This window comes from Mesorhizobium sp. RCAM 06353 (assembly GCF_059683585.1).
In genome coordinates this window covers 6,134,581-6,191,289 of the sequence record NZ_CM185031.1, presented here as the reverse complement: position 1 = coordinate 6,191,289, position 56,709 = coordinate 6,134,581, and the positions used below count along the sequence as shown (strand labels likewise).

The window sequence follows — 56,709 nt, the reverse complement described above, 5'->3', positions numbered from 1 at the left end:
AGGTCCGCATCGCCGACGCCATCATCACGCCTGGCGTGTCATTGCCGGCAAAGACGATGGGACGTTCGATGGCGCCGGCGGCAACGACGCAGCGCTTGGCCACGATCCGCCACAGCCGCTGCCGCACCTGATGTTCGGGCGGCGAGGGCAAGTGGTCGCTGACCCGCTCCAGCGCGCCATAGGTGCCGCCATCATAGACGCCGAACAGCGTCGTGCGGGTCATGATGCGGACATCAGGCATCGCCGCGAGTTCTGCCAATGTCAGCGACAGCCATTCGGCAGCCGGCAGGCCATCGACCATGCCGCCATCCGACAGCAGGCGGCCGCCGGGGACAAAATCCTCTTCGCAGAGAATGACCCGGGCGCCGCTGCGGCCGGCAGCGAGTGCCGCTGCCAGACCGGCCGGACCGGAACCGGCGATCAACACATCGCAATGCGCCCAGGCCTTGTCGTAGTGGTCGGGATCGGCAACGCCTGCGGCGCGGCCAAGACCGGCGGCGCGGCGGATCGCCGGTTCGTAGATCGCTTCCCAGAATTTTGCCGGCCACATGAAGGTCTTGTAGTAGAAGCCGGCAACGAAGATCGGCGCGAACAGCTGGTTGACCGACATCACATCGTGGCGCAGCGACGGCCAGCGGTTCTGGCTGGCGGCTTCCAGCCCTTCGTAGAGCTCCGCCGTCGTTGCCTTGGTGTTCGGCTCACGCCGGGCGCCGGTGCGCAGTTCGACCAGCGCGTTGGGCTCTTCCGAGCCTGCTGTCAGGATGCCGCGCGGGCGATGGTATTTAAACGAGCGGCCGACCAGCTTGACGCCATTGGCAACGAGCGCCGACGCCAGCGTGTCGCCCTGGAAGCCGGAAAAGCTCTTGCCGTCGAAGCGGAAATTCAGCGACGCCGAGCGGTCGATGAGACCGCCTTTGTCCAGCCGGTTTGTCTGTGCGCCGGCCATCACGCGCCAACCTTCGCGGCACCGGCGCCCGCTGCCGGTTCGACAGCGGAAATCTCATGTGTCAACGTGTTGCGGGTGACCTTCAGCCAGGCCCGGCAACCGCCGCCGTGGTACCAGTTCTCGCTCATCACGCCGGCGATGTTGTCGCGCAGATAGACATAGTCGTAGACGGCGTCGTCGCCGGCATCCGCCGCCGGCCGCACCGGTTTGGCGTCACCGAGATAGGTGAACTCGCCGAGTTCGCGTTCGCCGCAGAAGGGACAGGTGATGCGCATACTCGGGCCTTCAGTGCAGGTTCGGTTGGGCGCCCTGGCCCTTTTCGTCGATCATGGCGCCAGTCCGGAACCGGTCGAGGCGGAACCGTGCTGCCTCCTCGTGCGGCGTGTCGCGGGCCAGAAGATGGGCAAAGACAAAGCCGGAACCCGGCGTTGCCTTGAAGCCGCCATAGCACCAGCCGGCGTTGAGATAGAGCCCGTCCACCGGCGTCATGTCGATGATCGGCGAGCCGTCCATCGACATGTCCATGATGCCGCCCCACTGGCGCAAAAGCCGCACGCGGCCGATCATCGGCATCAGCGCCATGCCGCCCTCGCAGACATCCTCCATCACGGGCATGTTGCCGCGCTGGGCGTAGGAATTGTAGCCGTCAATGTCGCCGCCGAAGACAAGGCCGCCCTTGTCGGACTGGCTGACATAGAAATGCCCGGCGCCGAAGGTCATGACCCCGGGGATCAGCGGCTTGATCGCTTCGGACACAAAGGCCTGCAAAACATGGCTTTCGATCGGCAGGCGCAAGCCCGCCATTGCCGCGACGCGCGAGGAAGAACCGGCAACCGCCATGCCGACTTTGCCGGCGCCGATCTTGCCACGCGAGGTTTCGACACCGGTCACCTTGCCATTGCTGTCCCTGACAAAGCCGGTCACCTCGCAATTCTGGATGATGTCGACGCCGAGCCCGCTCGCCGCATGGGCATAGCCCCAGACCACGGCGTCGTGCCGCGCCGTGCCGCCGCGCCTTTGCAGCAATCCGCCTTGCACGGGGAAACGCGCATTGTTGTAGTTCAGGAATGGGATCATCTTCTTGACCGCGGCGAGGTCCAACAGTTCGGCGTCGATGCCGTTGATGCGCATGGTGTTGCCGCGCCGCGCATAGGCGTCGCGCTGGGCGTCGGAGTGATACAGATTGATGACGCCGCGCTGGCTGACCATCGAATTGTAATTGAGGTCCTGCTCCATCCGCTCCCACAGCTTCATCGACAATTCGTAGAAGCCGGTGTTGCCGGGCAGGCCGTAATTGGAGCGGATGATAGTGGTGTTGCGGCCGGCATTGCCGGAGCCTATCCAGCCTTTTTCCAGCACGGCGACATTCTTGATGCCGTATTCGCTGGCGAGGAACCAGGCGGTGGCCAGGCCATGGCCGCCACCGCCGATGATCACCACGTCGTAGCGATCCTTCGGCGTGGCGTCGCGCCAGGTGCGCTGCCAGTTCTTGTGGCCGGACAAGGCGGCACGGGCGAGCGAGAAGATCGAGTATTTCATACGTTCATTCCGAGGTCGCTCGCCTCACGTCGGACATCAGATGTCCAGCGTGTGGTCGCGCTCCCATTGCGTGAAGTGCGAAGCATAGGAATTCCATTCCTGGTGCTTCAGCTTTAGGTAGGCCGACGAGAATTCCTCCCCCAGCGCCGCCTTGAGCGATTTGTCCTTGTCGAACTCGCGCAAGGCGTCGAGCAGGTTGAGCGGCAGTTTTGGCGCGCCCTTCACCGTGTGGCCGTGCTGGTACATGTCGATGTCGTAGCGCTTGCCGGGATCGGCCTTGGAGCGGATGCCGTCGAGGCCGGCGGCGATGATCACCGCCTGCAAGAGGTAGGGGTTGGCCGCGCCGTCGGGCAGACGCAGCTCGAAGCGGCCGGGGCCGGGCACGCGCACCATGTGGGTGCGGTTGTTGCCGGTCCAGGTCACCGTGTTGGGCGCCCAGGTCGCGCCCGAGATCGTGCGCGGCGCATTGATGCGCTTGTAGGAGTTGACCGTCGGGTTGGTGATGGCGGCCAGCGCGGAGGCATGCTTCATGATGCCGCCGAGGAAATTCTTGCCCTTGGCCGAGAGGCCGAGTTCCATCGAATTGTCGGCAAAGACGTTGGTCTTGCCAGCCTTGTCCCACACCGAGATATGGGCATGGCAGCCATTGCCGGTCAGGCCCTGGAAGGGCTTTGGCATGAAGGTGGCGCGCAGGCCGTGCTTTTCGGCGACCGACCTGACCATGAATTTGAAGAAGGAGTGTTTGTCGGCGGTCGCCAGCGCGTCGTCGAAGGCCCAGTTCATCTCGAACTGGCCGTTGGCGTCCTCGTGGTCGTTCTGGTAGGGGCTCCATCCCAGCGCCAGCATGTGGTCGCAGATCTCGGCGATCACGTCATAGCGGCGCATCACCGCCTGCTGGTCGTAGCAGGGCTTTGATGCCGTGTCGTACTGGTCTGATATGACGCTGCCGTCCGGCGAGATCAGGAAGAACTCGGCCTCGACGCCGGTCTTGACATGCATGCCGTCGCTGGCGGCCTCCGCGATCAGCCGCCTCAGCGTGTTGCGCGGCGTCTGGTCGACCTCCTTGTCGTCCATGATGCAGTTGGCGGCGACCCAGGCCACTTCCTTTTTCCATGGCAGCTGGATGACAGAGTCCGGATCCGGCACCGCCAGCATGTCGGGATGCGCCGGCGTCAGGTCGAGCCAGGTGGCGAACCCGGCAAAGCCGGCGCCGTCCTTCTGCATATCTGATATCGCCTGCGCCGGCACCAGCTTGGCACGCTGGCCACCGAACAGATCGGTGTAGGAAATCATGAAATATTTGACGCCGTTCTCTTTGGCGAATGCGGCGAGATCGTTCCCCATTATAATTCCTCGCTTATGTGTCTTGGGTAGGTGTTTTTAGAAGCCGTTCTTCCCCGGTATCCAGTTGGTGCCGGCCAGCGGCACGCCGGCCATGGCGGCGGCTTCGATGGTGAGCGCGACGAGATCCTCGGGCTCGAGATTGTGCAGGCTGTTCTTGCCGCAGGCGCGGGCAATGGTTTGAGCCTCCAGCGTCATCACCTTGAGGTAGTTGGCCAGACGGCGCCCGGCAGCCACCGGGTCCACCCGCTTCATCAGTTCGGGATCCTGCGTGGTGATGCCGGCAGGGTCGCGGCCCTCATGCCAGTCGTCATAGGCGCCGGCTGTCGTGCCGAGCTCGTTGTACTCCGCCTCCCAGCGGGGATCGTTGTCGCCGAGCGCGACCAGTGCGGCGGTGCCGATGGAGACCGCATCGACGCCGAGCGCCAGCGCCTTGGCGACGTCGGCGCCGTTGCGGATGCCGCCGGAGACGATCAACTGCACCTTGCGGTGCATGCCGAGATCCTGCAGCGCCTGCACGGCCGGCCTGATGCAGGCGAGCGTCGGCTGGCCGACATTCTCGATGAACACTTCCTGCGTCGCGGCCGTGCCGCCTTGCATGCCGTCGACGACGACGACATCGGCGCCGGCCTTCACCGCAAGGGCGGTATCGTAATAGGGGCGGGCGCCGCCGACCTTGACGTAGATCGGCTTTTCCCAGTCGGTGATTTCGCGCAGTTCGAGGATCTTGATCTCGAGATCGTCCGGGCCGGTCCAGTCGGGATGGCGCGAGGCGGAGCGCTGGTCGATGCCTTTCGGCAGCGTGCGCATCTCGGCGACACGGTCGGAGATCTTCTGGCCCAGCAGCATGCCGCCGCCGCCGGGCTTGGCGCCTTGGCCGACCACCACTTCGATGGCATCGGCGCGGCGCAGGTCACGCAAATTCATGCCATAGCGCGAAGGCAAATATTGATAGACCAGTTGCTTGGAATGGCCGCGCTCTTCCTCGGTCATGCCGCCATCGCCCGTGGTGGTCGAGGTGCCCGACAGCGTTGCACCGCGCCCGAGCGCTTCCTTGGCCGGGCCGGACAGCGAGCCAAAGCTCATGCCGGCAATGGTGATCGGGATCTTCAGCTCGATCGGCTTCTTGGCATGGCGGGAGCCCAGCACGACTGATGTGTCGCAGCGCTCGCGATAGCCCTCGAGCGGATAGCGTGAGATCGAGGCACCGAGGAACAGCAGGTCGTCGAAATGCGGCAGCTTGCGCTTGGCGCCGGCGCCCCTGATGTCATAGATGCCGGTCGCCGCGGCGCGGCGGATTTCAGAAAGCGTGTAGTCGTCGAAGGTCGCGGATTTGCGCGGCGTCGTCGGCGGGTTGCGATAGGTCATGCTGCCTCAATACGCGTCGGCGTTGTCGATATTAAAATTGTAGAGCGTGCGCGCCGAACCGTAGCGCTTGAACTCCGACGGCTTGACGCCGGTGACGCCGGCACGGTCGAGCAGGCCTTGAAGCAACTCCAGATGCTCGGGCCGCATCTCCTTGGCGATGCAGTCGGCACCCAGGCTGTCGACCTTGCCGCGCACGAAGAGCCGCGCCTCGTAGATGGAATCACCCAGCGCATCGCCGGCATCGCCCAGCACCACCAGATTGCCGGACTGCGCCATGAAGGCCGACATATGGCCGATATTGCCGTGCACCACGATGTCGATGCCCTTCATCGAAATGCCGCAGCGCGACGAGGCGTTGCCCTCGATGACCAGCAGGCCGCCCTTGCCGGTCGCGCCGGCATACTGGCTGGCGTCGCCTTTGATCGTGATCGAGCCCGACATCATGTTCTCGCCAACGCCGGGTCCCGCCGAGCCATGCACGGTAATGGTACTGCCCGAATTCATGCCGCCACAGTAGTAGCCGACACTGCCGCGCACATCGATGGAAACAGGCTGGTCGACGCCGACGGCGACCGAATGGCTGCCCTTCGGGTGCAGCACTTCCCATGCCGTTTCATTCGAACCGGGCGTGAGATTGTGCAGTGCCTGGTTGAGCTCGCGCAGCGACGACACATCGAGGTCGAACACCCGGGAGGCGTGGTCGCTCGCCGCCGCCTTTGAAAGTTTGGTTGCGGGCATGAACTCAATGCTCCCAGAAATAAACGGTTGCGGGTTCCGGTTCCCAGACCCTCGCATTGTCTATGCCGGGCAGTTTGGTCAGCGCGCGATATTCTGAACCGAAGGCGACATACTGGTCGGTCTCGGCCATGACGGCGGGCTTGCAGGCGATCGGGTCGCGCACCACGCCAAAACCGTTCTTGGTGCCAACGACGAAGGTGAAGAAGCCGTCGAGGTCGGAAAGCGTGCCTTCCAGCGCCTCGCCGAGGTTCTTGCCATGCGCCATCTGTGAGGAGAGATAGGCGGCGGCCACCTCGGTGTCGTTCTCCGTCTCGAATTTCATGCCCTCACGGATCAGCTCGCGGCGGACATTGTTGTGGTTCGACAGTGAGCCATTGTGCACCAGGCACTGGTCGGCGCCGGTCGAGAACGGATGCGCGCCCATCGTCGTCACCGCCGATTCCGTCGCCATGCGGGTGTGGCCGATGCCGTGCGTGCCGGTCATCTTGCGGACGTCAAACCGATCGACCACCGCCTCGGGCAGGCCGACTTCTTTGTAGATCTCGACGACGTCGCCGGCGCCCATGATGCGAATGTCGGGGCGCAGCGTCTGGATCGCCTCGCGCGCTTCGTCGATCTTGGCCGGCGTTGTCCTGACGACGGCATGGGTCGACTTCACCGCAATGCTCACCGGCACGCCGATCGCTTTGGCGAGCTCGGCATCGAGGCCCGGAAAATCGCGCGAGGGCTTCGCCGACTGGATGGTGATCTTGGCTTCATTCTTGGAGGGCGCGCCATAGATGGCGATGCCTGCGCTGTCCGGGCCGCGATCGCTGAGCGAGACCAGCATCTCCGACAGCATCGCACCGAGCTTCGGCTCCAGCGACTTGTCCTTCAAAAACAGTCCGACAATTCCACACATGTCAGCCTCCCGGCGTTTGTAGCTAAGAGATGATGTACCGAATGCGTTGCGTGAATTCAATCACATGAAAAAAATTTTCCTGTAGTTACGTATGCGGCGCAATGCCGCCATGCGAATTATCGCTGCCCTGCGCGGCATTGTGAACCCACAGCGCGTGGCGGATGCGGGCGAGCTTGTAGGCGTCGAGGACCGACAGCGCATAGATCAGGAAACCGCCGGCATGACGGCCGATGAAGCTGGCGTCTGCCGGCGCGATCTTGGCGGTGACCCAGGCCAGGATCACCATGAAAAACAGAAACTGCAGCCCGCGCACCGGCACGCCCAGGATGACATGGCCGCTTGCCGGCAGCACGATTGCGGCGCCGAGGACGAGATACGGGTTTGTCGGCGCCGGCGAGGTGTCTGAACTGCTCATGCGGCTTGCCGTTCGCTTTTGTTGATGGCGTCGCGCAGTGCCGACAGGGATACGAGCAGTCGCTGAATCAGTGCCGGATCGATCTGAGCGTCACCGAATGCGGCCTGCCGGAAAACGCCGTAACGCGCCCGCTCGGCCTCGGCCAGCAGCCAGACGATACGCACTCCGTTAGGCGTGATCAGCAACTCCTTGGCGCGTCCTTCTGAAAAGGCCTGCAGATGGTCGGCGATGATGCCTTGCGGGAAACGCGTGCCGCGGCGGTCGGTCCGCAGCACTGCCTCGGCTGGAAATCCCGGAGCCTTGGGCAGCGTATGCTGGAGATGGTCGAAATTGGAGAAGGTCGTCGGCGAGCCCGGCCGCATCATCATGTCGAAGGTGGCTGGCACGGCGACCTTTTCGGTGACCGAAATGCTGAGCCAGCGTGCCGGGAGTTTTCGCGTCGCCAGCGTATCGACGATGGTGCGCAGTTGAACGCGCTGGCTGTTCCAAGAGCCTTCCCAAGTGATGACACCGGCGGTGCCGTCCGAAACATCGGCGGCGTCGGCAATGACGGTGCGGATGCCGGCCTCGTCGGCGGCGAGCGCTTCTGAAGCCCTGTTGCGGCTGCGCCGTGCCAGCCACGCAAAGTGCAGGGCGAGGGCCAGGACAATGGCCCCGGCAAGCAGTGCTGATGTCACTTCGGACATTTTATCATGTCCGGCCCGCCAAGGATCTGGACGGGCCGTCTCCCATCAATAGCCCTGCGGTTTCGGCCACGGCATGGTGAACTGGTCGCCGCGCCGCACGAATTTGTAGCGGTAGAAATGGAACCACAGCGAGATCAGGAAATAGAAGATGGTCATCGCGATCAGCTGCGAACCGAAGCCGAGGAAGATGGCGAAGAAGGTCACCACGCACAGGCAGAACAGCACGATCGCCGGCAGCGGATGGAAGGGGTGCGTGTAGCCGCGGCGGATCGTGCCGAGCGGCCACTTCTTGCGGAACATCATGATGTTGATGCTCATGAACGTGTATTGCAGCACGCCCGACAGGATCGAGAAGGTGATCGCCTGGTTGAGGTCGGCGATGAAGGCGAAGGCGAGCGCAATCGGCAGCAGGAACAGGATCGAGCGGTAGGGCGTGCGGTATTTCGGATGCACCGCCGAGAACCAGCTCGGCAGATAGCGGTCGCGGCCAAGCGAGAACCAGGCGCGTGCCGCATCGTTGATGCAGCCATTCGCCGAGGCCAGCGCCGCCAGCAGCGTGGCGATGAACAGGAGGTTTTCCAGCAGCGGGCTGCCCGTCAGCTTGCCGGCGTCCCACAGCGGATAATAGGTGATGCCGAGATATTCCCACGGCATCAGCGAGGCGCAGACATACCAGGTCATGGCGGCGGCGATCAAAAGCGTGATCATGCCGGCCATAGTGCCATAGGGCAGGGAGCGGGCCGGCGAGCGCACTTCCTCGGCGGCCTGCGTGGTGCCTTCTATGCCGAGATAATACCAGATGCCGAACTGGAAGGCGGCAATGACGCCGATCCAGCCATAGGGCAGCGCATTGCCGGGAGTAACCAACTCGTTGAGCTTCAGCACAGCCCCTTGCGTCCACGGGCTGACCGAGAAGAACAGGATGACGATCGAGATATAGGCGATTGCCGTGATGACGAAGTTGACGTTGAGCGTCATCAGCACGCCGCGATAGTTGAGCCACGCCAGCACCACGATGGTGGCGGCGATGAAGGAATTGTGGGTGAGCCCTTCGACGCCGGCTTTGGCGACGATGGTGTCGCCGAGCAGGATGGCGTCCGACACTTCGAGCATCGTGTAGGCAAACACCAGGAACAGCGCGACGTTGAAGGCCATAAGCGGCCCGACAATGTGCTTGGCCTGCGCATACTGGCCGCCGGCCGCCGCGACTGTCGACGTCACTTCGGAATCGATCATGGCGACCGAGGTGTAGAGCAGCCCGACGATCCAGCAGACGATCAGCGCGGCCAGCGCGCCGCCCTTGTCGGCGGAAAAATTCCAGCCGGTGAACTCACCGACCAGAACGATGCCGACGCCGAGCGCCCAGACATGGGCGGGGCCGAGCACCCGAAGAAGCGAAACCCTGTCGCCGTGAATTGCCGGTTCAAGTGCGGTCGTCATTGTTCAGTCCCCACTCAGATCCGGTGTTTTTCGGAAACGGCTTCAAGTTCGCCTTCGCGCGACGAGGTCAAAACGTCCTCGGAATAGGTCGTATCGACCTTGAACCAGTCGTAGAGCATCCACAGCGCGAGCAAGACCGAGATGCCCCAGCATGCGTAAGAGAGTGCAATCCACATGATCGTGTTCCCCGATTGCTCGTCGAAGCTTTTACTTGTCGTCGAATTTTTCGTTGATGACGTCGCGATATTCGCGGTCGGAAGCGCGGAACAGGAAGACGAAATAACCGATCAGCACCGCCGCCATGATGATCAGCGTCGGCCAGTCGATGACATAGTGGAAGCGGTTCTGGATGACGTCATGCGCGGTCTCGGGCGTATAGCCGAGCTTCTCCCAGATCGCGGCCATGGTCGGGTTCTGGCCAAGTGCTTCCCAGGTCTTGGCGTCGAGCGCGTCGATGGATTTGGCGGCTCCGGCGAACCCCAGTTTCAGCGGTAGCCATAGCGCCACGAAAATGGCGACCACCACGACGACAATATCGAAAACCTGGCCGGCCTTGCTTTGCTCCGGCGGCGTATAGCGCGACATCTCTTGTACCCTTCAGGACTTGCGGTTGCGGGATGCGTCGGCGTTCTTGATATCGAGGCCGTAGATGAAGTCCTTGTCTTCCTTGTAGTGTTTGACCATCGCCAGGATCGCGGCCGTGTTGAAGATCAGCACGGCGGCGGCGGCAATCGCGACAACGGCCTTGATGCCGCTGTCGGGAATGTACGGCCATGTCATGAAGAGGACGAAGAGGATCGTCGCCCACAGGCAGATGATCAGGAGCGCGGATCCGCGCAAGTCGGAACGGTACAGCGCTTCGATGCGCTGCTGCAGGTCTGACATCGGTTTTCCCCTTCTTTCCGACGCCCGGTTCCGAATCGGCCGCGCGTCGCTCTCTTTCAAGAGAGTGAAATTTTTTTCATAAATTCAGACCGTTTCCGGCAATTGTCAAGGCGAATTTACGTTGAGTTAACCGTTTGCTTGGGGCAGTCGATTTTGCCTGACAATGAAATTATTTGCTTTCAGGGGATTGCGGCTCTCCCGCGTTTGCGGTCAATATTCAACCCAAAGCTCCGGTCAATGCGCCAAGGAGCAGGGAACAATGGATTTTTGAACGGAGGACGATCGGATGACGGCATCCTGGAGATTCTCGACCCTGGCGGATCGCCATCGCGCGCTGGGTTCGAAGCTCGAAGACTGGAGCGGTATGGGGACCGCTTGGACCTACGACAAGGACGCCGACGAAGAGTACACCGCCATCCGCACCAAGGCCGGGCTGATGGATGTGTCGGGCCTCAAGAAGGTCCACATCACCGGCCCGCACGCCTCGCATCTCATCGACCTCGCCACCACCCGCGACGTGGAAAAGATCTACCCCGGCAAGTCGGCCTATGCCTGCATGCTGAACGAGGCGGGAAAATTCACCGACGACTGCATCCTCTACCGCACCGGCCCGAACGCCTGGATGGTGGTGCACGGCTCAGGCACTGGCCATGAGGAGTTGCAGCGCGCTTCCGTCGGCCGCGATGTGTCGCTGCGCTTCGACGACAATCTGCACGATCTGTCGCTGCAGGGGCCGACCGCGGTCGACTATCTCGCCAAGCACGTGCCGGGCATCCGCGACCTCAACTATTTCCATCACATGCAGACGCAGCTGTTCGGTTTCCCGGTGATGATCTCGCGCACCGGCTATACCGGCGAGCGCGGCTACGAGATCTTCTGCCGCGGCCAGGACGCCGGCGCGATCTGGGACAGGATTCTCGACGAGGGTAAGAGCGCCGGCATCATTCCATGCCGCTTCACCACGCTCGATATGCTGCGGGTCGAAAGCTACCTCTTGTTCTACCCTTACGATAATTCCCAAAAATACCCGTTCGAGAATGACGGCCCCGGCGATACGCTGTGGGAGCTCGGCCTCGACTTCACCGTCAGCCCCGGCAAGACCGGATTCCGTGGGGCCGAGGAGCACTACCGCCTCAAGGGCAAGGAGCGCTTCAAGATCTATGGTGTGTTGTTGGACGGCAAACAGCCGGCCGACGAAGGCGCGCCGGTCTATCGCGACGGCAAAAAGGTCGGCGTTGTGACCTGCGCCATGTATTCGCCGCTGGTCAAGAAATCGATGGGCATTGCCCGCCTCGATGTCGACTGCGCGGTCAAGGACACCAAGCTCGAAATCCGCAACAAGAGCGGATCGATCAAGGCGACGGCGCAGCCCTTGCCGTTCGACGATCCCAAAAAGACCAAGCGCACCGCCAAGGGTTGAGGCATCATCAACAGCGAGGGATTTTAAGGCATAAATTGAGAATGGCAGCCAAGACGATCATCAGCCGGCCCATTTACGGAACCCTGTCTCCGCAGCCCGGCAAGCATCATCTTTTCATCGCCGATGCGGAAGGCGCGCTGGCGATCGTTGATATGGCAAAGGTGGCTCCGCCCGGTTTCTTCGGCGGCTCCGAAATCGTCTTCATCCCAGGCCCCGACGGCAAACACGTCGCAGCACTCGAAGCGCTGAAGCCGGCCCAGTTCCATCAAGCGCCGTCCTTTGCCAGCCTGCTGCCGCGACTGAAGCAGACACTGAGCAACGCCCATATGGGCCTGCGCCTCTACCTCGCCGGCACCGAAGGTCTGATCGGCCAGGCGATGCAGGTGGCGCTCGAAGCCGGCATCGATCACACCTCGATGCAAACCGAGCATCGCGGCTCGCTGGCGCGGCGCATGCAGTGCGTGCATTGCAAGGGCATCACCGAAAACGTCACGACGCAGCCGGCGACCTGCGCGCATTGCGGCCTGCTGCTTCTGGTGCGCGATCACTATTCCCGGCGCCTCGCTGCCTTCCAGGGCGTCTGCATCAATGCCGAGGATCGCTCGGAGATTCCTCCAATGGAGGAGGCCTTCCCATGAGCACCGGCACCACCAAGCTCGATGTCGTGGTCAGCGATGTCGTTCCGGTCAACGACCTAGTCACCCGCTTCCATTTCCGCCGGCGCGACGGCGAGCTGTTGCCGACCTTTTCCGGCGGCGCCCATGTCGTGGTCGAGATGCGCGATGGCGACCGCACAAGGCTCAATCCCTATTCGCTGATGGGCTCGCCGCTCGACACGCGCGAATACACGATCTCGGTGCGCCGCGACGATGTCGGCCGTGGCGGCTCGCTGTTCATGCATCGGTCCGTCAAGCCGGGCCTGGAGATGGTGATCAGCTATCCCGTCAATCTGTTCTCGCTCGATCTCAGGGCGAAGAAGCATCTGATGCTGGCCGGCGGCATCGGCATCACCCCGTTCATGGCGCAGACCGCGCAGCTGGCGGGGGAGGGCGGCAATTTCGAACTGCACTACACCTGCCGCACCGCTTCGCTCGGCACCTATGCCGACGTGCTGCGGGAGCGTTACGACAGGCGCATCAGGCTCTATCATGACGATCTGGACGAGCGCATCGATCTCGACCGGCTGCTGTCGACGCAGCCGCTCGGCACGCATCTCTATGTCTGCGGTCCGGCCGGCATGATCAACTGGGTGCGCGACCGCGCAGCCGCCTTGGGCTGGCCCTCGGAGGCCGTGCATTTCGAGCATTTCGCGGCACCCCAGCCCGGCCTGCCCTTCGATGTGACGCTGGCAGTCAGCGGCAAGACGATCCGCGTCGATGAACAGCAGAGCCTGCTGGAAGCGATCGAGGCGGCCGGCGTCGATCCGCCCTATCTCTGCCGCGGCGGCGTCTGCGGCCAGTGCGAAACCAACGTCATCTCTTACGATGGCAAGTTCATCCACAACGACCACTGGCTGAGCGAGGAAGATCATCGCTCCGGCTGCAAGATCATGCCGTGCGTCTCGCGCTTCGAGGGCAAGTCGCTGGTGCTGGAGCGGTAGGAGGAAATCATGGGCATCACCTTTCGCAAGGAAACGTTCCGCGACGATTTCACCTTCAAGAACAGCCCGGAGCACATCAGGCGGTTCCCGTTCCCGTTCCATGAAGACGCCTACATGTATGCGGTCAACATCGAGCCGCATGTTGTCGGCCCAAAAGGCAGCGTGCTGGAAAACCTGATCGACGTCGACGAGCACTATGTCGCCGAGATGCAGGACCGCGCGCTGGTGCTGGCCGAGGATCCGCTGCGCTGCCAGTCGCTGCCGCATATGACGCTGGCCGGCTGGGACCTGCTCGAACTTTTGATGGAGCAGCAGGCGCTCGGCTATCCCGAACATTTCACGCTGACGCGCGACGGCGACCGCTGGCACTGGATCAACCGGCCGCTCGGCATCGACGACACCTTCACCTTCGGCGACACGTCGACTTTGCCTTACGGGCCGATGGAATACATCACCCGCCAGAGCCAGGGCGATTTCTGCATCCTCGACCAGCGCGATGGCAATCTGTGGATGGATGCCGGCATGGTCACCACGCAGGCCGACTGGTCGCTCGATTTCGACATCGGCATGAATTTTTTCGAGTGGCACGCGCCGGTGCCGCTGGCGCATGAGAAGGGGATTTTCACCAGGGCGCTGAAGTTCCTCACCAACATCCAGCAGGGCAAGCCGGCGCGGCGCCTCAACTGGACCATGACCATCAATCCACGCCTCGACACCAGCCCCGAAAATTACCACAAGTGGGGTCCAGACCGCACCACGGTGACGCCGGACAATGTCGGCGACAAGGTGCATCTGCGCGTCGAATTGCAGAGTTTTTGGCGGCTGCCGCGCTCCAACGGCATCGTCTTCCCGATCCGCTGCTACCTGATCAAGATGGACGAACTGGTGACGCAGCCGAAATGGGCACGCCGCCTGCACCGCGTCATCCGTGATCTGCCCGACGAGTTGGCCAACTACAAGGGTCTGACCCGGTATAGGCCGACGCTGGTGGAGTGGCTGTCTAAGCTCGACGACGGCAGCCCAACTTCACCCGGTTTCGGGCCGGACTGAGGTGTATTGAAATTCAGGTCAGGCCGAGTCGAAAATGGTGGCTTCCGAGAACCGGAGCGGAGCGTACTTTTGTACGTGAGCACCGGAAGCGCAGGAAGCCGCCATTTGCAGGCCGGCCTGACCTGAATTGCAATACACCTCACCCCGCGCTGTTCTGCGGATAGCAGATAATCGACAAATACCGCATCGGCAGTTTCGTCAGTTGCTCCGGTCCATGCGGCGCGTCGGCATCGAAGAACAGGCTGTCGCCGGGCTTCATCGGATAGAGGTTGCTGCCGTGCCGGTAAACGACCTCACCCTCCAGCATGTAGAGGAATTCCATGCCCTCATGCTGGAAGGTCGGGAACACGTCCGAATCCTCGGTCAGCGTGATCAGATAGGGTTCGACGACGACGCCGCTGGTGTTGGAGCCGATATGGCCGAGTAGATTGTATTGGTGGCCGGCGCGCGTGCCGCGGCGCTCGACATCGAGGCCTTCGCCAGCCTTGACGAAGACAGCGCTGCGCTCTTCCTCGAAGCGGCGGAAGAAGGCGGTGACCGGAACGCCGAGCGCCCGCGACAGCGCCTGCAAGGTGGTCAGCGACGGCGAGGTGATGCCATTCTCGATCTTCGACAGCATGCCCAGCGAAATGTCGGTGGCGACAGCGAGATCGGCGACGGTGATGCCGAGTTTCTTGCGGAACGCCCGCACCTCGCGGCCGATCGCCACCTCCAGAACTTTCTCGCGGGTGTCGCGGATAGCATGCGGGTTCTGCATCAGCGGCGCCCGGATGGTCTTGCCGTCCGCCGAGACCTTCGGCAACGGCTTTGGCTTGGCGCCGGCAAGTCCGGCCTTGGAACTGTCTTTCGCCATGTCGCCCCCCGGACGTCGCGGATTTATTTCACTCTAGGTGAACATTAGAGGTGGCGATACAGCAGTGCGGCGGTGTCGGCAAGCCGTCTTAGGTCGCACGAGCGGATCCCATGAATTCTGCCCGCGAATGTTTTTCGCCAGGAATCCTGTCCGCACAAACGCCGTTCCCGCAGATGTCTGTTGACAGCACCGAAGCGCCAATTAGTGTCACTGTCAGTGAAATTTGTTTCGCTGGGGAAATCAAAAAGAGGAGGCCCTGGAAATGAAAACTCGTGTTGCCGTTATCGGCGCCGGACCGTCCGGCCTGGCACAGCTCAGGGCCTTCAAGTCGGCTGCCGACAAGGGCGCTGACATTCCTGAAATCATCTGTTTCGAAAAGCAATCCGACTGGGGTGGCCTTTGGAACTACACCTGGCGCACCGGTCTCGACGAGCATGGCGATCCCGTGCACGGCTCGATGTATCGCTACCTCTGGTCGAACGGACCGAAGGAATGCCTGGAATTCGCCGACTACACGTTCGAGGAGCATTTCGGCCGGCCGATCGGTTCCTACCCGCCGCGCGCCGTGCTGTGGGATTACATCAAGGGCCGCGTCGAGAAGTCAGGCCTGCGCAAATGGGTGCGCTTCAACAGCCCGGTGCGCATGGTGACGTTCTCGGACGAAACGAAGAAATTCACCGTCACCGCGCATGACCGCAGCAACGACGTCACCTATTCCGAAGAGTTCGACAATGTCGTCGTCGCTTCGGGGCATTTTTCGGTACCCAACGTTCCCTATTTCGAAGGTTTTTCGACCTTCAACGGCCGCATCCTGCACAGCCACGATTTCCGCGACGCAATGGAATTCAAGGGCAAGGATATCCTGATCATCGGCCGTTCCTATTCGGCCGAGGACATTGGCTCGCAGTGCTACAAATACGGCGCCAAGTCGATCACCTCCAGCTACCGTTCGAAGCCGATGGGCTTCAAATGGCCGGACAATTGGAAAGAGGTGCCGCTGCTGCAGAAGGTCGTCGGCAAGACCGCCCACTTCAAGGACGGCTCAACCAAGGATGTCGACGCCATCATCCTGTGCACCGGTTATCTCCATTCCTTCCCGTTCCTGACCGACGATCTCAAGCTCAAGACCGCCAACCGCATGTGGCCGCTCGACCTCTATGAGGGCGTCGTCTGGGAGAAGAATCCAAAACTGTCCTATATCGGCATGCAGGATCAGTTCTACACCTTCAACATGTTCGACGCGCAGGCCTGGTTCGCCCGCGACGTCATCATGGGTCGCATCAAGCTGCCGTCGGCAGAGGCGATGGCCGCGCATGGCGCCAAATGGCGCGCGCGTGAAGAGACGCTGGAAGATGCCGAGCAGATGATCTGGTTCCAGGGCGACTACACCAAGGAATTGATGGACCAGACCGACTATCCCGGCTTCGATGTCGAGGCGGTCAACCAGACCTTCATGGAGTGGGAACACCACAAGGCGGAAGACATTATGAGCTTCCGCGATCACGCCTACCGCTCGCTGATGACCGGCACCATGGCGCCGCTGCATCACACGCCCTGGCTGCAGGCGCTCGACGATTCGATGGAGAGCTATCTCGAGATGAAAGGCGTCGCGGCGGAGTAGGCCATGATCCCGAACCGGAGGTCAGCGAAGCAAAAAGTGGGAACCGGTTTTCTCGGACAAACGGTTTCGTTTGTCCCGAGATCATGGCCCAGCTAAAGATTGCTGCGCTTCAATCCAGCGGATAGTCTGGAGCCGCATCCGTCTCGGTCACCTTGACCGAGAGAACATCGCAATCGTTGGCCCAGTCCGGGCCATCGCCGCGCATGGCCATCATGTCGGCCATCAGCAGGAACTGCATGGTTCGGAGTGCCCAATCGGTCGGTTCTTGCGGCCAGGCGAAGACGCCGGCGGCGTCGCCGCCGAACTTCACATCGTGGCAGACGAAACCGACGTCGACCTTCCAGGATCGCAGCGCCGCGCCCGGCGGAGGATAGGGCGGATCGGGAAGCTCGAAATAGCTCGCGACCATGAGCTTCGTCGGCTCCGCCGGCTCGATGTTCTTGGCTTTGAAGGCGGCAATGGCGTCGTCGCGAAAACGCTCGAGCAGGCCGTCCCGTGCCAATTTGTAGGTCGACCGAAAGAAGCCGCCGGCCCAGACCGATTCGTCCTTCTCGTTGGAGATGAGCAGCGAGGCGCGGAAGCGGCGCAGCCTTGGCGCCAAAATCCGCCAGTTGCACTCGACAGGGGTCGCCGGCGTCGCGATGAAATCGTCGAGAAGGTCGCTGCCGCGCACATTGGCGTTCAGCACCGAACAGTCTTCGCCGTAGAGGTGCCAGAGCTGCCTGAGCTCCGCGGCAGCGATGCCGGGCCCGCGCAGTTCCTCCACCGAGGCGCGAACCCGCGCGATGGCATAGGATGTTGCCGCATCCAGCGTTTCAAATCCGCGAACCATACGCTCGCCATCCGGTTTGCCAGTCTTGGCCATGTCGAAGACGAGAACGGTAAAGGGCGGCTCACCCGGCTCGGCCATTCGGCTTCTATCCCAGCCTTGCCCGTGCCTTGGCCGTCCAGGCGTTGAACAGCCGGTCGGCGACGATGCCGATGAAGGCGATGGCCAGGCCAGCGACAATGCCGCGGCCGGAATCGGCCTTGGACAGCGCGATGAAAACCTCCTGGCCGAGATCGCGTGTGCCGACCATGGCGCAGATGATGATCATCGCCAGCGCCATCAGGATCGTCTGGTTGACGCCGAGCATGATTTCGGGAAGCGCCAGCGGCAATTGCACCCGGAAGAAAGTCTGGCGCGGCGTGCAGCCCGAAACCTTGGCCGCTTCGATCAGCGCCGGTGGCACCTGGCGAATGCCGTGATTGGTGTAGCGGATCGCCGGCACCACTGCGAAGGCGACAGTGGCGATCATCGCGGTGACGTCGCCGACTCTGAATAGCATCACCACCGGAATGATGAAGCAGAAGGACGGCAGAACCTGCAGCGTGTCGATGATCGGGGTGACGATCTTCTCGAAGCGGTCGCTGCGCGCCGCCATCAGCCCGATCGGGATGCCGATCAGGCAAGCGATGAAGGCCGAGATGCCGCAGAGATAGACCGTCGCCATGGTCTTTTCCCACAGACCGGTGATGGCGCAGAAGGCGGTCAGTGCGGCGACCAGGGCCGCGAGGCGAAAGCCCGAGAGCTGATAGCCGGCAAGGCCGAGCAGGAACACCGCGCCCAGCCACGGAAAGCCCTCGCAGAAGGCACGCACCGGGTTGAGCACATTGAGGATCAGCGCCACGCGGAACGCTTCGATCACATCGAAGAAGTTGATCGTCACCCAGTTCACCGCAGCCTTCCACAGCGGCGCGGTGGTGAAGGTGATCGCCTTCGGCACCGCCGCGAAAGCCGGCACGAACAGGCCAAGCAGCGTCGTGACGGCAAGGATGGCGATGGCCAGCGTCAAATTGGGGTAGCGCCGCCAAAGAGTCGGGGTCGATTCCTGATGGACATGACCCTTCGCCTGCTTGTGCGCGATGGCTTGGCTCAGCCGGTCGAGCGCGATCGCCAACGCCACGATGGCGAGACCGGCTTCCATCGCCTCCCCGACCTTCAGCGCCCGCAGTGCCAGAAGCACATCGTAACCGAGGCCGCCGGCGCCGATCATCGAGGCGATGATGACCATGTTTAGCGCCAGCATGATCACCTGGTTGACGCCGACCATCAGCGTCGGCCGCGCCGAGGGCAACAGCACCCGCCACAGTTTCTGCCGCGCCGTGCAGCCGGCCATGTCGCTGAATTCGCCGATCTCCAGCGGCACGCGCGACAGCCCGAGCATCGTCGCCCGCACCATCGGCGGCGTGGCGAAAATGGCGGTGGCGATCATCGCCGAGACCGGACTGTTGCCGAACAGGAGCAGCATCGGGATGAGGTAGGCGAAGGTCGGGATCGTCTGCATCAGGTCGAGGGCAGGGGAGACAATCAGTCTTTCCGCCCATGGCTTGCGCCACGCCCAGATGCCGGCGAACAGGCCGGTGATGATGCAGAACGGCACGGCGATGGAGATCAGCGCCAGCGTCAGCATGGCGCTGGTCCATTGGCCGAACAAAGCGATGTAGAGGAAGCAGCCGCCAACCAGCAGGCTGAGTTTCCGGCCGCCCACGGCATGGCCGGCGAGGAAGGCGACAGCGCACACCCCGATCCAGGACAAGCGCGGCAGGACATAGGCGTCGGCGCCATGGCCGATCTTGAAGTTCTTGGCCAAGAGATTGAGCGCGAAGTCGAGCGGCACGCCGAGCACCGCCGTGATCGAACGCGTCAGCCATGACAGGTTCGACTTGATCCAGCGCATCAGCGCGCTGACCCAGTCGGCGACCGGCACGACCGCATCGGCCGGATAGTTGACGGCCCAAGGGACGCGGTCCTGAAGCAGGAACACCACGAGCACGGCGGCAAGGGCGAGTACCCAGACAAGCAGCCATCGCTGAAGCGGTGGCCTCGCCTCGCTGGCGCTTGCCGTTACAGTCATGCGCCAGCTCTCTCGATGCCGGCCAGAAGATCGATGACCGCTTGTGGCGTGACTTCGCCGATCGGCTTGCCGGTCCCGTTGACCACCGCGAACGGCTTGCCTGCGGAGACGATGCTGGCCGAAAAACTGGCGATCTTGGCATCGGGCGAAACCGTGCCGCCATGCTCGGCGCCATCGCAGGCCCGCATCAGGCTGCGCGCGGAAATCACCTTGGCGCGGTCGACGTCGCGGGTGAATTCGGCGACATAGTCGGTCGCCGGATTGACCACCAGCTGTTCCGGCGTGCCGATCTGGATGACCTCGCCGTCTTTCATGATGGCGATGCGGTCGGCGAGCCGGATCGCTTCGTCGAAATCATGGGTGATGAAGACGATGGTCTTGTGCAGCATGGTCTGCAGCCGCATCAATTCGTCCTGCATCTCGCGGCGGATCAGCGGATCGAGTGCGGAGAACGGCTCGTCGAGGAACCAGATTTCCGGTTTTGTCGCCAGGCTGCGGGCAATGCCGACGCGCTGCTGCTGGCCGCCGGACAATTCGCGCGGGTAGAAATGCTCACGGCCGCGCAGGCCGACCAGCTCGATCACCTCACGGGCGCGCGCCTCGCGTGTCGCCCGGTCCTGTCCCTGGATGCTGAGCGGAAAGGCGATGTTGTCGAGCACGTTGAGATGCGGCAGCAGCGCGAAATTCTGGAACACCATGCCCATGCGATGGCGCCTGAGTTCGATCAGTGCAGCATCGGAAATCTTGAGCAGGTCCTTGCCTTCGAACTCGACCTTGCCGTGGCTCGGCTCGACCAGCCGCGACATGCAGCGCACCAGCGTCGACTTGCCGGAACCGGACAGGCCCATGATGATGAAAATCTCGCCCTGGCGGATTTCGAGATCGACCGCGCGCACCGCCCCGACGAGTCCGGCGGCAGTGACATCGGCCATGCTGGCCTTGCCATCACGCTCGCGGATGAAATTGACCGCGTTCGTCCCGAACAGCTTCCAGACATTGCGGCAGGCAAGCTTTACCGGGCGGTCGTCCGTGCCCGGCTGCATCGCCCCTTGTTTAGTCCCGTCCGTCATCCAATCGTCCTTCTGGAACATCAAGATTTGAGACCCGGCCGATCAACGGCCGGGTCTCGCGTTTCCAGTCGGAACGATCACTGCGCCCAGGCTTTCCAGTCCGCCTCGTGGGCGGCGATCCAGGCGGCGGCGACGTCTTCCGGCTTTTTGCCGTCGAGGTCGATCTCGCCGCTCATCTTGTTGAGCTCGTCGGTATCGATCGTGAAGGCCTTGGCCACCTTGTAGGCGACCGGCCATTTGTCCTTCATGCCGCTCCAGGAGTATTTCCAGATCTCGCCATGCGGCTTGCCGCAATCATATTTGGCGTCGGGGTTGGTGCCCCATTTCGGGTCATTGTAGCACTCGGGCGTGTACTCCGGGAATTGCACCCACTCGCCCTTGTACTTGGCCGGCGCCCAGTGCGGCGAATAGATCCACAGCATGATCGGCGCCTTGCGCTGATAGGCGGAATCGAGTTCGGCGAACATCGCCGCGTCGGTGCCGGCGTGGATGACGGTGAAGGGCAGCTTCAGTGCCGCGACGCGCTCGTCGTCAAAGCCTTCCCAGGTCACCGGGCCGCCGAGATAGCGCCCCTTCGGCGCCGTCTCCGCCGTCGAGAACGATGCCGCGCATGTCGGATCGAGCAGCGCATGCCAGTCCGGCAAGGTCGGGCATTTCTCCTTCATGTATTCGGGAAACCACCATTCTTCCTTGGCCTTCGGGCCGAGCTTGCCGAGCCGCTCGGTCTGGCCGGTGGCATCGGAGGCTTTCATGGCTTCGCCGGCGGTCGTGTCCCAGAATTCCAGGCCGACATCGAGGTCGCCATTGGTCAGGCCGGTGGTGAGGCTGGAGAGGTAATCGGCGGTCGGGTACTCGACGGTGTAGCCGAGCTTTTCCAGGATGCCGCCGAGGATCTTGGCGTTGAGGTTGACGCTGGTCCAGTCGAACAGCGCGATCTTGATCGGGTCGTTGGATTCAGGGGCGGCGGCGTGTGCGGAAGGTGTCAGCAGGCTTAGTGTCGCAAGCGCGAAAGCGCCCATCGATAGTTTCGAAATTCTGCTCCGAAATGACATGCTTGTTCTCCTTCAAGCTGTGGCGGTTATTGTTCGTTCCCTTCTTGCGTCTTTTTATGATTGTGGTGGAAAGACTGGTCGTTGCGCAAGGCCGTTGCCGCCACGTCGCGGCTGAAGCCTGCGCAGGCGAAATGATGCTGAATTTCGGTGATTATGGAATCTGCCGGGAGGGTCAGCGTCATGACTGCCGATGCATCGCTGTGGGAGCGATCATCCGCGGATCAATTGCCAGTCTTGCGGCGCCCTGCAAGGTGCGAGCCATCAAAGGTCCCATGATCCCGGCTGTCGGCATGGCAAGCCCCGTCTCGCCAACCCGTTTCATAGGATGAAATTATATATACCAACGTTCATCTCGCGCAACGACTAACGCTTCGCGTATGCACAAATTCAGACTGCAGGCGAAGTCTGCGAGATGCGGTCCTACCAGCAGACGTAGCCGCCATCGACGATCAGGTCGAGGCCGGTGACGAAGCTCGATGCGCGGCTGGCCAGGAACACCGTCGGCCCGACCATCTCCTCCGGCGCCGCCATGCGTCCCATCGGCGTGTCGCGCTTGAAGATCTTGATCTCCTCCGCCACCTCGGGCCGCTTGTTCATCGGCGTCAGCGTATAGCCGGGGCTGACGACATTGACGCGCAAGCCGCGATCGGCCCACTCCATGGCGAGGCTCTTCGACATATGGATGACGGCGGCTTTCGAGGAATTGTAGTGCGCCTGCGTCAGCCCGCGATTGACGATGGTGCCTGACATCGAGGCGATGTTGATGATCGAGCCCTTGCGACGCGCCAGCATCTTGCGGGCTTCAGCCTGGCAGGACAGGAACACGCCGGCAACGTTGACCTCGTGCACCTTCTGCCATGTCTCAAGCGACATCGTCTCGGCCGGCACTGAGCCGGCGATACCGGCATTGTTGACCGCAACGGTCAGCGCACCGAGCTCGGCCTCGACGCGATCGATTGCCGCCGCCAGATCGCTCTCGGATGTCACCGTGCCGGTCAACACCAGCGCCTTGCGGCCAAGCGCCGTGATCCGCTGCGCGGTCTCCTCCAGCCCGCCCTTCGATGTATGACCGAAACAGGCGACGTCGGCCCCTGCCTCAGCCAGTCCGATCGCGATTGCCTGGCCAATGCCGCTGCCGGCGCCGGTGACCAGCGCGACATCGCCGTCCAGCTTGAAAAGATCCATCGATAGCCCTCCCTAATTCAGGGCAGGGTATGCGCTGCATGGCAGTTCGATCAACCTCTTCAGAAATCGCAAGCCTTGGGGCGCTTGTCCGAGGACCAGTCCTTGAGCGGCACCGGCCTGAATTTGCCCTTGATCGGCTTGCCGTCCTCGAGGTCCTTGGAGACAGTGCCCTTGCCTGTGAGATAGTTGATGTCGCAGCCGCCCACCGTCGTCTTGACGCCATCCGACGTTTGCTGGTTCCAGTCCCAGCTGCGGCTGTAGCCGCCGACCAGGAATTGGCCCTTGCGATAGACGATTGTCAGCGTGTCTTCCGTCGACTTGCTGGCGCCACAGCCGAAGCAGGACGTCACCGCCAGCGATCCCTTGCCCTTGCTCTCAAGGTCGATGACCCGGTCTTCGGTCAGCCCTTTCCTGACGAAATCAGGCCGGCGCGAGGGATCGATCTTCTCCTCGCCGGCTGCCAGGTAAATATACAGATCCGCCGGTCCGCCGGGCTCCTGCATCGCCACGGCCCAGTCCATCTTGCCGTCCTGGTCGATGTCGAGCTTGAGCTCGAAAGCCGGCACACTTTCGGCAAACGCCGGCGCAGGCATCACGACGAGGGCGACCAGGCAGGAAAAGGCCGCATGATGAAATGCCGTCTTCATGAGCAATCGTCCGCCGCGAAATCTCAGCCTAGCACCGGTCCGGGCGGACGAGAACTCGAAACCTGGCTGACTTCGAACGCGGTCAGCCAGTGACAGCTCAGAAATAGCCGCTGGACGCGGCCGTGAATTCCTTCGGGATCTCGACGCCGTCGACCAGGATCTTGTCGACCAGTTCGTGGTGGAAGCAGACTAGGCCCTTGATGCGCTCGGCCTCGTGCACCGGCTCGGGATAGTACCAGACGAGGTTCTCGTGCCGCTTCTTGGGCGTGGTCACGTGATAGTAGCTGGACATGCCCTTGTAGGGACAGCGCGAGATGTAGCGGCTGGGCGCGAACATATCGAGCCGCGTGTCGGCGATCGGCAGATAGTGGCGCACCGGATGGCCGGTTTCGAACAGGAACACGCCACGGCGTGAATCGGCGACCTGCTCGCCATCGAGGATGACCTGCACCCGTCGCGAGGAGGGCAGGCAGTCGACCCGGCGGAACGGATCGCGGGCGTGGACGAAGATTTCTTCGTCCTCCTCATACCAATGCGTCATCTTGGGCCAATAGAAGGACATGTAGTCCGACAGGTCAGGCGATCCCTTGACCGGATCGACATAGCGCCAGGCCGCATCCTCGACCAGCGTGATGCCGGTGTTCAGCGAATAATGGGTGGCGACGCCCTTGAACGGGCTCTCGGTCGTCGTCGTAGAGGGCAGCAGGAATTCTTCGCGCACGTCGCTGATCGGGAAGTAATAGACCGGCAGATGGTCGGATTCGTAGAGCACCAGCGCCTTGGTCGTGTCGGCGACGATCATCGATCCAACCTGTACGCGCAGCCGCTTCTGCATCGGCATGGTGAAGGCGACATAGCCGGGCTCGAACTCGTACTGCACGATATTGTCGAGCAAGGGGAAATGCGGCCCACGGCCGCGTAAATGAGGCTTGCGAATGGTAGTCTCCCGTTTCTTTTCTTTTGTCATCGAGCGTTGGCGCACAGCGAGATGAACCTGGATTGAATTGTGGTGCCGGAGATGGTTTCCGGGCGGCGGGTTTCTCTTGCATCGAGCGGCTCGAACGATGGCCCCCCATCGTTCTTCGCAGCCCTGCCAGCGAATAGCCTCACCGCCCGAAAAGCGGAGTTGTCCAACCCAGCCTCTATCCCAGCGACACGCGATCGAGCAGCAGACCGGCGGCGATCGCCGGCAGGCCGCTGACATTCTTGCGCACCGGTACCAGCAGGTCCGGGAAATAGCTGAAAATGACAGGTGTCTCGTCGAGCAGCAGTTTCTGGATGTCGGAAGCGGCCGCGCGCTGTGCGCCGATGTCGAGTGCCTTGAGGTAGGAAGTGACCATGCTGTCATAGGCAGGGTTCTTGAAATGCGCCGCATTCCACGGGCCGTCGCTGACCAGCGGGCTTTTCAGGAAGACATTGGGCACGCTGCGATGCGCGTAGTCGGTGATCCCCAACGGGCTGTCCAGCCAGTCCGACTGGCCGAACATTGCCTTGCCGTAATATTTGTCCTGGTCCTCGATGTTGAGGGAGATGTGCGCACCGATCTCCTTGGCGAAATTCTGGAACAGCTGCGCGTAGCCCGGAATGTCGGAATAGCGCAGCGTTGTCAGCGTGATGTCGAAGCCACTGGCAAGGTCGGCAGCTTCAAGCAACTGCTTGGCCTTGGCGATATCCTGGACGCGCTGCGGCACAGTCTTGTCGGTGGCGGGGAAGGCCGGCGCGAACGGGCTGTCATTGCCCGTCGCCGCCATGCCGCGACACAGCCCGTCCACCAGCTTGGAGCGGTCGATGCTGAGCGCCAGCGCCTGGCGCACGCGCTTGTCGGTGAACGGGCCGGTGTCGCAGCGCATATGCAGTTGGCGATGCGCGGTCGAGGCGACACGCAGCACGGTGATGTCGGGGCTGTTCAGCACCACCTGGCTGACATCGAGCGGCACGGCGTCGAGGATGTCCACCTCACCCGCCTGCAGCGCCAGGATGCGCGGCTGCACGTCGCCGTAGAATTTGAACTCGAGCCGGTCGGGCAGCGCCTTCTCGCCCCAATAGTCGGGGTTGCGCACGAAGGTCGCGCCGACCTTCGGCGTGTAGGTCTCCAGCCGGAACGGGCCGGTGCCTTCAAAGGTCTTTTCGTAGTCGCCCTTGTAGCTCGCCGGCAGGATGACGGCGTTGTAATTGTCGATCGACACCGAATAGGGAAAGCTGCCGTTCGGCGCATCGAGATGGAAGGCGACGGTGTGGTCGTCGACCTTCTGCGTGCCGCCTTTCGACAGCAGGCCCTTGAACACCGAAAGCGCGTTCGAGGCGCCGTTCGGGTCGGCGAGGCGATCGAAGGTCGCCACCACGTCGTCGGCTTTGAAGTCCTCGCCATTGTGGAATTTCACGCCCTTGCGCAGCTTGAAGGTCCACACGCTGCCATCCGCGTTCGGCGCCCAGCTTTCCGCCAGCGCCGGCTTCAAGGTGAGATCGGGCTGGGTGATGCAGAGAAATTCGGCGGTCTGGAAAACCAGCTGGTAGCTGCCGCTGTCATAGTAGGTGACGGGGTCGATGGCGCCGCCGGGCGTGGCAACGCCGGCGCGCACCGTGCCCCCCGGCTTGCCCTCGGCACGGGCCTTCTGCGTGCCGAGACCGGCAGCAGCGACAAGGCTGCTCAGGAACGGCAGGGAAAGGCCGAGAACGCTGCCATGGCGCAGGAAATCGCGCCGGTCGAGCCTGCCTGCCAGCAATTCGTCGACAGCGGAATTTTCGATTGCTGTTAGATTCTTGCGAGCGGCGTCGATCGTCATGAAATGCCTTGGCATGGCTGCATTCCTCGCTTGCCCTTGGGTGATCGGCCATTTAGGTCATTGTTGACCGCGACCGGAAAGCGATATTTTTTGATAGCGGTCATCGAAATTTTCGATGCAAGGTGTGAGCATGGATACTGAAAACCTGCGCAGTTTCCTGGAGGTTGCCGAACATGGCAGCTTCACCGTCGCGGCCAGCCGGCTCAATCTAGTGCGCGGATCAGGGGGCTGGAGGAGCAATTGGGGCGCCGGCTTTTCGTACGCGACCGCGACGGCGTTACACTGACGCCGGCTGGCCGGCAGTTCCTGCCGCACGCCTCTTCCATCACCCGCACCTGGGAGCAATCGCGGCAGGACATCGCCGTTCCCGATGGCTATGAAACACTGCTGCGGCTGACCGCTCCAGCCTATCTCTGGGACCTGATCACCTCGCCATGGGTCGAGTGGATGCGCGCAAAACGGCCAAATGTGGCGCTGCGGCTCGAAGGCAGTTTTCCGGATCTGGCGATCGACCAACTGGCCGAAGGCCTGCTCGACATCTGCATTCTCTATCTGCCGCGCCCGCATCCCGGCATCGTCTATGAGACGCTGGCCGTCGATCAGGTCGTGCTGGTCCAGCACACGGCGCAGACCAGGCCATGGACCGAAAACTACATCCTGATGGACTGGGGGCTGGAATTCCGCATCGAGCATGACCGCGCCTTTGCCGGCATGGTCAAGCCGGCCATTTCCGCCGGGCTGGTCTTCATCGGGCTGCAGCATGTGCTGTCGCAGCAAGCCGCCGCCTATCTGCCGCTCAGCGCCGTCAGCGGCCATATCGAGCGCGGCGAGATGCGGCGCATCGACAACGCGCCAATGTTCCAGCGGCCGATCTACCTTGCCTATCCCTCCAACCCCGTCTCGTCGGATGTGCTCGAAGTCGCGCTGACGGGCTTGCGCTCGCTGGCCAGGGACTGGACCAGCGATCGGGGTTTTTCGGAAGGCGACCGTTCCCTGGGCATGGCCGGCCTGAGGTAGCCGGCCAGCGATGCCTTGCTATGCCGGCTCAGTCACGACTGGCTTCTGCAGCCTCGTCAGTTCCGCATAGGGAATATGGCAGCGGATCGAATGGCCGGGCTGCGCCTCGGCGAGCGGCGGCTCCTGTTGCTCGCAGATCGGACCGATCTTGCGCGGGCAGCGTGTGTGGAAGACGCAGCCCGGGGGCGGGTTGGTGGCGCTGGGGATCTCGCCGTCGAGGCGAATGCGCGCCGTCTCGGTCTGGTCGAGCTTTGGCACGGCAGACAGCAGCGCTTCGGTATAGGGATGATGCGGCCCGGAGAAGACTTCCTCCGATGGCCCGATCTCCATGATGCGGCCAAGATAGAGCACGGCGATCTTGTCGGAGAGGTAACGCACCACGCCAAGGTCGTGCGAGATGAAGATGTAGCTGACATCCTCCTTGGACTGCAGGTCGGCGAGCAGGTTGAGGATCGCCGCCTGGACGGAGACGTCGAGTGCCGAGGTCGGCTCGTCGCAGACGACGATGCGCGGATCGCCGGCGAAGGCGCGCGCAATGGCGACGCGCTGCTTCAGCCCGCCTGACAGCTGACGCGGCTTGACGGCCAGATGCCGGTCGGTGAGGCGCACCGAGCGGACGAGGTCGTCGAGGCGCGCCTCCTGCGCCTTGCCGGAGAGGCCGGCCAGCCGCTTCAAGGCGCGGCCGAGGATGTGGCGGATCGAATGCGAGCGGTTGAGGGCTGAGTCCGGGTTCTGGAAGACGATCTGCATCGCCTTGACCTGGTCGTCGCCACGGTTCTCCAGCTTCGGCGCCAGCGCCTTGCCCTCGAGCTCGATGGTGCCGCCGTCATCGGGCGGCACAAGGCCGAGCAGCAGCCTGGCGAAGGTGGTCTTGCCGCTGCCGGATTCGCCGACCAGCCCGAGCGTCTCTCCGGGCCGCAGATCAAGCGAGACATCCTTGACGGCGCGCAGGGGCTGGCCATGGCTGGCATAGGTCTTGTTCAGCCCGGCGACACGCAGCACCGGTGCCGCTTCCGGCTTTGGTGCAGGCACAACATCGCTGGGTGTGGCGCGCGGCAGGGCCTGCGCCTTGTCGTGATGGAAGCAACGCGACAGGCGTTTTCCGCGCTCGTCACTCAGATCATAGAGCGGCGGCAATTCGGAGCGGCAGCGATCATCGGCGAGCGCACAGCGGTCGGCAAAGGCACAACCCTTGATGTCGGCGCCAATGCCAGGCAGAAAGCCCGGAATGGTGTCGAGGCGGCCCTGGTCCTTGCGCTGGCCGCCGCGAGGCAGGCAGCGCAGCAGGGCAACCGTATAGGGATGGCGCGGATCGTTGAAGACGACATCCGTCGGTCCTTCCTCCACCAGCATGCCGGCATAGAGCACGCCGACCCGGTCGCACATGTTGGAGACGACGGCGAGGTTGTGGCTGATGAACAGGATCGAGGCCGACAGCTCTTGCCTGAGCTGCGCGATCAGATCGAGAACCTCGGCTTCGACCGTGGCATCCAGCCCGGTCGTCGGTTCGTCGAGGATCAGCATCGAGGGATCGTTGGCCAGCGCCATGGCGATCGCCACGCGCTGCTGCATGCCGCCCGAGAGCTGGTGTGGGTAGCGCTGCATGACGCTCGGCGGATCAGAGATGCGCACGCGGTTGAGCATGGCGATGGCGCGGTCCTCAGCCACCTTGCCCGTGATGCCGGCAAGCTCGAAGATCTCGGTCAGCTGGCGTCCGATGCGGATCGACGGGTTCAGCGCCTTGCCGGGATCCTGGTAGACCATCGAGACGCTTTCGGCCCGCGCGCGCCGCAAGGCCTCGGCATCGAGCTTCATGACGTCCTGGCCGTCGAGCGAGATGGCGCCGCCCGATATCGAGCCGTTCCTCGGCAGATAGCGCACGACGGTGAGCGCTACGGTGGATTTGCCGCAACCGGATTCGCCGACCAGCCCATAGGCCTCGCCTTGCCTGATGTTGAGGCTGAGATTGCGCAGCACGGCGCGGTTGCGCCCGGCCACGCGGTAGGCAACCGACAGATCGCTGAGTTCGAGGGCGTTTTCGGCCTTTGCGGAGTTAGTCATTGAGCGCTCCATGGACGCCATCGGCCGCCAGGTTGACGCCGATCACCAGCGAGGCGATGGCGAGTGCGTCGAACAGCACCGTCCACCAGAAGCCGCCGCCGATCATGCCGTAATTGCTGGAGATCGACAGCCCCCAGTCGGGTGATGGCGGTTGGATGCCAAAACCCATGAAGGACAGCGTGGCGACCGCGAAGATGGCGTAGCCCAGCCGCACGGTGGTCTCGACCAGGATCGGCGGGATGACGTTGGGCAGGATCTCGACGAACATCGTATGCAGCGCGCTCTCATGCCGGAGCTGGGCGGCGGCGACATAGTCGAGTTCGCGCTCGGCCAGCACCGCCGACCGCACGGTGCGCGCGATGATTGGCGCGAAGCTCAGGCCAATGACGACGACGACGGTGGTCTTGGAGGTGCCGAGCGCGACGATGGCGAGCAGTGCGACAATGACCACGGGGATCGCCATGAAGGCTTCGAGGATGCGGCTGACGACATCGTCGACGATGCCGCGGAAATAGCCGGTGAGCAGGCCAAGTGCCGTACCTGCCACCGTAGCCAGCAGCGTTGCCAGCGGGGCGACGGTGAGGATATCGCGCGAGCCGACGATGACGCGCGAGAAGACGTCGCGGCCGATCTGGTCGGTGCCGAACCAGTGTTCGCGCGAGGGTGGCGCCAGCGCGTTGATGATGTCATCGGCAAGCGGGTCATAGGGCGCAAAATGTTCGCCGAACAGTGCGCAGGCGACCCAGAACAGCACGATGACGAGGCCGACGAGGAAGGTTCGCGAGCGCAGCAGCGAGAAAAAGACCTCCGCCATGGGGCTGCGCCGGCGCGTGTCGTCTTGTGGGGGAGAGGTGGTCTGGACGGCGCTCATTGGTCTGACCCCAGCCGGATGCGCGGATTAAGCACGGAATAGAGGAAGTCGGCGATCAATGTGGCCACGGCATAGACGATGCCGATGGTGAGGATGCCCGATTCCAGCATCGGAAAGTCCTTGCCGCGCGCGGCGGTGAAGATCAGCGAACCGATGCCTTGGTAGCGGAACAGCGTCTCGATCACCACCAGGCCGCCGATGAGATAGCCGGTTTGCGTGGCGATGACGGTGATGGTCGGCAGCAGCGCATTGCGCAGCACATGGCGCCAGATCACCGTGCGCCAGGGCAGGCCTTTGAGCACCGCCGTTCGCGTATAGTCGGAATCGAGCGCCTCGATCATGCCGGAGCGCGCCATGCGCGCGATATAGCCGAACAGCACCAAGAACAGCGGCAGTGACGGCAGGATCAGGTAATAGAGCTGGGTGAAGAAGCCGGCATCCTTCGGCCAGGCCGCCGAGATCGGCAGCCAGCGCAGCCATACACCGAAGATAAGGATCAGGATGATGCCGGTGACGAACTCCGGCAGCACCGTCACCGACAGGCCGCCAAGGCTGATGATGCGGTCGAGCGGGCGGTTGAGGTTGAGCGCGGCAATGACGCCGCCGAGGATCCCGATCGGCACCACCAGCACGAAGGCGACGGCGGCCAGCTTCATCGAATTCCCCAAGGCGTCGATGACAAATGGCGCCACCGGCGAGCGGAAGATGTAGGACGTGCCCATGTCGCCGCGGACGAAGTTCCAGATCCAGGTCGCATACTGGGTGAGCAGCGGGCGATCGACGCCCAGCGTGTGATTGAGCGCGTCGACCGCGCGCTGGTCGGCGAACGGCCCAAGGATCGCGCGCCCGACATTGCCGGGCAGCACCTGGCCGCCCAGAAACACCATGATGCTGAGCAGGAACAGCGTGACGAGCGACAGGGAAATGCGCCGTGCAAAGAAGGAGAGAATGGCTAAGACTCCTTGTGGAGCCAGCCCCCATGCGGGAGCTGGCTGTTACAGGATTGGCTTTCCCTTTTCGCTTTAGGCCTTCGTTGCCTTTTCGAGGAACAGCTGCGACATGGCGGTCGGCTGCACGCCGGCCACGCCCTTAGCCGTCGCCGTCAGGTAGTCGTAGAAATAGCCGAAGATAACCGGCGTTTCCTCGAGCAGCAGCTTCTGGATCTTGCCGGCGTCAGCCTTCTGCGCCTCGAGATCGAGCGCGCCGATATAGCTGTTTGCCAGCGTGTCGTAGTCCTTGTTCTTGAAGTGCGCGGCGTTCCACGTGCCGTCGCTTTTCAGGGGTGCTGCAAGGAACACGTTCGGCACGCCGCGGTGACCATAGTCGGTGATGCCCATCACCGAATCCAGCCAGTTCGATTTGCCGAACACCGCGTCTCCGTAATAGGCGCCCTGGTCAAGGATGTTGAGCTCGAGCTCGATGCCGATCTCCTTGACCCAGTTCTGGATGAGCTGGGCGTATTCGGGAATTTCCAGATAGCGCTCGGTGGTCAGCGTCACCTTGAAACCCTTGCCGGCGCCGGCCGCTTCCATCAGCTGCTTGGCCTGCGCGATGTCCTGCTTGCGCTGCGGCACGCTCGTATCGGTCGACGGATAGGCAGGCGCGAACGGGCTGTCGTTGCCGGGCGAAGCGCGGCCTTTCATCAGGCCGGCGACCAGCTTGTCGCGATCGAGGCTGAGTGCAATGGCGCGGCGCACGCGCGGGTCCTTGAACGGATCGGAATCGCAGCGCAGATGCAGTTGCTGGTGCGCGACCGACTTCAGGCTGATGATGTCGACACCCGGATCACTGAGCAGGGCGACGCCCGCGAGCACCGGCATCTGGTTGATGATGTCGACCTGTCCGCCCTGCAGCGCCAGGATCATCGGCTGCATGTCGGCGAAGAAGGTGAACTCGCTGCGATCCGGCAGCGCCTTCTCGCCCCAATAGTTGTCGTTGCGCACGAAAGAGGCGCCGACCTTGGCCGTGTATTTTTCGATCTTGAACGGGCCGGTGCCGTCGAAGCTGTTCTCGTAGTCGCCCTTGTAGCTCGCCGGGATGATGACGGCGTTGTAGTTGTCCGACGATACCATGTAGGGGAAGTTGCCGTTCGGTGCGTCGAGATGGAATTCCACCGTATAGTCGTCGACCTTCTTGGTGGCGCCCTTCTGCAGGATGCCGGTGAACACCGACAGCGCGTTGGACGAGTTTGCCGGGTCGGCAAGGCGGTCGATGCTGGCCACGACATCGTCGGCCTTCATCTCGCCGCCCGAGTGGAATTTCACGCCCTTGCGCAGCTTGAAGGTCCACACCGTGCCTTTATCGTTCGGCTTCCAGCTTTCCGCCAGAGCCGGCTTCAGCACGAGATCTGGGCCGTCGACGCAGAGGAATTCGGCAACCTGCTGCAGCACGACGAGGCCGCCGGCATCGGCAATGGTGACCGGGTCGATCGCTGCGGCCGGCACGCTGCTGGCGACGCGGATGGTGGCGCCGGCGGCACCCGCGGCGCGGGCGAGCGACGGCATGCTGCCGAAGCCGGCCGCCGTGGTGATACCGCCCAGAAGCGGCAGCGACAGGCCGAGCAGGCTGCCGTGGCGAATGAAGTCGCGGCGGCTGACACGGCCGTCGACGAGGCCGTCGATCAGGTGATTTTCGAGCGGCGAGCGGCTGCGCCGGATCAGGTCGAGAATGCGATAGTTCTTGCTCATGGGTTTAACCCTTTCCCCTATTTCTTATGGCTGAGAATGCACTTCCGGTTGACGAAATTCCGTGGAGTTCTCCTTGCCCCGGCCATCAACGACGTGAGTTCGACCGGGACTGTAGCATGCGGCTTTGTCTGGTCCATCCGATCCTGGCGGCGCAGGGGTCAGATTTTCTTGAGGCAATGCTTCCACCCGTCAGGTCCTGTCGTCACGATCCAATCGCGGCGCGGACTTCTTGTTGTTGAACAAGTCTCCTTTCCGTTCTCTGTCTTCTAATTCAGCGGCAGGCGGCGATATGTGCCGGGCTTCGCCGGGTCGTGATATTTGTTGCACGGGCCGTTCTCGACGAAATCGCGATGGCAGGCCGCGAGATTTTTCCGCGACAAGGTGACGCCGAGGCCGGGCCCTTCGGGCACGCGCACGACATTATTCCTTGGCGAAAACGGCCCTTCCTCGGTGATGTCCATGGGCTGCATGCGAAACAGCGACTGGTTCGGCTCCCGGATCCAGCCGAGTGCGGCGCACAGATGCAGATAGGCCGCGCTGCCGATGCCGCTGTCGCCGCTGTAGCACCAGAAATCGACGCCGGCGTGCTCGCAGGCGCCAACGAAGCGCAGCATGCGGCCGATGCCGCCATGCGCCGTCGGATTGCCGACGAAGGCGTCCGGAACCTTGAGGTCCATGGCGCGCGCAATGTCGATGTTGTGGGTCGAGAACGGGATCGAGCAATGCTGCCGCAACTGGCGCATCTCCTCGATCGTCGCCACCGGATCCTCCCAGTTGCGCACGCCGAGCTCTTCGAGCGGTCGCGCCAGCCGCCGTGCGGTGCTGAGCGAATAGGCCTGGTTGGAATCGATGCGGATCATCGCCTCGTCGCCGAGCTTTTCGCGGATCAGCTCGATCATTCTCAGCGAGACCTTCGGGTCTTGCGTCGAGAACTTGCCTTCGAAGAAGGTGGTGCCATGCGTCTCGTGCAGTTCGACGCAATAGTCGGCGACTTCTTCCGGCGTCGTCTCGCCCTTCACCTTTGGTCCGTCGCCGCGCAGCGAGAAATAGTCGGTGAACGGGATGTCCTTGCGCACGGCGCCACCGAGCAGCTGGTAGAGCGGCTGGTTCCACGCCTTGCCGCGCAGGTCCCACAGCGCCATCTCGAGGGCGCCGAAGGCCATGATGCGGGTGCGGTCGTTGATCGACTGCACGCCGGTCCAGTAGGGCAGGCAGACATGCTCGGCGCCGGCGATATCGAAGGCATCGCGGCCGACCAGCCGCGCGGCCAGAACATCATTGATGATGGCGGCTGCCGCCGGCGTCGGCGCCTCACCGAGGCCGATCAGCCCATCCTCGGTCTCGACCTCGACAATGGTCTGCGAAAAGCCGTCGAGCTCGCCAAAGACCCAGCCATAGGGCGCTTCGAGGCGAAGATTGATCGGCGTGGCCTTGATGCTGCGGATTTTCATCTCAGCCGCCGATCTCGAAGAACGGTGTGCCGAGCAGGTAGGGAACGACGTCGATGCCAAGGCCCGGCCCGTCTGGAATGCCCATGCGGCTGCCGGTGACCGGCGGCTTGTTCGAGGCTGTGCGCACCGTCACCCATTCGTGGAAGGCAATCGCGTGCAGCCGGCGCTCCTCGGGTGTCGACAGCGACAGATGCGCCATCGCTGCGGTGTCGATCTCGGCACCGCCAGTGTCCTCGACCGTGATCATGAAACCAAGATCGACGGCGACGTCGCGGATCAGACGGGTCTTGGTGATACCGCCCAGCCGCGAAATCTTCAGCGTCAATCCGTCGGCCGCACCCAGGCGATGGATTTCCAGCATTGCCTCGAGCGAGGTGACGGATTCGTCGAGCACCATCGGTTTGTCGAGCATTCGGCGCACCGACATGTTCTCGTCGATCGTCGTGCAGGGTTGCTCGAACGTATAGTCGATGGCGCGCGTGGCATCAGCAAACTGCCGTGCCTGATAGGGTGTCCAGCCGGCATTGGCATCACAGAAGATCACGGTGCCTTTCGGCACCGAAGCGGCGACCGCGGTGACGCGCTCGATGTCGTCATGGACATTGCCGCCGACCTTGACCTGCAGTCGGTGGAAGCCGTCCTTGACGATCCGCTTCGCCAGTGCCGCCATGGCGTCGACGCTGCCATGGGTGACGACCTTGTAGAGTTCCGCCGTGTCGCTCTCCTTGCCGCCGAGCAGCGTCACCAGCGGCACGTCGGCGGCGCGTGCGGCGAGGTCCCAGCAGGCCATGTCGAGCGCCGACTTGATGTAGGGATGGCCCTTGAACACCGTGTCCATCAGCCGGCCGATGCTGGCCAGGCCACGCGGATCGTGGCCGATGAGGTGCGGCGCGATTTCCGGCACGCCGGCGCGGGTGCCGGCCGGGAACGCCGCCGAATAGAAGTTGCCGAGCGGCGCCATCTCGCCCCAGCCGGTCAGGCCGCTGTCGGCGGTAATGGCGACGATCACCGCGCCGAAGGCGTCGGCTTCGCGCCCCTTGGACATGCGGTAGGGCCCGTCCACGAAGGGCTGCACGACATGGTAGGCTTTGATGGTTTCGATCCGCACGTGTCTGTCCGTTGGCTGCAATGTCTGGGGAATTGATCAGGCGCCCCTTGATGGGCGCTGTTCGAGGCCGCGTGCATAAGAAAGCAGCTGTTCGAAATCGAGGTGGATATGCTCGCGGGCATGGCGCTGGGCAGCGCGCATGTCGGTGCCCTTGAGCAACTGCACGTAAACCTCATGGACGTCCTCGGCCGGCACCGGCTCGTTGCGCGCATGCTGGTGCAGCGCAAAATACATCTGCAGCCGGCTGGTCAGCCGCTGCCACGTTTCCAGCAGCACGGAATTGTCGGCCCATTCGTAGATCAGCCCATGCAGTTGCAGCGCCGTTTCGATCTGCCTTGTGGTGTCGAGGTTGCGGGTCGCCTGCTTCACCGCTTCGTGGCGCCGGTCAAGCTCGTCGAAGAAGCGCTGGTCGCGCAGCGGCCAGGTGCACTCGATGGCGAACTCGTCCAGCACCTGGTTAAGCGAATAGGCATCGTCGATGTCCTTGGCCGTGACGTCGATGACGAAGGTGCCGGCATAGGGAATGCTGGTCAGGATGCCTTCCTGCACCAGCTCGCGCATCGCTTCGCGCAGGGGCGCACGGCTGACCCGCATCTGTTCGGAAATCCTGAGCTCATTGAGCTTCTGGCCGGGTTGCAGTTGGCCGGTCAGAATCGCGCGCCGCAGCAGCGCCACGATTTCGGCGCGGCGCGTCGTGTCGGCAATCGGGCTGAAATCCGTCTTCACCATCCGGCCCACTCCAGCGAGAACAGAAGGCAAGACAATCAGATTGTCGACAATCTAACAAGATGGCATTTTCGGATTTTTGCGTCGTCGCTCGGCAATGAGGTTTGGGCGGCTCAAGCCGCGCGGCCGTAGAAGCCAACCCGTTCTTCGGTGCTGAACATCACGCCTGGCTTCTCATAGTAGGAAAACACCGCGATCATGCGTTCGCGCTCGCCTTCGACCGTGGTGACACGGTGCGCGGTGTTCTTGCCGCGAAAGACATTGAGCGTACCCGGCATCATACGCAGGATCTTTGCGTCGGGATCACGCCCTTCGAGCAGCCGCGCGACGCCCTCATAATTCGGATTGTCATCCGATCTGAGATCGGTGCGGTATTCGAGGTCACCGCCGCGCTCCGCCTGCTGCAGCAGCAGCGTCGTGGTGAATTCCGAACGGTCGAAATGCCAGTTCAACGCCTCGCCGGCGCGATAGGCCATGACGTTGGTGCGCGCCAGCGGATCCTGCATGACATGCAGTTTTTCCTTGTCCATGGTCGCCGCCAGGAACCGCACCAGCGGTTCATACTCATAGATGGCAAGCACGGTGCTGCCGGGAATCTGGTCAGCGCAGACAGTGTGGCTGATGGTTTCGACCTTGCGCAGCGCTGGGTGTTCGGGTGCGAGTTCGGGGATATCGGGCTTGAAGTAGATGTTGTGCATGCGCTTGTGCACATGGGACTGCGTGTCCATCACCGGCTTGATTTCCCGCACCGCCCGTTCAGCGATACCAGGCCGCAAAAAACCTTCGAGATTGAACATGCCGTCGGCCCTGAGGGCTTCGATCGACTGTTCGACGAGATGGTTCCATGCGGCGCTGCCTTCGCGGTCGAGCGGATAGCGGTCGAGATCGAGAATGTCTTTCATGTCGGGTGCTCCAAGGGGTTGGACACAGAAGACGGCAAAAAATTCTTTCCCTCAACGCGGAAAATTATTACGACTGACCAAGAAAAACTTATGGAGCCTGCCATGGAACGGTTGCCACCGCTGAACGCGATCAAGGCCTTCGAAGTCGCGGCCCGAGCCGGCAGCTTCACCCTGGCCGCGAGCGAGCTTGGTGTGTCCTCGGCGGCGGTCAGCCAGCAGATCCGCAATCTCGAAACCTGGTTCGGCAAGCAGTTGTTCGTGCGTACAGGCAACCGCATCACGCTCACCGACGCCGGCCACGCCATCTATCCGCAGACGGCGCGCGCTTTGGGCGACATAGCCGCCATCGGCCAGCGCATGTTGGAAGGCGGCTTGAGGACACGGCTTGTGGTCAGCGTACCGTTCTCGCTGGCCGAACTCTGGCTGGCGCCGAGATTGGCCGCACTTCTCGATGCCTTCCCGCATATGGCGATTGATGTACGGGCGGAGGACGATCCGATTGACCTGATGCGCCAGAATGTCGATCTGCGCATCTCCTATGGCGACTATCACTATCCCGGCCTGCGCATGGTCCGTCTTGTCCATGACGATGTGCTGCCGGTCTGCGCGCCGGAATTCTGGCACCGGCACGGCGATGGCGATCCGGGTCTCACAGGTCTGCATGAGAGCCTGTTCATCCACACCAATTGGGGGCCGAACTATGCCTCGCACCCGACTTGGGCCGATTGGTTCGCGGCATGCGGCGGCAGCCGCTCGCCAGACCCGTCGCATGGGCGGCGCGTCGGCCTGTCCAGTCTGGCGATTGCTTCAGCGAGGCTGGGTCTGGGGGTTGCGCTCGGCCAGCGGGTGATGGCGCAGGCCGATCTGGAGGCCGGCCGCCTGATTGCGCTTTCCGCTGTTTCGGTGCGCCTCGGTCATCCCTATTGCGCCTTCATGCCGCCGGCCAAGGCTGACCGCGCCGATGTCGCCGCTCTTGTCGGCCTGCTCGTGAAAACGGCGCCCGCGACTTGAAAAAATGGCGCCCCGACCTGTGGGAAGGCCGGGGCGCCGCGCAAAAACCGGGCCTGCGGGGGGTTCAGGTAGCCGGTTTCTGTGGCAGTGGCGAGATCGGCATTCCGGGCCCGATCTTCTGCAGATTGCCTGTGATCACCTGGTCGCCTTCGGCGACGCCGCTCAGGATGGCCACCAGATCGCCGCTGGTCGGGCCGAGCGAGACCAGTCTCTGGTCGACCGTGTTGCCCTTGCCGACGACATAGAGATATTTGCCGAGCTGGCTCGAACCCAGCGCCGTCTGCGGCACCATCAGCGCGTCGGGCTGCTGCCTGATATGCAGCCGCACGCGAACATACTGGCCAGGCATCAGCGTGAACTTCGCATTGCCGATGGTGGCGCGTGCGGTGATGGTGCCGGTCGAATGGTCGACCGTGTTGTCGATGAAGGTGAGTTCGCCCTTCTGGCTGGTCTCGGTCTCACCTGGAAGCAGGACCTCGACCTCGATCGGGCCGTCTGCGCGGGCCTGCTCGATCTCGGTCAGATCCGTCTCGCTCGGATTGAAGGTGACATAGATCGGGTCGAGCTGCACCAGCGTGTTGAGCACCGTGCCGGCGACGCTGACCAGCGTTCCGACCGAGGCCTGGTTGCGCCCCAGGCGCCCGGTGAACGGCGCATGGATCTCTGCGTAGCTCAGATTGAGCTCCGCCGTGCGCACGGCCGCCTGGTTGAGCGCCAGCGACGCTTGCGCTTCGCGCAAGGTGCTGGTGCGCTGGTCGAAACTGTCCTTGTCCAGGTAACCGCTCTTGGCCAATTCTGTGCCGCGGCCGAGATTGGAACGCGCATAGTCGAGTGTCGCCGTATCGCGCTGGACCTGGGCTTTTGCCTGGTCGAGCGCGGCCTGGAAGTCGTCAGGCGAGATCTTGTAGAGAAGGTCGCCCTGGCGGACGTCGGCGCCGTCTTGCGCCGTTTGTTCCTGCAGATAGCCAGGCACGCGCGCTTGCAGCGTGACGCTGCGGATCGGCTCGATGCGGGCGGCATAGTCGAGATAGATCGGGATCGTCTTCTTGATCACGCTCGCCACCGGCACCGGCATGACGAATGCCGCTGGAGCCGGCGTCGCCGCTCCAGCCGTGCCGGCGCTGAGCCTGAGGTTGCCCATGTCGAGCAGGTGGACGCTGGCCACCGAGATCGCGCCCAGCGCGACAGCCGTTCCTAAAGCGATTTTCCATTTACGCATAATTAGTCTCCAATCTTATTCAGCCGCTTCCGCCAGGGGAGGGAAGGCGGGTTCGGCAGTTGGTTCAGTGTGTTTGGAGGAGGCGGGTTCGCCGCTTTCACGGCGCTCCCGCAATTGTTCGATGACCGCGTAGAAGACCGGCACGAACACCAGCGACAGGATGGTCGCGGCAACCATGCCACCAAACACGGTGGTGCCGATCGACTGCCGGCTTGCCGCACCAGCGCCTGTCGCGAACATCAGCGGCAGCACGCCGAGGATGAAGGCGAAGGCCGTCATCAGGATCGGCCGGAGTCTCAGCCGCGCGGCTTCCATTGCCGCGTCGATGATGCTGAGGCCTTCCTCGCGCCGTCGTCTTGCGAATTCGACGATCAGGATGGCGTTCTTCGCAGCCAGGCCGATCAGCATGACGAAGCCGATCTGCGAATAGACGTCGATCTGCATGCCGCGCACCCAGAGGGCTGCGAAGGCACCGAACAAGGCCAATGGCACCGCCAGCAGCACCATGAACGGCATCGCCCAGCTCTCATACTGCGCCGCCAGGATCAGGAAGACGAAGACGATGGCGAGGCCGAAGACGACGGACGCGATCGATCCTGCCTTGAGTTCCTGGAAGGTGATGCCGGTCCATTCGAAGCCGAAATCCCTGGGCAGTGCAGTGGCCGCAGCCCGTTCCATGGCAGCGACGGCCTGGCCCGAGGAGTAGCCGGGTGCGGCGCCGCCATTGATCGAGGCGGAGGCATTGTTGTTGTAGTGCGGCACGGTTTCCGGTCCGACGAACGGCACCAGCTTGCCCAGTGTGCTGAGCGGCACCATGCCGCCCGACGCATTGCGCACATAGAGCCGCGATATGTCAGCGGCACCCGCACGTGCGTCCTTGTCGGCCTGTATGGTCACCCGGAAAGTGCGGCCGAACAGGTTGAAGTCGTTCACGTAGAGCGAGCCGAGATAGATCTGCAGCGTGTTGAAGACGTCAGGCAGGTTCAGGCCTAGCAGTTTGGCCTTGCTGCGGTCGAGGTCGTAGTTGAACTGCGGCGTCGAGGTCGAGAACGGCGAGAACAACTGCTGCGGATTGATTTCCGGCTGCTTGCGCGCCTCGGCGATCACGGCTTGCGTCGCGTCGTTGAGGGCCGTGCTGCCGCGACCGGTCAGATCCTCGACGACGAATTCGAAGCCGCCCGTGGTGCCGATACCCGGTATCGAAGGCGGATCGAAGCTCAGCGCGAAGGCTTCTGGTATCTGCAACAGCTTGCCGCGCACGTCGGCAACCAGCTTCGATGCGCTCTGGTCGGGCGTACGCTCCTCCCAGGGCTTCAAAATGGCAAACTCGACCGCCGAGTTCGACTGCGCGGCACTGGTCAGGAAGTTCAGGCCGCTGATCGAGCCGACAATGTCGACGCCGGGTGTCGCCTGCAGGATGTCGCGCGCCTTCTGTGCCACCGCGTCGGTACGCTCCAGCGAGGCACCGTCGGGCAACTGGATGACGACGAAGAAATAACCCTGGTCCTCGACCGGGAGGAAGGTCGAGGGCAGCTTCTGCCATACGAAATAGGTGGCAACCAGCCCGGCAGCGAACAGGCCGAGCATGATCCAGCGCAAGCGGATGAGAATACGCACGCCGTGCGCATAGGCATGCGACAGTTTGTCGAAACCCGTATTGAACCAGCGGAACAGCACGAACTGCGTCTCGCCGCGATGGCGCAGGAAGGCAGCGCTGAGCGCGGGACTGAGCGTCAGCGAGTTGAAGGCGGAAATACCGACCGAAATCGCCACCGTCAGCGCGAACTGGTTGTAGAGCTTGCCGGAAACGCCGGGAATGAAGGCGACCGGGACGAACACCGCCATCAGCACGGCGGTGGTGGCGATGATCGGGCCGGTGACTTCAGCCATGGCGGCTTTGGTCGCCGCCAGTGGCTTCAATCCAGCCTCGAGCTGTCGTTCGACATTCTCGACCACCACGATGGCATCGTCGACGACAAGGCCGATCGCCAGCACCATGCCGAGCAAAGACAGCATGTTGAGTGAGAAGCCCATCATCTCCATGACGACGAGCGTCGCCACCAGCGACACCGGAATGGCGATGGTCGGGATGATGGTCGTGCGCCAGCTCTGCAGGAAGACGAACACCACGGCGACGACCAGCACCAGGGCTTCGCCGAGCGTGATAAGCACGTCATGCATCGAGGCCGAGACGAAGCGCGTCGTATCGTAATGCATCGCGTAGGACACGCCCTTCGGGAAACGGCCGGACAGTTCCTGCATCTTGTCCTTGACGCGCTGCTGAAGGTCGAGCGCGTTGGAGCCGGGCATCTGGTAAACGGCGAGCACCACCGTCGGGTCCTTGCCGAAGAAGGCCGAGGACGAATATTGCAGGGCGCCGAGCTCGATGCGGGCGACATCGCGCAGCCGCACCAGCGAGCCGGTGTCGGTGTTGGCGCGCACCACGATGTCACCGAATTCCTTCGGGTCGCTCAGGCGGCCGACGGCGTTGACCTGCATTTCGAAGGCTGTGCCGGCCGGAGCCGGCGACTGGCCGATCTTGCCGGCCGCCACCTGGACGTTCTGCTCTGCGATGGCATTCTGCACGTCGACGGCGGTGATGCCGAGATTGGCGAGCTTGTCCGGGTCGAGCCAGACGCGCATCGAATAGCGCCGTTCACCGAAAATCTGCACGTCGCCGACGCCTTGCAGACGCTTCAGCGGATCGACGACCTGCAGATAGGCAAGGTTCGAGAGCGCCACCGGATCGATGGACTTGTCGGGCGAGGTCAGGTTGACGATCAGGACGAAGTTCGGGTTCTGCTTCTTGATCGTCACGCCGCCCTGGTTGACGATCGCCGGCAGCGACGAGGCCGCCTGCGAGACGCGATTCTGGACGTCGACGGCGGCGGTGCTCAGCGAATAGCCGACATCGAAGGTGATGGTGATGGTCGAGGAGCCGTCATTGGAGCTCGTCGACGACATGTAGGTCATGCCTTGCACGCCGTTGATCTGCTGCTCCAGCGGCGTCGTCACCGTATCGGCCACGACTTGCGCGCTGGCGCCCGGATAGTGGGCGCTGACCACGACCTGGGGCGGCGTGATGTCGGGAAACTGCGAGACCGGCAGCAGGAAATAACAAATCGTCCCGGCGAGCACCATGATGATGGCGATCGCCGAGGCGAAGATTGGACGGTGGATGAAGAAATTTACCACGACACACATGCCTCGCCGGCTGCTCTTGCCCGCCCGAAGGCACTGGCAACCCTAGACAACTGGCCGTGCCCGTCACGGGAGGCTTCCCGTGACCGCAGCAACGGCACCTCACGACGCTGCTCATCGGCAAGCGAGCGAAGCATCTTCTCGAAGGCGCGGGGGTCGACCCCATCTGCCTTCATGACCAGCCGGATCATCGGATCCCGGACGGCCTCATCTATGGTAAGATCGCGGCGCTGTGGCATTGGCCGGCTCCTTGTCTGTCGATTCGCAGCCCATGCTCGCGAACCGTTTTTCATCTCTTCACCGGCCGGAGCCGCATGAACCGCAGTTTTTCGCTCATTCCGATCTGGCAGGACCAGTTCACGGCCTTGTTATTGACGGAAGGCGACATAGGTGTTACCAGTAAGTAACATTTGCATAGTTACAGACCGGTAACACCCTAGTCAAGAGGTGGCCGTGGTTTTTAGGAAACGAAAGGAGATCATGATGACAGACGGCGTCGTGGAACGCTCACGTCCCCGGGATCGAATCCTGGAGACGGCGCGTGACATGTTCCACAAGCATGGCATCAAGGGCGTCGGCGTCGACGCCATCACCGAAGCTGCCGGCACGAACAAGATGACGCTCTATCGTCACTTCGAATCCAAGGACGAACTGATCGTCGAGTGCCTGCGCGCCAATGCGGCCAAGGCCGGCGCGATGTGGGACGCCTTCGAGGCCGAATTTCCCGGCGACAAGCTCGCGCAACTGCATGCTTGGGTTCGCAAAGCCGCCGCCATGCTCAATGCCGATGGCCGCGGCTGCGACATGGCCAATGCCGCCGCTGAGCTGACCGAGCCGGACCATCCGGCCAGGCTGGTGATCAAGGAGCTCAAGGAAGCCCAGCGCCACCGTCTTGTGACGCTATGCCGGGATGCCGGCATTGGGCAGGCCGAACTTCTGGCGGATACGCTATCTCTGCTGTTCGAGGGCGCGCGTGTCAGCGTGCAGACCGTAGGCGCCGAAGGTCCGAGCATGCAGTTCGTGCGCATGGCCGAAGGGCTGATCGTTTCCTTCCGGGGCACTGCCGCCGGTTGAATTGAACCGCTGCTGACGCGCCATTCCGTCGTGCGGCCAAGCGCGATGCGTGGCGCGCTTTGGCGTGGCTAATACCGCTATTTCCCCTTTGAACGAAAAAAGCCCGCTGCCGGGAGGAGGTGGCAGCGGGCTCGATTTCGAATGTGGCGCGGGAGGAGGTGCACCCCATTCAGCGTCGGCATCGCATCTGGGAGGAGTAGATGGCCGACAACCAGAACCTACGAGTTGCCCAATGATTCGGCAACAATGAATTGTGCATAGCAGCTGTGCAGATTTGCCGTGTCAATTATCCTACAAATGCGCGAAGCCGGCTTTGCCCCGGACTGTTCCGCCTCACTGAACCGGGACGTTTTCCCTGAAGATGAGGCGCGGCTCGATGAATTTACGTGTCAGGTAGGGCGCCGATGAGGCAATGGAGCCGAGCAGGCGGATGACCGACTGTTCGGCGATCAGCCTGGCGTTCTGGTCGATGACGACGTCAGCGAGATCGTCGACAAGATAGCCACGCGTTTCCCGTGTCAGGTCGTGGCAGATGAACACCGGCTTGCGGTTGGGCCTGGCTTCGCGGATGGCTTTCGCCACGCCGGAGCGTCCGGCCCCGACGCAATAGATGCCGAGCAATTCCGGCTCGTTTCGCAGCGCCTTCATGGTCTCGGCATAGCTGGCATCCGGTTCGTCGTTGATCTCGACGGCGCTGCTGATGGTCAGGTTGGGAAACTCTTCGCCGAGCACGGAGCGAAAGCCCATTTCACGCTCCTCATGACCGCGGTAGGAGCGCGAGCCGACGACCATCGCCAGATGGCCCTCGCAGCCGCCGAGGAAGCGTCCCATCAAAAGTGCAGCCGTTCGCCCGGCCACCCGGTTGTCGATGCCGACATAGGCCGAGCGGGGAGCGGTCGGAATATCGGAGACCAGCGTCACCAGGCGGATACCAGCTTCGACAATGTCACGCAGGATGTTGCGGGTTCGGGGATGGTCGACGGCGATGACACCGACGCCATTGGCCCTCAGCGACAGGTTTTCGACGGCGCTCTGCAGCGCGTTCGGCGAGATGCCGGCGAGGTTGTGGATCCGGCAGGACGCGACCAGCGGCAGGCGCGCTGCATAGTCCTCGATGTGTTTTGCCAGATCCTGCATGAAGGCGTTGCTGCCGATCGGCAGGAAGAATTCGAGGTTGGCGGGCTTCGAAGGAAGCGTCACCTGGTCGGCGACCGGCAGATAGCCAAGCTGCTTGGCGGCCTCCATGACGCGCTGCCGGTTGGCCGCACTGACGCCGGGCCTGTTATTGAGCACCCTGTCGACCGTCGCGGTCGAGAGCCCGCAATTCCTGGCGATGTCGGAGACGGTGGCCTTCATGCCGCAACCCTATGCGCCGACGCGATGGCGCGCCAGACAAGCGATTTGGTGGGCGATGCGATCTGAGGACAGGTGATCGACACCCATCACCGCGCTGCGCATTCGGCTGCTTCGCCAAGGCGGCTTCCGCCCGTCCTCAGTGCGACGGCTTGTCGCCGGCGACGGCGTCGCGGATTTCCTTGTCCGACATGCCGGTGATGATCCGTTCGACTTCCGTCACGGTCGTCTTCTTCGGGTCGATGTCGTCGGCGACCACCTTGCCCCGGCGCATGACGACGATGCGGTCGACCACCTGGAAGACATGGTGGATGTTGTGCGCGATGAAGATGCAGGAATGGCCGGAATCGCGGGCGCTGCGCACGAAACTCAGCACCCCTTGTGTTTCGGCGACGCCAAGATTGTTGGTCGGCTCGTCGAGAATGATCAGGTCGCTGTCGAAATGCATGGCGCGCGCGATCGCCACCGCCTGTCGCTCGCCGCCGGACAGCGAACCGATCGGCGTCGTTGGTGGAATGTTCTTCGAGATGCCGACCTGTTTGAGCAGGTCGCGGGCGACAGTGTTCATCGCTTCCTGGTCCATGCGGTTGAGGAAACGCGGCGGCTTGATCGGCTCGCGCCCGAGGAAAAGATTGCGCGCGATCGACAGTTGCGTGACCAGCGCCGAGTCCTGGTAGATCGTCTCGATGCCATGGGCGATGGCGTCGCTGGTACTGCGCAGGCTGACCTTCTTGCCGCGGATGAAGATGTCGCCGCTGGTCAGCGGCACGGCGCCCGACAAGACCTTGATCAGCGTCGACTTGCCGGCGCCATTGTCGCCGAGCAGGCCAACGATCTCGCGCTCATTGACATGGAAATTGGCGTCCTCGAGCGCCTGCACGCGGCCATAGGACTTGCGGATGTTCTGCATGCGGATCAATGGCTCGGCCATGGTTCAAGTCCCTGCCTGATGCCGGCGTTCCAGCCATGAGTGGAGCGCCATCATGCCAAGGATGATCGCGCCGATGAAGATGTTGTAGGCAAGGCCCGGCACGCCAATCAGCACGATGCCGTTGCGCATCACGCGCAGGATCAGGATGCCGAGCACGGTGCCGATGATGGTGCCGCGCCCGCCGGTCAGCGCCGTGCCGCCGATCACCACCATGGCGATGACTTCGAGCTCGTAACCGGTGCCGCTGTTGGGGTTGGCGGCGGAGGTACGCAGCGAGGAGATGACGCCGGCCAGCGAGGCCATGAGCGACGACAGCACGAACAGGCCGATCTTGACGCGGTTGACATTGACGCCGCGGGCGCGTGCCGCGTTGGGATTGCCGCCCGCCGCCTGGATCCAGTTGCCGGTCCGGCTTTGCGTCAGCACATAGCCGAGCGCGATCGCCGCGGCGATGAACCAGAACAGCGACATGTAAATACGGAACGGCCCGATGAAGAAGTCGCCGACCAGCGCTTCCGCCAGCCAGCTGCCTTCGGCGCTCCAGGTGCGCTGCGGAAAACCATCGGTGATGAAAAGCGCGCTGCCGCGCACCACCAGAAGCATGCCGAGCGTCACCAGGAAGGACGGGATCTTGAGCTGGGTGACGAACCAGCCATTGACCAGGCCGATCAGGGCGGCGACCACCAGCGCGACGACGAAGCCCATCTCCAGCGAGGTGACGCCGCTGTTGAACAGCGTCCACATCAGCACCGGCGAGAAGCCGAACAGGGAGCCGACGGACAGGTCGAATTCGCCTGACGTCATCAGCAAGGTCATCGCCAGGGCGATCAGGCCGAGCTCGACAGTGAAGGCCAGCGTGTTGGAGATATTCTGCGGCGACAGGAAATCGTGGTTGAAGCCCCAGAAAACGCCGATCTCGATCACGAGCAGGACGAAGGGACCGAATTCAGGCCGCGCGATCAGGCGTTGGACAAGCGAATGATTTTCCACTGATAACCCGCGACATGATGGGAATGGCTGACACCTGCGCCGGATCCGGCGAGGCTCGGCGAAGGTACAAGGCAGTCGCGACCGTGGATACGATCGCGACTGCCTGGGTCTGGGATGTTACTTGCCGGACAGGATCTTGTCGTAGACCTGCGCGGTGTCCTTTTCGTAGAGCGCGCCGGTGATGACGTTGAAGCCCGGAGGAATGCCGCTGGCGGCCATGTTGGCAAGCGACAGCGCGACATAGCTGGTCGCCTGCGGGTCCTGCCACTGGCCGGCATTGACATAGCCGTTCAGCACTTCCTGGGTGGTGTCGAGCGAATTGCCCCAGCCGACGACCGGAATTTCGCCCGGCTTGACGCCGACCTGATCGAAGACCCGCTTGATCGAGCCGGTGACGAGGTCGCCGAGGCCGATGATGGCGTTGACCTTGCCCTTGTGGGCGGTGAGGTAGTCGACCATGCGGTTGATCACCTCGGCCTGATCGAGCGTCGCCTCGGTCACTTCATAGGTGATGCCGAGCGGTCCGAAGACGCTCTTGATGCCTTCCTCTTCCTGGACGCCATAGGTGGCGCCGGGGATCTCGACCGGCATCCAGACGAAGTCGCCCTTCTTCACCAGGCCCTTGTCGACCAGATATTGCGCCCAGTGCTTGCCGAAGGTCACGTTGTCGCCGCCGACATAGGCGTTGAAATTGGCCTTGGGATCGGGCGTGTTGAAGTTGATGATCGGGATGTTGGCCGCGCGGGCTTCCTTGACGATCTCGACAAGACTGCCCGGATCGGGGCTGGTGGTGACGATGCCGTCGGCCTTGGCCGAGAGCGCGGCGCGAACCGCTTCCTGCTGGGAGGCGACGTCGCCATTGTGGAACGAGGTGTTGACGGTGTTGCCGGTGTCCTTTGCCCATTGCTTGGCGCCGGCCAGGAAGTAGGTCCAGACCGGATCGGCCGGGCCGCCATGTGAAATCCAGTAGAATGTCTTGGCCTGCGCCGCCGCCGGAACGAGCGTCAGCGCCACCAGCAGGCCGTAGAGCACAAGTCTTAGTCTTGTCAGCATTTGATTTCCTCCCGGTTGAAGATGATCCGTCCCTTGTTCCGGCTTCGGCCGGATTGCGTCTTTTGCCAGCGCCGCTCGGATGCCTCAGAGCATTCCCTTTTTCGACGGATGGCAAGCCTCCATCTGCAGATGTAGATGGCGCCTGACGCGGCGCCATCAGCAGACCCATCAGATTGCATCAGTTGGGTTGATTTTTCCGGCCAGCCGGATGATTGGCGTCGAGGCTCAGCCGAGCGGATTGTCCCGGGCGCGATCGGCGCGCCAGTTGCGCCACATCCTGACCAGCCGGTCGACCGCGAGGGCAAGCACGACCAAGGCACCGGTGGTGAAGGCGGCCCAGATGGCATCCACGCCGAGCAAGGTCATGGCGCTCATTATTGCCTGCGGAACCAGCATGCCGATCGCGGCACCGATGACGCTGCCGTTGCCGCCTGAAAGCGATGTGCCGCCAATGATGGCCGCCGCGATCGCCAGCAGGGCGAACGTGCCGCCGTCACCCGGGGCAATGGCGCCTTGGGCGCCGACATGGATCACGCCGGCAAGCCCGGCCATCGCCCCCATCAACACCAGCGTCAGCACCTTGACCTTGCCTGTTGGAATGCCGGCATAGGCGGCAGCCTGCGGATTGCTGCCCACGGCCTGGACCCGGTAGCCGAAGCGGGTGCGGTGAAGCACGACATGCATCGCCAGCGCCAGCACGATGAAGACGATGCCCGCCGCCGGCACGACCATGAACGCCTTGCCCGACAGGGTCGTGAAGAAGCTACCGTTTGTGCCCGGCGGCGCGATTGTCTGTCCCTTGCCAACGACCAGCGACAGCCCCTGGATCATCCACCATGTGCCGAGCGTCACCAGCAGAGCCGGCAGGCGCAGCGCGATCACCAGCAGGCCGTTGATCAGGCCAAGGCCGGCGCCAGCCGCGACACCCGCCAGCGCGGCAAGCCAGGGGTCCACGCCGGCAACCATCAGCAAGGCGGTGGAGGTCGCTGAGAGATGGAACACCGCACCGGCCGAAATGTCGATCTCGCGGGCTGCGAGCACGAACACCATGCCGATCGCGAGCAGGCCGGGCAGGGCAGCCTGGCCCAGCACCGACAGCAGGTTGGCCGGTTGGAGGAAGGCCGGGCTCAGCCAACCCAGCATCGCGACCAACAGGGCGAGGGCGACGACAGCACCGGTCTCGGCCGGCAGCCGAATACGGCGTCCGGGTCGACGGTTCGCTGAACCGGCAAGCAGCGGCGCGGTATCGGTCCTGGTCATGCTGCACTCTCCCGGCTGGTTTGTCGGTTTTCGTCCGCAGGCTTGCCCGCCGTGATCAGCTTCAGAAGCCTGCCCACATCCATATCGTCGCCGGCGATTTCGCCGGCCAGCCTGCCCTGGTGCAATGCAAGGATGCGATCGCAGAGCCCGGTCAGTTCCGACAGCTCATTGGAATGCAGCAGCACGATGCAGCCGCTGGCCGCCATTTGGCGGATCAAGGCGTAGATCTCCTGCTTGCTGCCGATGTCGATGCCGCGGGCCGGCTCGTCGAGCAGCACCATTTGCGGGCCGATTTCCAGCCATTTGGCGATGATCACCTTCTGCTGGCCACCGGACGAAAGCGATCCCGCCGGCATCTCCGGCGTGCTCCTGATGCGCAGCGCCTCGATCTGGAGCGCGGCGCGGTCGCGCGCTGCACCGGCTGAGTACCAGCGCGAACCCCAGTTGCGTGCGCCGACGACGACGTTCGCCATGTTGAAGGCGATGGATTTTTCCGGCATCAACCCGTTGCCGCGCTCACCTGAAATCATGCAGATGTTGCGCCGCGCCGCTTCCGTCTGCGTCCTCGGCAAGCCGTCGCCATCGGGAAAACGCACCTTGCCCTGGCGCGGCTTGCGCAGCCCGAACAACAGCGCGAGCAGATCCGGCGCTCCGGGGCCGGCAAGCCCGAGAATCTCGCCCGCGCGGGCGGTGAAGCTGATCCCGTTCAGTCTGCCGCCGCCGAGCCCTTCGATTGTGACTTGCGGTCGCAGCGTGCCGGCAAGCGTCGGCAAGGCCCTGAGCGGCAGCGGGAACAGCGACTGGCGCAACTGGCCGATCATCGCTTCCTCGGAAGCCGTCAGCTCCTGCCGCGCCTTCGACAGCACGTCACGGCCGTTGCGGATCACCGTCAGCTGGTCGGCGATGGCAAGCGCGTCCCCCAGCCGGTTCGACACGTAGAGCATGCTCATGCCCCTGGCTTTCAGCCCGCGCAACACCGCGAACAGCCGCTCGCTTTGGCGCTGGTCGAGCGCCGAATTCGGGTCGTCAAGGACGAGCAGCCTCGGGTTTTCCAGAAGCGCGCGGGCGATCGCGACCAACTGCTGTTCGCCGCACCCGAGATCGCCGAGCGGGGCATGGACATCGACATCGAGACCAAGCCGGCGCAGCAGGTCACGGCTGCGTGCCTCCATTTCGCGCCGCGAGATCAGCCCGTTATGGACCGGCTCGCGGTTGACGAAGAGGTTGGCCAGCACCGGACGCTCCGGAAACAGTCCTGGCTGCTGCAGAACCACGGCAATGCCGAGCTTCCGCGCCGCATTGGGGCTGTCGATCGTCGTGGTCTTGCCGTCAAATTCGATGACGCCACGGTCCGGCCGGACAATGCCCGCCAGCACTTTCGTCAGCGTCGATTTGCCGGCGCCGCTTTCGCCAACCAGTGCGTGGATCGAGCCGCGCTCGACCACAAGGTTCATGTCTTCGAGCACGACCGTGCCGCCAAAACGTTTGGCGATGGTGCGCACGAACAGGATCGGCGAATCGGACATCGGAACGGCCCCCCGACCGCACCGCGATCTTGAAGCGGATTGCGTCCGCCGTCACTGGGATTCCGCATAAAATTGTGTTGATTGCGGCCGTTTCGGACAGATTCTAGATAAAATCGGCCTTCGCCAGGTCGCGCATGAGATGGCTGGCACCGTAGGTCCAATGCGGGCAATCGGGCGACAGCCGTACCCGGTTGACCAGCGCACCGAATTTCTCCGACGAGATGGTGACGATGTCGCCGACCTTGTGGGTAAAGCCCTTGCCCTTTTCGCCGCGGTCTTTCGACGGCACGAACATGGTGCCGAGATAGAGCGTCAGCCCGTCCGGATATTGGTGGTGCGGGCCCATGGCGGCGGCAACCAGCTCTTCCGGTGAACGGCTGATCTCGGCCATCGAGCTTGCGCCCTCCAGCGCGAATCCGTCATCGCCCTCGACCTTGAGGCGCACGACGGCCTGCTTGACGTCGTCGATCGAGAAGGTTTCGTCGAACAGGCGGATGAACGGGCCAAGCGACGCCGAGGCGTTGTTGTCCTTGGCCTTGCCGAGCAGCAGTGCCGAGCGCCCTTCGACGTCGCGCAGATTGACGTCGTTGCCGATTGTGGCGCCGACGATCCTGCGGCTCGAGGCGGCGATCATGGCAATCTCCGGCTCCGGATTGTTCCAGGTCGACACCGGATGCAGGCCGACATCGGCGCCGAAGCCAACCGAGGCCATGGGCTGGCATTTGGTGAAGATCTCGGCATCGGGACCGATGCCCACTTCCAGATATTGCGACCAGGCGCCGCGCGCGATCAGCTTGGCCTTGATCTCCATGGCTTCCGACGAGCCGGGCTTGAGCTTCGAAAGGTCGTGGCCAATCAGCCCGGCAATATCGGCGCGGATGGCGTCGGCCTTTTCCGCCGAGCCGCGCGCCTGTTCCTCGATCACCCGTTCGAGCAGACTGACGACGAAGGTCACGCCCGACGCCTTGACCGCCTGCAGGTCTACCGGGGAAAGCAGATAGGGTTTTGCCGGATTGCGCGTCGCCTCGAAACTGTTGGCCGCGATGTCATCGAGCGCGCCGATCGGCTTGCCCTTGGCCGAGCGCACATGCCCTACCGGATCGGCCATCTCGCAGACATCACGCACGGTCGGCGCCACGCTCGAGGTGATGTCGAAGACAGTGCCGTCACGCACCGTGACCACCAAAGGATGGGGCGCGGCCGGTGATCGAGCACGGCCGAGAAAGACGCCATCGTCAGGCAGGAACATCGTGTTCGTCATTGTTCTCTATCTCTTGTCAGAAGGAAGGATGGTTCAATGTTGTAAGGTGCGCGCGGCCAGAGCGACAGACGCTCAATGGAAAGGCCCTCAGCCACCATGTCCTTGCGCCACTTAGTGACTCCCGATTCGACGCTACAGCTCATCCCAGCGTAGACGCAAACGCGCGCTTGTCGATCCGCCTTGTTCCAGTGCGGTCAGGCCGCTGCCGTGATGGGCGTCCACCAGATGTGAAACGGGTTCGAAGCAGAAGAAATCAGCGTCTCGTGCCGGTGAATAGAGAACGAAGACGTTCAGCAACGGCGACGCCTCGACTGTGACGACGATCGCGTCATCCGGCTGAACGATCGAGGCGCGCCCATTCCAGCCTTCGAAGGCGTTGTTGACCCAGGCATCAGGAAGCGGCGCGGCGTGCGAGAAATCCCAGTCCGGGCGGGAGGCAAGCGACACAACCTCCGTCGGCAGATGGCGTTCGTCCTCCAGCCAGACCCTGTGCGCCGATGCTTGCAGCAGAGTGCGCGGGCAGCGCGGAAACCAGGGATGGAAGCCGAGTCCATAGGGCAGGTGGATAGTGGCCCGGTTCTCGACGGTCAGGACGGCAGACAGCGCGCCGTCCTCCAATGCATAGCGGACGCTCGCATGGTAGCGATAAGGTCCGATCGCTCCGTCCTCCAGAGCCAGCTCCATTTCAGTGCCGGTTTGCCGCGTCAACCGCCACGGCTTTTGAAAAGCGTCGCCGTGGAGCGGGAACGGCTCGCCTTCGACATTGGGCTCGAGCGGATGGAAGCGCCCTTCAAACTCGAAGCCCCCGCCGGAAATACGGTTCGACCATGGAATCAGCAGCTGAGACCCGAACTTCAACAGGCCCGTCGATGGCTTGATGAGAGGCGTCGGCGCCTGGCCGGGGCGCAGTGCGTCGTAGCGCAGGATAGCGGCGCCCTCGCGAGGGCTCACCACCAGGCTTGCGCGTCCGTCGGCAAGTTCGACCACATCACTGTTTGTCATCGACGGAAGGCCACCGCTACCAGCCGCCATCGACGCTGATGTTCTGGCCGCTGATCATGTCCGCGGCCGGGGAGACAAGGAACAGCACGAGATCCGCGACATGCTGCGGCTCGATACGGCGCTTCAAGCTTTGGTTGGTCAGGATCCAATCATTGTATTCCTTGAGCCGGTCTCCGAAAACGCGCTCCTCCGCTTCGGAAACGACGGCGCCGGGCGATACCGCGTTTACCGTAATGCCGTGCGGTCCCAATTCCCGCGCCAGCGACTTGGTGAGACCCAGCATGGCGCCTTTCGAGGCTACATAAGGCACGTAACCCTCCCAGCGGCCGTTCAGCGTCACTGAACAGAAATTGACGATCCTCCCGTGGCCCCTCTTCTTCATGCCAGGAGCGCAGGCACGCACCAAGGCGAAAGCGGCTGAAGAGTTCACGCGAATTTGGTCCTCGAATTCCGCGAGCGAAAATTCCTCGAACGGACGGTTGATGATCAGCGCTGCGTTGTTGATCAGGATGTCGATTGCGCCTTCTTCGTCGGCGAGTGCCTTGATCGTCGCTTCGGCTTCGGCCAACCGGTTTAAGTCGCAACCGACATAGACGATCGTACCATTGTTTATCGCTGCCAATTCCGCCGCGATGCCAGGCCCTTCGGCATTCTCCGGTCGGTCAAGCAAGAGCACGCGCGCGCCGGCGCGGGCAAGCGCGGCAGCCTGGGCGCGGCCGAGCGAACCCAGACCACCGGTCAGGAGCACAACCTTGCCGGAAAGGATAGTCATCGCTATTCCCCGCCTCTAAAGCACGCTGTGGACTTCATCGATGGAGGTTTCCTCGATGCGCTTGTCGAGCACGACCTCGCCGCGCGCCATCGCGACCACGCGATCACAGCAGTCAAAAACGTGATGCATGTTGTGGCTGATGAAAATGCCAGTCACCCCTTGTGCCTTCAGTCCACGTACAAAGCCGATAACCTTGCTGGTCTCCTTGACCGAAAGGTGATTGGTCGGCTCGTCGAGGATCATCACCTTGGACTTGAAATGCATGGCGCGCGCGATCGCGACGCCCTGCCGCTGGCCGCCTGACAGTTCGCCGACCAATGCGTCGGGCGACCGCAGATGCAGGTCGACATCGGCAATGGCCTTGATGCTCTCGCTAGCCATTTTCTGCTGATCCAGGATGCCGACGCCGAATACGGAAAACCGCGTCGGCTCGCGGCCGATAAACAGATTCCTGGCAATCGACATGGTGGGAACCATCGAATTGTACTGGTAGATGGTCTCGATGCCGAGGTTCATTGCGTCGCGCGGCCTGGCGATGCGCACCGGCTTGCCGTCGACCAGGATCTCGCCCTCATCGGCGGTATGGACGCCGGACAGGATATTGATGAGCGTCGATTTGCCGGCACCATTGTCGCCGACCAGCCCGAGCGCCTCGCCCCGCTTCAGATCGAGGCTCACGCCCTTCAGCGCATGGACGCCGGAATACCATTTGTGAAGATTGCGGACGGAGATGATTGCGTCTTCCATGGCTCAGCCCTCCATCTTGATCGCCTTGGCGCGCTTGCGCATCCAGGCATTGGCGACGACGGCGAATATAGTCAGGAAGCCGATCGCGAATTTGAACCAGTTCGCGTCAACGTGGGAGAGCACTAGCCCGTTGTCGATGATGCGGATGAGGATCGTGCCGATGATGCCGCCAGCGACCGTACCGATGCCGCCTGCGAGTGAAGCACCGCCGATGACCGCCGAGGCGACCGCCTGGAGTTCCAGGCCCTCGCCGATGGAAGGCAAAGGGGAGCCCAGCCTCAGCACTTGCAACATGCCGGCGAAACCGGACAGCATCGAGCAAAGCATGAAGCATGCGAGCTTCACCCTTGCGGTCGGGATGCCCATCGAGGCGGCAGCGGGATGGAAGCCACCGGTGGCCTTTATCCAGTTGCCGAAATTGGTTCGGGAAAGCATCAGCGATGTCAGCACGGCAATTCCGACAAACCACACGAACGACATGCGGAACATATGGCCGGGACCGACAAACGAGGTGAACAGCCAGTTCGGCAGATCGACGGGAAGCAAGGGCGGAAACCCACCCGAGACGACGATCGTCAGTGACCGGGCGATGAAAAGCATGCCGAGCGTGGTGATGAAGCTCGGGATCTCGAACCAGATCGTCACATAGCCGTTGATGAATCCGATCACTGCGCAAACGACAAGCCCGGCCAGCAAGGCGAGGGGGAAAGGGACCCCCTCGACCATGAGGACGGCCATGCACATCGGCATCAGCGCGAACACCGATCCAACCGACAGGTCGAACTCGCCGCTGATCATCAGGATTGTGACGCCGATGGCGACGAGGCCCGTCTCAGGCAGAATGCCGAGTATGCCACGAAGGTTGTCCTGATTGAGGAACACGCCATCCGAGCGGATCTCGAAAATCACCACCAGAAGCGCCAGCAGGATCAGTCCCGCCAGTTCCGGCTTTTCCAGATAAGTCTTGAAGAGGCGTTTCAAGGCAGGCTCCAGGAATTCGAGGCAAGGGACTGCCCGGCGGTGTGAACACCGCCGGGCGAACACAGGGCGCGTGGGTCTAGCGCAGGCCTTGCGCTGAAAGCGTCATGATCGCGTCGGCCTGGTCCGGGCGTACGATGCCCTGGCCCGTATCGATGTCGGAGGGTGCCAGGCCGACCTTCTTGTTCAGATAGGCTTCCATCACCGGCATGAAGCCCTGCATGTAGGGCTGCTGGTCGACGAGGGCCTGGACGTAGCCCTTCTGCATTTGTTGCAGAACTTCCGGCACCAGATCGAAGCCGCCAAGCAGGACCTTGCCGGGCGCGACACCACGATCCTGCAGCGACCGCGCAACGCCGGCGCACCAGAAGCCGGTGTCGAAATAGGCTGTGGTGTCGGGATGCGCGTTGAGATAGGCGCCGACACGGTCGGAGGTGATCGCGAGATCCGTTCCGCTGTCGATCCGCTCCCAGGAGACCTGGCGATCGGGATGGGCCGCCTTGTACTCCTCAAGGAACTGCATCACACCCGCGCCGCGACTTTCCGACCAGTTCTGGCCTGGTGCCGAAATGCCGACCAGAACCTTGATCGGCCCTTCTTTCGGGAAGCTCTCCGAAATTGCCTTGCCCAGCGAATAGCCCGCCGGCTTGAACCCTTGCCCTATGAAGGCCTGCCGTGCATTGCCCTTGGCGCCTTCGGTGTCATCGACATTGACGGCAATCACCAACACACCGGCATCTCGCGCTTCCTTGATGACGTCGTCGAACGCCTTGTTGTCGACGATCGAGGTCAGCAGGGCATCCGGCTTGGCGGCAAGGGCGGCGCGCATGTTGGCGAGTTGCTGCTCGACCGAACCTTCGGTCTGGGTGAAGATCATGTTGCACTTGGCCTCGACCTTGCCGCAGGCATCGTCAAAGCCCTTCTTCACCGCTTGCCAGAAAGTGTTCGAGGCCGACGAATGGTGTGTGAAGACTATGTTGAGCCCGTCGGCGCTGGCGATGGAAGGCCCGGCGAGCAGCGTCGTCGCGAGCAAAAGCGTTGCAGTCAGTCGTTTCATTACTATTCCTCCCG

General features: G+C 62.9%; 52 protein-coding genes and 1 pseudogene (1 of these 53 only partly in view). 8 read left to right on the top strand and 45 right to left on the bottom strand.

The annotated features are described in order from the left end of the window. From AC56QX_RS30125 to AC56QX_RS30065, 13 genes are all read right to left on the bottom strand, one after another. Positions 1-946, bottom strand: the 5' end (the start) of a protein-coding gene (locus AC56QX_RS30125) for a sarcosine oxidase subunit alpha (RefSeq protein ID WP_497112172.1). 2,036 nt of this gene lie to the left of the window's left edge; the window shows 946 of its 2,982 coding nt (coding positions 1-946); the start codon lies at positions 944-946; its stop codon lies off the left edge, out of view. Further along, on the bottom strand, positions 946-1,221 hold the full coding sequence (locus tag AC56QX_RS30120; protein ID WP_497112171.1) for a sarcosine oxidase subunit delta family protein: 276 nt from the start codon (positions 1,219-1,221) through the stop codon (positions 946-948). The genes AC56QX_RS30125 and AC56QX_RS30120 overlap by 1 nt, the downstream gene beginning before the upstream one ends. A gap of 10 nt (positions 1,222-1,231) precedes the next feature. Next, a complete protein-coding gene (locus tag AC56QX_RS30115; protein ID WP_497112170.1) occupies positions 1,232-2,485 on the bottom strand; it encodes a sarcosine oxidase subunit beta family protein in 1,254 nt (417 codons plus the stop codon). A gap of 36 nt (positions 2,486-2,521) precedes the next feature. Next, entirely contained in the window at positions 2,522-3,829 is a 1,308-nt protein-coding gene (glnT, locus tag AC56QX_RS30110; protein WP_497112169.1) for a type III glutamate--ammonia ligase, read from the bottom strand. A 36-nt stretch (positions 3,830-3,865) separates the two neighbouring features. After that, positions 3,866-5,194, bottom strand: coding sequence for an FMN-binding glutamate synthase family protein (locus tag AC56QX_RS30105; RefSeq protein ID WP_010914750.1), 1,329 nt, complete (start codon positions 5,192-5,194; stop codon positions 3,866-3,868). Positions 5,195-5,200: 6 nt separating this feature from the next. Next, positions 5,201-5,932, bottom strand: a complete 732-nt coding sequence (locus AC56QX_RS30100) for a GltB/FmdC/FwdC-like GXGXG domain-containing protein (protein ID WP_497112168.1) — start codon at positions 5,930-5,932, stop codon at positions 5,201-5,203. Positions 5,933-5,936: 4 nt separating this feature from the next. After that, positions 5,937-6,833 (bottom strand): class II glutamine amidotransferase, encoded by an 897-nt coding sequence (locus AC56QX_RS30095; protein WP_497112167.1) that lies wholly within the window; start codon positions 6,831-6,833, stop codon positions 5,937-5,939. 85 nt (positions 6,834-6,918) lie between these two features. After that, positions 6,919-7,248 (bottom strand): hypothetical protein, encoded by a 330-nt coding sequence (locus tag AC56QX_RS30090; RefSeq protein WP_497112166.1) that lies wholly within the window; start codon positions 7,246-7,248, stop codon positions 6,919-6,921. Further along, positions 7,245-7,934 carry a hypothetical protein gene (locus AC56QX_RS30085; RefSeq protein WP_497112165.1) on the bottom strand — a complete coding sequence of 230 codons (690 nt, stop codon included), beginning with the start codon at positions 7,932-7,934 and terminating at the stop codon, positions 7,245-7,247. Before AC56QX_RS30085 ends, AC56QX_RS30090 begins: the two co-directional genes overlap by 4 nt. A 45-nt stretch (positions 7,935-7,979) precedes the next feature. Next, positions 7,980-9,374 (bottom strand): APC family permease, encoded by a 1,395-nt coding sequence (locus tag AC56QX_RS30080; protein WP_497112164.1) that lies wholly within the window; start codon positions 9,372-9,374, stop codon positions 7,980-7,982. Between the two features lie 14 nt (positions 9,375-9,388). After that, entirely contained in the window at positions 9,389-9,550 is a 162-nt protein-coding gene (locus AC56QX_RS30075; protein ID WP_497112163.1) for a hypothetical protein, read from the bottom strand. A 31-nt stretch (positions 9,551-9,581) separates the two neighbouring features. Then, positions 9,582-9,959, bottom strand: coding sequence for a hypothetical protein (locus AC56QX_RS30070; RefSeq protein WP_497112161.1), 378 nt, complete (start codon positions 9,957-9,959; stop codon positions 9,582-9,584). A 12-nt stretch (positions 9,960-9,971) separates the two neighbouring features. Further along, positions 9,972-10,259 carry a hypothetical protein gene (locus AC56QX_RS30065; RefSeq protein ID WP_172231720.1) on the bottom strand — a complete coding sequence of 96 codons (288 nt, stop codon included), beginning with the start codon at positions 10,257-10,259 and terminating at the stop codon, positions 9,972-9,974. 286 nt (positions 10,260-10,545) lie between these two features. On the opposite strand from AC56QX_RS30065, the gene AC56QX_RS30060 reads away from it, so the two are divergent. The 4 genes from AC56QX_RS30060 to AC56QX_RS30045 are packed head-to-tail and all read left to right on the top strand — an operon-like array spanning position 10,546 to position 14,329. Beyond that, on the top strand, positions 10,546-11,679 hold the full coding sequence (locus AC56QX_RS30060) for an aminomethyl transferase family protein (RefSeq protein ID WP_497112159.1): 1,134 nt from the start codon (positions 10,546-10,548) through the stop codon (positions 11,677-11,679). Between the two features lie 41 nt (positions 11,680-11,720). Further along, positions 11,721-12,317: a dimethylamine monooxygenase subunit DmmA family protein gene (locus tag AC56QX_RS30055; protein WP_497112157.1), complete on the top strand. Its 597-nt coding sequence runs from the start codon at positions 11,721-11,723 to the stop codon at positions 12,315-12,317. Then, complete coding sequence (locus AC56QX_RS30050; RefSeq protein WP_497112156.1) at positions 12,314-13,279, top strand: PDR/VanB family oxidoreductase; 966 nt, start codon at positions 12,314-12,316, stop codon at positions 13,277-13,279. Before AC56QX_RS30055 ends, AC56QX_RS30050 begins: the two co-directional genes overlap by 4 nt. A 9-nt stretch (positions 13,280-13,288) precedes the next feature. Continuing rightward, positions 13,289-14,329, top strand: a complete 1,041-nt coding sequence (locus AC56QX_RS30045; RefSeq protein ID WP_497112155.1) for a heme-dependent oxidative N-demethylase family protein — start codon at positions 13,289-13,291, stop codon at positions 14,327-14,329. Between the two features lie 139 nt (positions 14,330-14,468). Here the strand turns inward: AC56QX_RS30045 and AC56QX_RS30040 are convergent, their stop codons facing one another. Continuing rightward, positions 14,469-15,182 (bottom strand): helix-turn-helix domain-containing protein, encoded by a 714-nt coding sequence (locus AC56QX_RS30040; RefSeq protein WP_475451967.1) that lies wholly within the window; start codon positions 15,180-15,182, stop codon positions 14,469-14,471. 262 nt (positions 15,183-15,444) lie between these two features. On the opposite strand from AC56QX_RS30040, the gene AC56QX_RS30035 reads away from it, so the two are divergent. Continuing rightward, positions 15,445-16,803, top strand: a complete 1,359-nt coding sequence (locus AC56QX_RS30035; protein WP_497112154.1) for a trimethylamine monooxygenase — start codon at positions 15,445-15,447, stop codon at positions 16,801-16,803. A 109-nt stretch (positions 16,804-16,912) separates the two neighbouring features. Here AC56QX_RS30035 and AC56QX_RS30030 read toward each other — a convergent pair whose 3' ends face one another. The 9 genes from AC56QX_RS30030 to AC56QX_RS29990 form a co-directional block, all read right to left on the bottom strand. Further along, the gene (locus AC56QX_RS30030; protein WP_497112152.1) at positions 16,913-17,713 is read right to left on the bottom strand and encodes a hypothetical protein; all 801 of its coding nucleotides are present in this window, start codon (positions 17,711-17,713) and stop codon (positions 16,913-16,915) included. Between the two features lie 7 nt (positions 17,714-17,720). Continuing rightward, positions 17,721-19,700 (bottom strand): ABC transporter permease, encoded by a 1,980-nt coding sequence (locus tag AC56QX_RS30025; protein WP_497112151.1) that lies wholly within the window; start codon positions 19,698-19,700, stop codon positions 17,721-17,723. After that, positions 19,697-20,770 carry a quaternary amine ABC transporter ATP-binding protein gene (locus AC56QX_RS30020; RefSeq protein WP_497112150.1) on the bottom strand — a complete coding sequence of 358 codons (1,074 nt, stop codon included), beginning with the start codon at positions 20,768-20,770 and terminating at the stop codon, positions 19,697-19,699. Before AC56QX_RS30020 ends, AC56QX_RS30025 begins: the two co-directional genes overlap by 4 nt. Positions 20,771-20,847: 77 nt before the next feature. Next, positions 20,848-21,822: an ABC transporter substrate-binding protein gene (locus AC56QX_RS30015; RefSeq protein ID WP_497112149.1), complete on the bottom strand. Its 975-nt coding sequence runs from the start codon at positions 21,820-21,822 to the stop codon at positions 20,848-20,850. A gap of 26 nt (positions 21,823-21,848) precedes the next feature. Next, entirely contained in the window at positions 21,849-22,004 is a 156-nt protein-coding gene (locus tag AC56QX_RS30010) for a hypothetical protein (protein ID WP_497112148.1), read from the bottom strand. Positions 22,005-22,242: 238 nt separating this feature from the next. Beyond that, positions 22,243-23,007: an SDR family oxidoreductase gene (locus AC56QX_RS30005; RefSeq protein ID WP_497112146.1), complete on the bottom strand. Its 765-nt coding sequence runs from the start codon at positions 23,005-23,007 to the stop codon at positions 22,243-22,245. A 59-nt stretch (positions 23,008-23,066) separates the two neighbouring features. Further along, positions 23,067-23,654, bottom strand: coding sequence for a hypothetical protein (locus tag AC56QX_RS30000; RefSeq protein WP_497112144.1), 588 nt, complete (start codon positions 23,652-23,654; stop codon positions 23,067-23,069). A 97-nt stretch (positions 23,655-23,751) separates the two neighbouring features. After that, positions 23,752-24,549: a DUF427 domain-containing protein gene (locus AC56QX_RS29995; protein ID WP_497112143.1), complete on the bottom strand. Its 798-nt coding sequence runs from the start codon at positions 24,547-24,549 to the stop codon at positions 23,752-23,754. A 247-nt stretch (positions 24,550-24,796) separates the two neighbouring features. Next, positions 24,797-26,452 (bottom strand): ABC transporter substrate-binding protein, encoded by a 1,656-nt coding sequence (locus tag AC56QX_RS29990; protein ID WP_497112142.1) that lies wholly within the window; start codon positions 26,450-26,452, stop codon positions 24,797-24,799. 115 nt (positions 26,453-26,567) lie between these two features. Between AC56QX_RS29990 and AC56QX_RS29985 the strand changes: the two are divergent. Beyond that, a pseudogene (locus AC56QX_RS29985) lies at positions 26,568-27,454 on the top strand (LysR family transcriptional regulator). Positions 27,455-27,472: 18 nt separating this feature from the next. Here the strand turns inward: AC56QX_RS29985 and AC56QX_RS29980 are convergent. From AC56QX_RS29980 to AC56QX_RS29945, 8 genes are all read right to left on the bottom strand, one after another. Further along, positions 27,473-29,515 (bottom strand): dipeptide ABC transporter ATP-binding protein, encoded by a 2,043-nt coding sequence (locus AC56QX_RS29980; RefSeq protein WP_497112141.1) that lies wholly within the window; start codon positions 29,513-29,515, stop codon positions 27,473-27,475. After that, the gene (locus AC56QX_RS29975) at positions 29,508-30,386 is read right to left on the bottom strand and encodes an ABC transporter permease (RefSeq protein WP_497112139.1); all 879 of its coding nucleotides are present in this window, start codon (positions 30,384-30,386) and stop codon (positions 29,508-29,510) included. The genes AC56QX_RS29980 and AC56QX_RS29975 overlap by 8 nt, the downstream gene beginning before the upstream one ends. Beyond that, a complete protein-coding gene (locus AC56QX_RS29970) occupies positions 30,383-31,273 on the bottom strand; it encodes an ABC transporter permease (RefSeq protein WP_475460569.1) in 891 nt (296 codons plus the stop codon). The genes AC56QX_RS29975 and AC56QX_RS29970 overlap by 4 nt, the downstream gene beginning before the upstream one ends. Positions 31,274-31,408: 135 nt before the next feature. Next, complete coding sequence (locus AC56QX_RS29965; protein ID WP_497112137.1) at positions 31,409-33,073, bottom strand: ABC transporter substrate-binding protein; 1,665 nt, start codon at positions 33,071-33,073, stop codon at positions 31,409-31,411. 266 nt (positions 33,074-33,339) lie between these two features. Next, positions 33,340-34,524, bottom strand: coding sequence for a mandelate racemase/muconate lactonizing enzyme family protein (locus tag AC56QX_RS29960; RefSeq protein ID WP_497112136.1), 1,185 nt, complete (start codon positions 34,522-34,524; stop codon positions 33,340-33,342). Between the two features lies 1 nt (position 34,525). Beyond that, complete coding sequence (locus tag AC56QX_RS29955; protein ID WP_497112135.1) at positions 34,526-35,632, bottom strand: mandelate racemase/muconate lactonizing enzyme family protein; 1,107 nt, start codon at positions 35,630-35,632, stop codon at positions 34,526-34,528. 36 nt (positions 35,633-35,668) lie between these two features. After that, a complete protein-coding gene (locus AC56QX_RS29950) occupies positions 35,669-36,361 on the bottom strand; it encodes a GntR family transcriptional regulator (RefSeq protein ID WP_497112134.1) in 693 nt (230 codons plus the stop codon). Positions 36,362-36,471: 110 nt separating this feature from the next. Further along, positions 36,472-37,260: a HalD/BesD family halogenase gene (locus AC56QX_RS29945; protein WP_497112133.1), complete on the bottom strand. Its 789-nt coding sequence runs from the start codon at positions 37,258-37,260 to the stop codon at positions 36,472-36,474. 102 nt (positions 37,261-37,362) lie between these two features. Here AC56QX_RS29945 and AC56QX_RS29940 point away from each other — a divergent pair, with 102 nt between their 5' ends. Beyond that, complete coding sequence (locus tag AC56QX_RS29940; protein WP_497112132.1) at positions 37,363-38,271, top strand: LysR substrate-binding domain-containing protein; 909 nt, start codon at positions 37,363-37,365, stop codon at positions 38,269-38,271. A 64-nt stretch (positions 38,272-38,335) separates the two neighbouring features. Here AC56QX_RS29940 and AC56QX_RS29935 read toward each other — a convergent pair whose 3' ends face one another. After that, the gene (locus AC56QX_RS29935; protein WP_497112131.1) at positions 38,336-39,490 is read right to left on the bottom strand and encodes an efflux RND transporter periplasmic adaptor subunit; all 1,155 of its coding nucleotides are present in this window, start codon (positions 39,488-39,490) and stop codon (positions 38,336-38,338) included. A 15-nt stretch (positions 39,491-39,505) separates the two neighbouring features. Then, a complete protein-coding gene (locus AC56QX_RS29930; protein ID WP_497117967.1) occupies positions 39,506-42,685 on the bottom strand; it encodes an efflux RND transporter permease subunit in 3,180 nt (1,059 codons plus the stop codon). A gap of 489 nt (positions 42,686-43,174) precedes the next feature. Here AC56QX_RS29930 and AC56QX_RS29925 point away from each other — a divergent pair, with 489 nt between their 5' ends. Continuing rightward, a complete protein-coding gene (locus AC56QX_RS29925) occupies positions 43,175-43,765 on the top strand; it encodes a TetR/AcrR family transcriptional regulator (protein ID WP_497112130.1) in 591 nt (196 codons plus the stop codon). A 333-nt stretch (positions 43,766-44,098) separates the two neighbouring features. Here the strand turns inward: AC56QX_RS29925 and AC56QX_RS29920 are convergent, their stop codons facing one another. From AC56QX_RS29920 to AC56QX_RS29865, 12 genes are all read right to left on the bottom strand, one after another. Further along, positions 44,099-45,121: a LacI family DNA-binding transcriptional regulator gene (locus AC56QX_RS29920; RefSeq protein WP_497112129.1), complete on the bottom strand. Its 1,023-nt coding sequence runs from the start codon at positions 45,119-45,121 to the stop codon at positions 44,099-44,101. Positions 45,122-45,257: 136 nt separating this feature from the next. After that, a complete protein-coding gene (locus AC56QX_RS29915; RefSeq protein WP_497112128.1) occupies positions 45,258-46,049 on the bottom strand; it encodes an ATP-binding cassette domain-containing protein in 792 nt (263 codons plus the stop codon). Between the two features lie 3 nt (positions 46,050-46,052). Further along, positions 46,053-47,039: an ABC transporter permease gene (locus tag AC56QX_RS29910; protein WP_497112127.1), complete on the bottom strand. Its 987-nt coding sequence runs from the start codon at positions 47,037-47,039 to the stop codon at positions 46,053-46,055. A gap of 117 nt (positions 47,040-47,156) precedes the next feature. Next, a complete protein-coding gene (locus AC56QX_RS29905) occupies positions 47,157-48,092 on the bottom strand; it encodes a substrate-binding domain-containing protein (RefSeq protein WP_497112125.1) in 936 nt (311 codons plus the stop codon). Positions 48,093-48,317: 225 nt separating this feature from the next. Next, positions 48,318-49,352 carry an ABC transporter permease gene (locus AC56QX_RS29900; protein WP_497112123.1) on the bottom strand — a complete coding sequence of 345 codons (1,035 nt, stop codon included), beginning with the start codon at positions 49,350-49,352 and terminating at the stop codon, positions 48,318-48,320. Further along, the gene (locus tag AC56QX_RS29895) at positions 49,349-50,878 is read right to left on the bottom strand and encodes a sugar ABC transporter ATP-binding protein (protein WP_497112122.1); all 1,530 of its coding nucleotides are present in this window, start codon (positions 50,876-50,878) and stop codon (positions 49,349-49,351) included. The genes AC56QX_RS29900 and AC56QX_RS29895 overlap by 4 nt, the downstream gene beginning before the upstream one ends. Before the next feature lie 103 nt (positions 50,879-50,981). Then, complete coding sequence (locus AC56QX_RS29890; RefSeq protein WP_497112121.1) at positions 50,982-52,139, bottom strand: fumarylacetoacetate hydrolase family protein; 1,158 nt, start codon at positions 52,137-52,139, stop codon at positions 50,982-50,984. A gap of 132 nt (positions 52,140-52,271) precedes the next feature. Continuing rightward, positions 52,272-53,141: an aldose 1-epimerase gene (locus AC56QX_RS29885; RefSeq protein ID WP_497112120.1), complete on the bottom strand. Its 870-nt coding sequence runs from the start codon at positions 53,139-53,141 to the stop codon at positions 52,272-52,274. 16 nt (positions 53,142-53,157) lie between these two features. Further along, the gene (locus AC56QX_RS29880) at positions 53,158-53,913 is read right to left on the bottom strand and encodes an SDR family oxidoreductase (protein WP_497112119.1); all 756 of its coding nucleotides are present in this window, start codon (positions 53,911-53,913) and stop codon (positions 53,158-53,160) included. Positions 53,914-53,928: 15 nt separating this feature from the next. Beyond that, positions 53,929-54,660, bottom strand: a complete 732-nt coding sequence (locus AC56QX_RS29875) for an ATP-binding cassette domain-containing protein (protein WP_497112117.1) — start codon at positions 54,658-54,660, stop codon at positions 53,929-53,931. A gap of 3 nt (positions 54,661-54,663) precedes the next feature. After that, complete coding sequence (locus tag AC56QX_RS29870) at positions 54,664-55,641, bottom strand: ABC transporter permease (protein ID WP_027058271.1); 978 nt, start codon at positions 55,639-55,641, stop codon at positions 54,664-54,666. 76 nt (positions 55,642-55,717) lie between these two features. Next, positions 55,718-56,695 carry a sugar ABC transporter substrate-binding protein gene (locus AC56QX_RS29865; RefSeq protein WP_497112116.1) on the bottom strand — a complete coding sequence of 326 codons (978 nt, stop codon included), beginning with the start codon at positions 56,693-56,695 and terminating at the stop codon, positions 55,718-55,720. Positions 56,696-56,709 lie beyond the last annotated feature (14 nt).

What these genes read in the sequence shown, in the direction of transcription:
- AC56QX_RS30120 (WP_497112171.1), bottom strand. Translation starts at nt 1,221, where the DNA reads ATGCGCATCACCTGTCCCTTCTGCGGCGAACGCGAACTCGGCGAGTTC.
- AC56QX_RS30115 (WP_497112170.1), bottom strand. Translation starts at nt 2,485, where the DNA reads ATGAAATACTCGATCTTCTCGCTCGCCCGTGCCGCCTTGTCCGGCCAC.
- glnT (WP_497112169.1), bottom strand. Translation starts at nt 3,829, where the DNA reads ATGGGGAACGATCTCGCCGCATTCGCCAAAGAGAACGGCGTCAAATAT.
- AC56QX_RS30105 (WP_010914750.1), bottom strand. Translation starts at nt 5,194, where the DNA reads ATGACCTATCGCAACCCGCCGACGACGCCGCGCAAATCCGCGACCTTC.
- AC56QX_RS30100 (WP_497112168.1), bottom strand. Translation starts at nt 5,932, where the DNA reads ATGCCCGCAACCAAACTTTCAAAGGCGGCGGCGAGCGACCACGCCTCC.
- AC56QX_RS30095 (WP_497112167.1), bottom strand. Translation starts at nt 6,833, where the DNA reads ATGTGTGGAATTGTCGGACTGTTTTTGAAGGACAAGTCGCTGGAGCCG.
- AC56QX_RS30090 (WP_497112166.1), bottom strand. Translation starts at nt 7,248, where the DNA reads ATGAGCAGTTCAGACACCTCGCCGGCGCCGACAAACCCGTATCTCGTC.
- AC56QX_RS30085 (WP_497112165.1), bottom strand. Translation starts at nt 7,934, where the DNA reads ATGTCCGAAGTGACATCAGCACTGCTTGCCGGGGCCATTGTCCTGGCC.
- AC56QX_RS30080 (WP_497112164.1), bottom strand. Translation starts at nt 9,374, where the DNA reads ATGACGACCGCACTTGAACCGGCAATTCACGGCGACAGGGTTTCGCTT.
- AC56QX_RS30075 (WP_497112163.1), bottom strand. Translation starts at nt 9,550, where the DNA reads ATGTGGATTGCACTCTCTTACGCATGCTGGGGCATCTCGGTCTTGCTC.
- AC56QX_RS30070 (WP_497112161.1), bottom strand. Translation starts at nt 9,959, where the DNA reads ATGTCGCGCTATACGCCGCCGGAGCAAAGCAAGGCCGGCCAGGTTTTC.
- AC56QX_RS30065 (WP_172231720.1), bottom strand. Translation starts at nt 10,259, where the DNA reads ATGTCAGACCTGCAGCAGCGCATCGAAGCGCTGTACCGTTCCGACTTG.
- AC56QX_RS30060 (WP_497112159.1), top strand. Translation starts at nt 10,546, where the DNA reads ATGACGGCATCCTGGAGATTCTCGACCCTGGCGGATCGCCATCGCGCG.
- AC56QX_RS30055 (WP_497112157.1), top strand. Translation starts at nt 11,721, where the DNA reads ATGGCAGCCAAGACGATCATCAGCCGGCCCATTTACGGAACCCTGTCT.
- AC56QX_RS30050 (WP_497112156.1), top strand. Translation starts at nt 12,314, where the DNA reads ATGAGCACCGGCACCACCAAGCTCGATGTCGTGGTCAGCGATGTCGTT.
- AC56QX_RS30045 (WP_497112155.1), top strand. Translation starts at nt 13,289, where the DNA reads ATGGGCATCACCTTTCGCAAGGAAACGTTCCGCGACGATTTCACCTTC.
- AC56QX_RS30040 (WP_475451967.1), bottom strand. Translation starts at nt 15,182, where the DNA reads ATGGCGAAAGACAGTTCCAAGGCCGGACTTGCCGGCGCCAAGCCAAAG.
- AC56QX_RS30035 (WP_497112154.1), top strand. Translation starts at nt 15,445, where the DNA reads ATGAAAACTCGTGTTGCCGTTATCGGCGCCGGACCGTCCGGCCTGGCA.
- AC56QX_RS30030 (WP_497112152.1), bottom strand. Translation starts at nt 17,713, where the DNA reads ATGGCCGAGCCGGGTGAGCCGCCCTTTACCGTTCTCGTCTTCGACATG.
- AC56QX_RS30025 (WP_497112151.1), bottom strand. Translation starts at nt 19,700, where the DNA reads ATGACTGTAACGGCAAGCGCCAGCGAGGCGAGGCCACCGCTTCAGCGA.
- AC56QX_RS30020 (WP_497112150.1), bottom strand. Translation starts at nt 20,770, where the DNA reads ATGACGGACGGGACTAAACAAGGGGCGATGCAGCCGGGCACGGACGAC.
- AC56QX_RS30015 (WP_497112149.1), bottom strand. Translation starts at nt 21,822, where the DNA reads ATGTCATTTCGGAGCAGAATTTCGAAACTATCGATGGGCGCTTTCGCG.
- AC56QX_RS30010 (WP_497112148.1), bottom strand. Translation starts at nt 22,004, where the DNA reads ATGACGCTGACCCTCCCGGCAGATTCCATAATCACCGAAATTCAGCAT.
- AC56QX_RS30005 (WP_497112146.1), bottom strand. Translation starts at nt 23,007, where the DNA reads ATGGATCTTTTCAAGCTGGACGGCGATGTCGCGCTGGTCACCGGCGCC.
- AC56QX_RS30000 (WP_497112144.1), bottom strand. Translation starts at nt 23,654, where the DNA reads ATGAAGACGGCATTTCATCATGCGGCCTTTTCCTGCCTGGTCGCCCTC.
- AC56QX_RS29990 (WP_497112142.1), bottom strand. Translation starts at nt 26,452, where the DNA reads ATGCCAAGGCATTTCATGACGATCGACGCCGCTCGCAAGAATCTAACA.
- AC56QX_RS29980 (WP_497112141.1), bottom strand. Translation starts at nt 29,515, where the DNA reads ATGACTAACTCCGCAAAGGCCGAAAACGCCCTCGAACTCAGCGATCTG.
- AC56QX_RS29975 (WP_497112139.1), bottom strand. Translation starts at nt 30,386, where the DNA reads ATGAGCGCCGTCCAGACCACCTCTCCCCCACAAGACGACACGCGCCGG.
- AC56QX_RS29970 (WP_475460569.1), bottom strand. Translation starts at nt 31,273, where the DNA reads ATGGTGTTTCTGGGCGGCCAGGTGCTGCCCGGCAATGTCGGGCGCGCG.
- AC56QX_RS29965 (WP_497112137.1), bottom strand. Translation starts at nt 33,073, where the DNA reads ATGAGCAAGAACTATCGCATTCTCGACCTGATCCGGCGCAGCCGCTCG.
- AC56QX_RS29960 (WP_497112136.1), bottom strand. Translation starts at nt 34,524, where the DNA reads ATGAAAATCCGCAGCATCAAGGCCACGCCGATCAATCTTCGCCTCGAA.
- AC56QX_RS29950 (WP_497112134.1), bottom strand. Translation starts at nt 36,361, where the DNA reads ATGGTGAAGACGGATTTCAGCCCGATTGCCGACACGACGCGCCGCGCC.
- AC56QX_RS29945 (WP_497112133.1), bottom strand. Translation starts at nt 37,260, where the DNA reads ATGAAAGACATTCTCGATCTCGACCGCTATCCGCTCGACCGCGAAGGC.
- AC56QX_RS29940 (WP_497112132.1), top strand. Translation starts at nt 37,363, where the DNA reads ATGGAACGGTTGCCACCGCTGAACGCGATCAAGGCCTTCGAAGTCGCG.
- AC56QX_RS29935 (WP_497112131.1), bottom strand. Translation starts at nt 39,490, where the DNA reads ATGCGTAAATGGAAAATCGCTTTAGGAACGGCTGTCGCGCTGGGCGCG.
- AC56QX_RS29925 (WP_497112130.1), top strand. Translation starts at nt 43,175, where the DNA reads ATGACAGACGGCGTCGTGGAACGCTCACGTCCCCGGGATCGAATCCTG.
- AC56QX_RS29920 (WP_497112129.1), bottom strand. Translation starts at nt 45,121, where the DNA reads ATGAAGGCCACCGTCTCCGACATCGCCAGGAATTGCGGGCTCTCGACC.
- AC56QX_RS29915 (WP_497112128.1), bottom strand. Translation starts at nt 46,049, where the DNA reads ATGGCCGAGCCATTGATCCGCATGCAGAACATCCGCAAGTCCTATGGC.
- AC56QX_RS29905 (WP_497112125.1), bottom strand. Translation starts at nt 48,092, where the DNA reads ATGCTGACAAGACTAAGACTTGTGCTCTACGGCCTGCTGGTGGCGCTG.
- AC56QX_RS29900 (WP_497112123.1), bottom strand. Translation starts at nt 49,352, where the DNA reads ATGACCAGGACCGATACCGCGCCGCTGCTTGCCGGTTCAGCGAACCGT.
- AC56QX_RS29895 (WP_497112122.1), bottom strand. Translation starts at nt 50,878, where the DNA reads ATGTCCGATTCGCCGATCCTGTTCGTGCGCACCATCGCCAAACGTTTT.
- AC56QX_RS29890 (WP_497112121.1), bottom strand. Translation starts at nt 52,139, where the DNA reads ATGACGAACACGATGTTCCTGCCTGACGATGGCGTCTTTCTCGGCCGT.
- AC56QX_RS29885 (WP_497112120.1), bottom strand. Translation starts at nt 53,141, where the DNA reads ATGACAAACAGTGATGTGGTCGAACTTGCCGACGGACGCGCAAGCCTG.
- AC56QX_RS29880 (WP_497112119.1), bottom strand. Translation starts at nt 53,913, where the DNA reads ATGACTATCCTTTCCGGCAAGGTTGTGCTCCTGACCGGTGGTCTGGGT.
- AC56QX_RS29875 (WP_497112117.1), bottom strand. Translation starts at nt 54,660, where the DNA reads ATGGAAGACGCAATCATCTCCGTCCGCAATCTTCACAAATGGTATTCC.
- AC56QX_RS29865 (WP_497112116.1), bottom strand. Translation starts at nt 56,695, where the DNA reads ATGAAACGACTGACTGCAACGCTTTTGCTCGCGACGACGCTGCTCGCC.